Here is a 55,033-nt window from a genome sequence, read left to right on the forward strand (position 1 = left end):
TGGATCCACCTCGGCTCGCACTGCATCGTCGGCGAGCAGGTCACGCTGACGGCCGGACTGATGCCCGACCTGGACCTCGGCCCCGACCCGATCCTGCGCATCGGCGACGGCGTGGTGCTGGGCCGCGGCAGCCACGTCATCGCGGACACCACCGTCACCATCGGCAGCGACTGCTACTTCGGCCCGTACGTCTACGTCACGTCCACCAACCACTCCTACGACGACCCGCACCAGCCCATCGGCAAGCAGTGGCCGCGGATGGAGTCCGTGGAGATAGGCTCCGGCTGCTGGATCGGCACCGGCGCGGTGATCCTGCCGGGCGCGCGGGTCGGGCGGAACGTCGTCGTCGCGGCCGGCGCGGTGGTGCGCGGCACGGTGCCCGACCACGCCGTGGTCGCGGGCGCGCCCGCCCGGGTCGTACGACGCTGGACTCCCGCCGAGGGCTGGCAGCCCCCGCTGCGCACCCCGCCGCCGGTACCGATCCCGGACGGGGTGACCTCCGAGCAGCTGGTCGCGTTGTCGGAACTGGACGAGGAGTCGGCGGCGCGACTGGCGGAACTGGAACCGGAGCACTGAGCCGGACCGAGTGCACCGACCCCTCGTCGGAGCACCGATCCGCAAAAACGGAACGGGAGCGCCGACCCGGAACGCGTGCGCCGATCCGGAACCGGAGCGCTGCCCCGCAGCAGGAGCGCCGCCCCGCAGCGGGATCACTGCCCCGTAGCCGGAGCGCTGCCCTGGAACCGGAGCGGTGTCCTGTAGCCGGAGCGCTGCTCCAGAACTGGATCAGTGCCCCGCGATCGGAGCGCCGCCCTGCGACCGCGACCGGAGCGTCGCCCCGGCCCGCCGTCCCCCGCCGCCCGGCACGGCCCCGTGCCGCGGGCAGTACAGTTTCTTGCACGATCGAGTGCAACGCACCGCGCGGTGCTGTGCGGGCAAGCGAACCCCGAACTTGGACGGAACGTGTCGGACCTCGACCTGCTGACCCAGTCCCTGGCGCGCAACGTCAAACGCTGGCGCGCCGAGCGTGGCTTCACGCTGGACGCGCTCGCCGCCCGCGCGGGAGTCAGCCGGGGCATGCTGATCCAGATCGAGCAGGCCCGCACCAACCCCAGCCTCGGCACGGTCGTCAAGATCGGCGACGCGCTCGGCGTCAGCATCACCACCCTGCTCGACTACGAGCAGGGCCCCAAGGTGCGTATCGTCCCCGCCGACCAGGTGGTCCGGCTGTGGCACACCGACGCGGGCAGCTACAGCCGTCTGCTCGCCGGCACCGAGGCGCCCGGCCCGCTGGAGATGTGGGAGTGGCGGCTGATGCCCGGCGAGAGCAGCGGCTCCGACCCGCACCCGGCGGGCACGGTCGAGATCGCCCACGTCACGGCCGGTGAGCTGACCCTCACCGTCGAGGGCGCCGAGTACCGCGTCGAGGCCGGCGCGAGCGTCACCTTCGCCGCCGACGCGCCCCACACGTACGGCAACCGGGGCGAGACCCCGACCGAACTGATGCTGACCGTGTCGGTGCCGCCCGTCCGCTGAGACGGCCCGCCGACCGCCGCCGCGCCGCTGCTAGCGTGCGGGCATGGACGCGCCCATCGGACACTTCGACGACGCCCGACCCGCCCCCGACTGCCTGGACGAGCTGATCGCACCGGTCGCCGACGCCATACGCCGGTGGAGCGGCAGTGTCCCCGCCGACCAGGTCGTCTACGTCGACACCGACCCGCGATGGGCCGACACCGCGGTCTTCGTCGAGCACTACGGGCGGGAGCTGCTGGAGCGGTCCGCGAACTGCGTCGTCGTGGCCGGCAAGCGCGGCGGTGAGACCACGCTGGCCGCGTGCCTGGTGCCGTCCACCACCCGCGTCGACGTCAACGGCCTGGTGCGCCGGCAACTCGGCGCGCGAAAGGCGTCGTTCGCGGCGATGGACACGGCCGTCGGGGAGACCGGCATGGAGTACGGCGGCATCACGCCCGTCGGACTGCCCGCCGCTTGGCCCCTGTTGGTGGACTCGGCCGTGATCGACCTGCCGTACGTCCTGGTGGGCAGCGGACGCCGACGCGGGAAACTCCTCGTGCCCGGCAAGGCGTTCGCGGAACTGCCGGGCGCGGTCGTGCTGGAGGCCCTGGGAATCTGAGCGGTGACGCTCCGTCAGATCGTCAGATCGCCAGGTCGGCACGTCGCCAAGTTGTCAGGTCGTCAGGATGAGGCGTGGGGGAGGCGGGGGATCTCTATCGCCGGGCAGCGGTCCATGACCATCTCCAGGCCCGCGGCGCGCGTGCGGTCGTAGGCGGCCTCGTCGACGACGCCCAGTTGGAACCACACCGCCCGCGCGCCCTTGGCGACCGCCTCGTCCGCGACGGCTCCCGCGAGGTCGCCGTTGACGAAGACGTCGACGACGTCCACCTCGAAGGGGATGTCCGCGAGGGAGGCGTACCCCTGCTCGCCGTGCACCGTCTCCGCCTTGGGATGGACGGGGACGACCCGTTTGCCGAAGCGCTGGAGCACCTCGGCGACGCCGTAGGCCGCGCGCCGGGTGTTCGTCGACAGGCCCACCACCGCCCAGGTGTCGCCGAGTTCGGTGAGGATCTTGCGGACGGTTGCCTCGTCGCCGTGCACGGGCGGCCTCCTGTGTCTGCTGCTTACGGGATCGCGTTGTTCACCTCGACAACAGCGGAGCACCGGCCGTGATTCCGCGCCGACGCCGGCCTTGATTCCGTGCCGTCGGCCTGCGGACGGGCCGCCGTCCGCCTACGCTCGCCCCGTGCTGTGCATCATCGACGCCCGAACCGGCGACTCCGTCGCCGCCGCCCCGGCCCGGCGCGGACTGACCCGTGTCGAAGCCCATGCGTCGGGGGACGACACGGGCGCGCTCCGTGTCCTCCTCGTCGCCGACGTGCTCGTCCGCGTCCTCGAACTCGACGGCACCCCCGTGCTCGCCTCGCTCGCGGGCGGCAGAGAGCCGGCGAAGCTGCGGGTGGCCGCCACGGCCCTAGGCATCCGGCCCTTCGAAGAGGCGCGGGACCTCGGCGACGGCGTCCGCGTCGGTGTCGGTGTCGGCGGGGCGCAGGCCCTGCACGTGGTGCGGAAGGGCGCTCAGACGCCCGACGGGATCAGGATCGGCGTGGGGCCCGTGCTCACCGCGGCGTCCGCCGAGCGAGAAGCCGAAGCCGACCCCGCCGTCCTCCGCCTCGCCCTGCTCTCCCACCGCCACGGCGATCCCGTCGCGCTCGACGCGGCGGCGCTGGGCGCGGCCCGCGAGACGCTCGTACGCTGGCGTGGGGCGGTCGCCGACTGGGCGCGGCGGCCCTCGCGCCCGGTGCCCGACGAGGTGCGGGGGCGGTTGCGGACCGCCTGGGAGGACGACTTGGACGTGCCCGAGGTGCTGCGCGTACTGCGGCAGGTCGAGGAGCCGGACCCGCACCTGAGGGACGGCGCCCGCTTCGAGACGTACGCGTACGCGGACCGTCTCCTGGGCCTGGAGCTGACCCGCGACGTGGGAGCGCCGGAGTGAGCGGGCGGAGGGCCGGGGACGCGCCGGGGAGGGGCATCGGATCCTATTCCGGCGTCGAGAGCGCACCTGGTATCGAGAGCGCACCCGGCGTCGAGGGCGCATCCGGCGTCGAAGCGGACGTCGAGGACAGCGCAGCGGCCGGCATCGTGCCCTTGCGGCGGCTGGTGGTGCTGCGGCACGCCAAGTCGGCCTGGCCGGAGGGGACGCCCGACCACGAGCGGCCGCTCGGGCCGCGTGGCCGCCGGGACGCGCCGGCCGCCGGCCGGGCGCTCGCCGAGGCGGGCCGGGTCCCCGACCTCGCGCTCTGCTCCACCGCCGAGCGCGCCCGCCGCACCTGGGAGCTGGCCTCGGCCGAGTGGCGGGCCGCGACGCCGGTCCGGTACGAGCCCCGCCTGTACGGGGCCGACGCCTTCGACCTGCTGGAGGTCGTCCGGGAGACGCCCGCCGAGGTCGGGACGCTCCTGCTGGTCGGCCACAATCCCGGGCTGGAGGAACTGGTCCTCGACCTGGCGGGCGAGGGGGTCGACGACACCCTGGCCGAGGTGCGGACCAAGTTCCCGACGTCGGCGATCGCCGTCCTGGACTGGCACGGCGCCGCCTGGCGCGACCTGACCCCGGGCGCGGCCCTCCTCGCCGCACTGACCGTCCCCAGAGGAGCCCGCTGACCCGCCGTCCCGCAGGACGCCACGTCATCCTCCGGTCGCACCGCGCCATCAACCCACAGGCGTAACCGGGTTCAGCCCCCAGAGCGATCCTCGGCGGCACCCCTGGCTGGGATCTTCGTCACCGAACGGGCCGGCCACCAGTCCACCGAACCCGAGGATCGCGCATGCAGCCGCTCCCGCACGTCGAAGAACCCAGTGCCGTCAGTCGCCCCGGACGCTACCGCGCCGCGTGGCGGGCGGCCCACGAGCCCGTCGCCGGGGTGTCCCGGGGCATGCGACTCGTGGCGTACGCCGTTCCGGTGACCGTCCTGCCGGCGGGCATCTGGCGGCTCCCTGCCGCGTTCGGCGACGGGACGCCGGCCGGTGAGCGGGCGTACATCGTCCTCCTGACGGTGGTGTCCGAAGCTCTCGCGTTCACCGCGATCGGCCTGATCGCCCGCTGGGGCGAGGTGTTCCCGCGCTGGGTCCCGTTCCTGCGCGGCCTCAGGGTCCCCCCGAGGGCGGTGATCGTCCCGGCCGCCGCCGGAGCCGCCGTCCTCACGCTCCTGTTCACCGTCCTGTTCCTCGTCTCCGAGGTCAGGGGCACCACGATCGGGGGCGGCGATCTGCCGGCCGGCTCCCCGAGCCTGGCCACCGGCTGGGAGGCCGCCTGGTTCTACGTCTGCTACGCGCCGCTGACGCTGTGGGGGCCGCTGCTGGCCGTGCTGACCGTCGCCTACGCGAAACGCCGTCGCGCGGCCGACGAGCCGTCGTACTCAGGCAGGAGAGCGCCCGGCCGGTCCGATTAGGCTGACCGGATGCAGGACGAGTACCGCACCGTCGCCCACGCGGGCGTGCACGAGACCGAGGTCAACCGATCCCGCTTCCTGTGCGCCCTCGCCCCGGCGGCCACCGAGCGGGAGGCTCAGGACTTCCTCGCGGCCGTCCGCAAGGAGCACTCCGACGCCACCCACAACTGCTGGGCGTACGTCATCGGCGCCGACGCCGCGATCCAGAAGGCCAGTGACGACGGCGAACCCGGCGGCACCGCGGGCGTCCCGATGCTCCAGATGCTGCTGCGCCGCGACATGCGGTACGTCGTCGCCGTCGTCACCCGCTACTACGGCGGCGTCAAGCTCGGCGCGGGCGGTCTCATCCGGGCGTACGGCGGGGCCGTCGGCGAGGCCCTGGACGTCCTCGGCACCCGCACCCGCCGCCGGTTCCGCCTCGCCACGCTCACCGCGGACCACCAGCGCGCGGGCAAGCTCCAGAACGATCTGCGCGCCACCGGCCGCGAGGTCCGCGACGTCCGCTACGGCGAGGCGGTCACGATCGAGATCGGCCTGCCGGACGCCGACGTGGACGCCTTCCGCTCCTGGCTGGCGGACGCGACGGCGGGCACGGCGGGCTTCGAGCTCGGCGGGGAGGCGTACGGGGACGCACCTTGAGACATGGCGTCCGGAATGCCCGTAGTGTCCCCGATTTCCGTAATGGGCACCTTCGGTGGCCGATATGATGATGCGATACGGGAGTTACCGCCCGTGATGTCAGACCCGGCCGTTAGTCTCGAGGATCATGAGGTTCCTGCACACGTCCGACTGGCATCTCGGCCGGGCCTTCCACCGGGTGAACATGCTCGGCGCCCAGGCCGAGTTCATCGGCCATCTCGTCACCACCGTGCGTGAGCGCGAGGTGGACGCGGTGGTCGTGTCCGGTGATGTGTACGACCGGGCGGTCCCGCCGCTCGCCGCCGTCGAGCTGTTCGACGACGCCCTGCACCGGCTGGCCGACCTGGGCGTGCCCACGGTGATGATCTCCGGGAACCACGACTCCGCGCGGCGGCTCGGAGTGGGCGCCGGGCTGATCGGACGGGCGGGGATCCATCTGCGCACCGACCCCGCCGCGGCCGGCACGCCGGTCGTCCTCGCGGACGCCTTCGGCGACGTGGCCTTCTACGGTCTGCCCTATCTCGAACCCGCCCTGGTCAAGGAAGAGTTCGGGGTGGAGCGGACAGGCCACGAGGCCGTGCTCGCCGCCGCCATGGACCGGGTGCGCGCCGACCTCGCCACGCGCGCGCGGGGCACCCGCTCGGTCGTCCTCGCGCACGCCTTCGTCACCGGCGGTGAACCCAGCGACAGTGAGAGGGACATCACCGTCGGCGGCGTCGCCTCCGTGCCCGCCGGCGTCTTCGACGGCGTCGACTACGTGGCGCTCGGGCATCTGCACGGCTGCCAGGCCCTCACCGAACGCGTCCGCTACTCCGGCTCCCCGCTGCCGTACTCCTTCTCGGAGACCGACCACCGCAAGACCATGTGGCTGGTCGACCTCGACGCCGACGGATCGCTCGACGCCGAGCGGATCGACTGCCCCGTGCCGCGCGCCCTGGCCCGGATCCGCGGCACGCTGGAGGAGCTGCTCGACGATCCGGCGCTCACGCGGCACGAGGAGGCGTGGGTCGAGGCCACCCTGACCGACGTCGTGCGCCCCGCCGACCCCATGGCCCGCCTCGCCGAGCGCTTCCCGCACACCCTCAGCCTGGTCTTCGCCCCCGACCGCGCCCCCGACGACCCGGACGTCTCCTACGCCCGACGCCTCGCCGGGCGCAGCGACCAGGAGATCGCCGAGGACTTCGTGGCGCACGTGCGCGGAGCGGGGCCCGACGCGCGCGAGCAGCGCGTGCTGCGGGACGCCTTCGACGCCGTGCGCGCGGACGACGCGGTGCGGGAGGTGGCCCGATGAGGCTGCACCGGCTCGACCTCACAGCCTTCGGCCCGTTCGGCGGCTCGCAGAGCGTCGACTTCGACGAGCTGTCCGCCGCCGGGCTCTTCCTGCTGCACGGCCCGACGGGCGCCGGCAAGACCTCCGTCCTGGACGCCGTCTGCTACGCCCTCTACGGCGCCGTCCCCGGCGCCCGCCAGAGCGGCCAGGGCCAGACCCTGCGCAGCGACCACGCCGCCCCCGGCACCCGCACCGAGGTCACCCTCGAACTCACCGTCGCCGGAAGGCGGTTGGAGGTCACCCGGCAGCCGCCCTGGGAACGCCCCAAGAAGCGCGGCACGGGCACGACGCTCGACAAGGCGCAGAGCTGGCTGCGCGAGTACGACGCCGCCGCCGGCGCCTGGAAGGACCTCAGCCGCTCCCACCAGGAGATCGGCGAGGAGATCGGCGGGCTGCTGGGGATGAGCCGCGAGCAGTTCTGCCAGGTCGTGTTGCTGCCGCAGGGCGACTTCGCGCGCTTCCTGCGCGCCGACGCCGAGGCGCGCGGCCGGCTGCTCGGGCGGCTCTTCGACACCCAGCGCTTCGCCGACGTGGAGAAGCGCCTCGCCGAGCGCCGCCGCGCCGCCGAGGCACGCGTGCGCGAGGCCGACGCCGCGCTGCTCGCCGACGCGCACCGCATGCAGCAGGCCGCCGGCCACGCCATGGAGCTGCCCGAGCTGACCCCGGGCGAGCCGGGCCTCGCCCAGACCGTGCTGACCGCCGCCGCCGTCGCCCGCAGCACCGCCCGGGAACAGCTCACGATCGCCCACTGCGGCCGTCTCGCCGCCGAGTCGGCCCAGGCCGCCGCCGACCGCGACCTGTCCGACGTACGCGAACTCGCCCGGTTGCAGAGGCGGTTCGAGGAGGCACGCGGGCGGGCCGCCCTGCTGGAGGAGCGGGCCGGGGCGCACCGGGAGGCGCAGGCGCGGATGCAGCGCGCCCGCAAGGCGGAGGCCGTGGCGCCGGCGCTGGAGCTGCGGGACGCCGCCGACGCGGAGCACCGCGGGGCGGCAGCCGCCGAGGCACGCGCGCGCGTGCTGCTGCCGGAGGGGTTCGCGGACGCCGGCGCCGCCGGACTCGCCGCCGCCGCGCGCCGGTCCGCCGAGGAGCTGGGCGGCCTGGAGTCGGCCCGCCGCGGCGAGCGCCGGCTGTCCGAACTGGCCGCCGAGCGCGCCGATCTGGACCGGCAGGAACGCGCCGATGAGGACGTCCTCACGGAGACCGAGGGCTGGCTCGCCGACTGGGACGCCACCCGCGCGGAACTCCAGCGCCGTATCGAGTCCGCCCAGGAGGCCGCCGCCCGCGCCGAACAGCTCGCCGTCCGACGCGAGCCCGCACAGCGGAGGCTGAAGGCCGCCCGCCTGCGCGACCGGCTGGCCCGCGACACGGACGACGCCGAGCAGCGGGCCCGTACCGCGGCGGACCACGCCGTCGAGGCGCGGACGCACTGGCTCGACCTCAAGGAGCAGCGCCTCGACGGCATCGCCGCCGAACTGGCCGCCACCCTGGAGGACGGCGCGCCCTGCGCCGTCTGCGGCGCCACCGAGCACCCCGCGCCCGCGCGCAGGGACGCCGGGCACGTCGACCGCGAGGCCGAGGAACAGGCCCTCGCCGCCTACCAGAGCGCCGAGCAGCGGCGCGCGAAAGCCGAACGCGACCTCGGCGCCGTCCGGGAGACGCTCGCCGCGGCCGCGGCCGAGGCCGGCGACACCGCCACCGACCGACAAGCCACCGACCGGCTCGCCGCCGAGGCCGACGCACTCGACCGCGCCCACGCCGAGGCCCGCCGGGACGCCTCCGCGCTGCACCCCGCGCGCGAGGAGCTGCGCCACGCCGAGCAGGAGCACGAGCGGCGCACCGCCGCCCAGCGGGAGGCCCAGGTCCGGGCCGCCTCCCGGGTCGGCCACCGGGAACGGCTGGACCGTGAACGGGCCGCGCTGGAAGAGGAGTTGACCCGGGCGAGAGCCGGCGCGCAGAGCGTCGCCGCGCGGATCGGGGACCTGGAGCGGCGGGCCGCCCGGCTCACCGAGGCGGCCGACGCCGCCCGCGCCGCCGAGGAGGCCGCCGCCCGTCTCAAGGCCGCCGACGGACGCCTCGACGAGGCCGCCTTCAGGGCCGGCTTCGACACCCCGCAGGCCGCCGCCGACGCCCTCCTCGACGACGCCGCCCACCGCGAGCTGCAACGCCGTCTGGACGCCCGGCAGGACGAGGAGGCCGCCGTACGGGCCGTTCTCGCCGAACCGGAGACCGCGGCCGCCGCCCAGCGGGCGCCCGCCGTCCTCGCCGAGGCCGAAGAGGCCGCCGACCGGGCCGCCGCACGACTGCGCCGGGCCGCCTCCGCCCAGGACGCCGCAGCCGGCCGCTGCGCCGAACTCGACCGGCTCTCCGCGCGCGCGGCCGACGCCGTACGCGGGCTCGGGCCGCTGCGCGAGGAGTACGACCAGGTCGCCCGGATGGCCGGCCTCGCCGCCGGCACCTCGGCCGACAACGAGCGCCGGATGCGCCTGGAGTCGTACGTCCTGGCCGCCCGCCTGGAACAGGTGGCCGCCGCCGCGACCGTACGGCTGCGACGCATGTCCTCCGGGCGCTACACCCTCGTCCACTCCGACGACCGCAGCGGACGCGGGCGCAGCGGGCTCGGGCTGCACGTCGTGGACGCGTGGACCGGCCGCGAGCGGGACACGGCGACACTGTCGGGCGGCGAGACCTTCTTCGCCTCGCTCTCCCTCGCGCTGGGCCTCGCCGACGTCGTCACCGACGAGGCGGGCGGCGTCCGCCTGGACACGCTCTTCATCGATGAGGGCTTCGGCAGCCTCGACGACCAGACGCTGGACGAGGTCCTCGACGTCCTCGACTCCCTGCGCGAACGCGACCGCAGCGTCGGCATCGTCAGCCATGTGGGCGACCTGCGGCGGCGGATCCACGCCCAACTGGAGGTCGTCAAGGGCCGGTCGGGGTCGACGGTGCGCCAGCGCGGTCAGTGACCCAGGGGGCGCCGGGGCAGCGGTGACGAGTACACGACGCTGGTGGTGACCGACCTCAGCGTGCCGATCCGGCCCGACACCTCCTCCAGGTGGCGCATGGAACGGGCGGCGACCTTGATCACGAAGCAGTCGTCGCCCGTACTGCTGGGGCCCCGGCTGCAACGGCGCCACGCGCGCGGCCCTCGCGCTCGCCGAACTCGGCTACCGCGTCAAGGAGATGCTCGGCGGCTTCGAGTACTGGGCGCGCGAGGGCTTCGCGTTCGAGACCTGGCAGGGCGGTGAGCGGCGCGACGCCGACCCGCTCACCGCCCCGGTGGACGCGGCGGACTGCGGCTGCTGACGGAGAGCGAGGGCCTGACGGCGACCCGCCCCCCGCCGGCGGCCCCGGCTCACAGCCGCGACAACTCGTCCACCAGGTCGTCCAGACCGAGCGATCCCTGTGAAAGGGCCGCCATGTGCCAGGACTTGAGGTCGAAGGCGTCACCGTGCCGCGCGCGGGCCTTCTCACGGCCCAGCAGCCAGGCACGCTCGCCCAGCTTGTAGCCGATCGCCTGGCCGGGGATGGTCAGGTAGCGGGTCAGCTCGCTCTCCACGTAGTCCGCCGGACGGCTGCTGTGCGCGTTGAAGAACTCCTCGGCCAGCTCCGGGGTCCAGCGCTCACCCGGGTGGAAGGGGGAGTCCCCGGGGATCTCCAGCTCCAGGTGCATGCCGATGTCGACGATGACCCGCAGGGCCCGCATCATCTGCGCGTCCAGGTAGCCGAGCCGCTGCTCCGCGTCCGTGAGGAAGCCCAGCTCGTCCATGAGTCGCTCCGCGTACAGCGCCCAGCCCTCGGCGTTGGCGCTGACCATGCCGACGGTGGCCTGGTAGCGCGAGAGGTTCTCCGCCACGTGCACCCACTGCGCGAGCTGGAGGTGATGGCCGGGGACGCCCTCGTGGTACCAGGTCGACACCAGGTCGTAGACCGGGAAACGGGTCTGGCCCATCGTCGGCAGCCAGGTGCGGCCGGGGCGGGAGAAGTCCTCCGACGGGGGCGTGTAGTACGGGGCGGCGGCGCTGCCCGCCGGCGCGATGCGCGACTCCACCTTCCGTACCCGGTCGGCGAGTTCGAAGTGGGTGCCGTCCAGCGCGTCGATCGCCTGGTCCATCAGGCCCTGGAGCCAGTCGCGGACCTCGTCGACGCCCTCGATGTGGCTGCCCCGCTCGTCGAGGTGCGCGAGGGCCGCCCACGGCGACGTGGCGTCCGGCAGGATCTTCCGCGCCTCCCCCTCCATCTCGGTGAGCAGCCGGCGGTACTCGGCCCACCCGTACGCGTACGCTTCGTCCAGGTCGAGGTCGGTGCCGTTGAAGTAGCGCGCCCAGCGGGCGTACCGCTCCCGGCCGACGGTCTGCGGCGCGCCCTCCACGGCGGGCGCGTACACCTCACGCATCCAGTCCCGCAGCTCCACGACCGCCGCGGTCGCCGTCCGGGCCGCCTCGTCGAGTTCGGCGCGCAGCGCCTCGGGTCCGGCGGCGGCGAAGTCCTCGAACCAGCCGCGGCCCGAGCCGTCGGTGTCCGCCCACTCGGTGAGCTGCCCGACGAAGGCCTGCGTCGGCCGCGGAGCCGCGTACAGCTTGCGTTCCAGACCGAGCGCCAGCGACTCCCGGTAGCCGGCCAGCGCCGCCGGCACCGCGCGCAGCCGCTCGACGATCGCCGCCCAGTCCTCGTCGGTCCGCGTCGGCGTCACGGTGAACACCTCGCGCACGTGGTGCGCCGGCGTCCCCAGGTTGCCGACCGCGCGCAGCCCCTCCTCGGCCTCGTGGACGGCGAGCTCGGCGGTGAGCCGCTCGCGCAGCAGGCGCGCGCACCGGCGCTCGACGTCCCGGTCCGCGCCGGGTCGCCGCTCGGCCTCGTCGAGCCGCGCCAGCGTGTCCCGCGCGAGCCGCGCGAGCGCCTCCTGTCCGGCGGGCGAGAGGTCGGGCAGCCGGCTCGAGCTCTCCGGCACGCCGAGATAGGTGCCGGTGACCGGGTCGAGGGCGATGAGCTCGTCGACGAAGGCGTCGGCGACCTCGCGGGGCAGCGGGCTGTTCGTCTCTGACATGTCTGACATGCGGACATCCTCGTACGCATACCGGTGCCGCGTCAGCCCGGTTCGCCGGGCGAAGCGCCGGTCAGCCTGATTTCGACGACGACGATCACTCCTGCTGACCAGTGCCACCAATACCATCCACTACGGCGGCGGCGCCGGTGACGGGCCGGGCGGCAGCAGCGGACCGCAGTCCCACCGCTGGAATATCAGCCGGGTCTCCACCCGGGCCACCTCCCGCCGGGCCGTGAACTCGTCGAGGACGAGCCGTTGCAGGTCCGCCATGTCCGCGACCGCGACATGCACGAGGTAGTCGTCGGGCCCGGTGAGATGGAAGACGGTGAGCGCCTCCGGCAGCGCCCGCACCCGCTCCACGAACGGCCCCACCAGCTCCCGTCGATGCGGCCGGACCTGCACCGACAGCAGAGCCTGGAGACCCCGGCCGAGTTTGGCCGGATCGAGCCGCAGCTGATGCCCGAGGATCACTCCGCTGCGGCGCAGCCGCGTCACCCGGTCCAGGCACGTCGACGGAGCGAGCCCGACCTGCGCCGCGAGGTCGCGGTACGTCGTCCGGGCGTCGTTCTGAAGCAGCCGCAGCAGCTGGAGATCCACCGGATCGAGTACGACTGATTCGGTCATCGGCCGAACGTAGCACGGCCCACGGCCCCATGATCCCGTCCGGTGTTCACTCTGCCGTCCATGGACTCAGCCTCAGCGAGCACGCACGCGTACGACGCCGTACGCACCGACGGTGTACGCACGTCGGGAACGCCCCGCGCACTGGCCACCGAGGCCGTGCACGCCGGCCGGGACGACCTGGCCCGGCAGGGACTGCACGCCCCGCCGATCGACCTGTCCACCACCTACCCCTCCTACGACAGCCGCGCCGAGGCCGCGCGCATCGACGCGTTCGCCGCCACCGGAGCCGAGCCGGACGGCCCGCCCGTATACGGCCGACTCGGCAATCCCACGGTCGCCCGCTTCGAGACCGCGCTCGCCCGGTTGGAGGGCACGCAGAGCGCCGTCGCGTTCGCCAGCGGCATGGCGGCGCTGAGCGCGGTGCTGCTCGCGCGCGGCTCGCTGGGCCTGCGGCACGTGGTGGCCGTCCGGCCGCTCTACGGGTGCAGCGACCATCTGCTGACCGCAGGTCTGCTCGGCTCGGAGGTCACCTGGACCGACCTGGCCGGTGTCGTGGACGCCCTGCGCCCCGACACCGGGCTGGTGATGGTCGAGTCGCCGGCCAACCCGACCCTCGCCGAGGTCGACCTGCGGGCGCTGGCCCACTCCTGCGGGTCCGTGCCGCTGCTCGCCGACAACACCTTCGCCACGCCGGTGTTGCAACGGCCCGTCGAGCAGGGCGCGCGTCTCGTCCTGCACAGCGCCACCAAGTACCTCGGCGGCCACGGGGACGTCCTCGGGGGAGTGGTGGCCTGCGACGAGGAGTTCGCCGGGCAGTTGCGGCAGATACGGTTCGCCACCGGCGGGGTGCTGCACCCGCTCGCCGGCTATCTGCTGCTGCGCGGGCTGTCGACGCTCCCGGTGCGGGTGCGGGCCGCCTCCGCGACCGCCGCCGAGCTGGCCCGCCGGCTGGCCGCCGACCCGCGCGTCGCCCGCGTCCACTATCCGCGGATCGGCGGCGCGATGATCGCCTTCGAGGTGCACGGCGACCCGCACGAGGTGATCGCCGGCGTCCGCCTGATCACCCCCGCGGTGAGCCTCGGCAGCGTCGACACCCTCATCCAGCACCCGGCGTCCATCAGCCACCGCATCGTGGACGCCCAGGACCGGCGCGGCGCGGGGGTCAGCGACCGGCTGCTGCGGATGTCGGTGGGGCTGGAGGACGTCGAGGACCTTTGGGGGGACCTGGACGGGGCGCTGGGGGAGTGCGGGGGCTCGGGAGCCGGGGAAACGGGAGCTGGAGAAACGGTTCGCCTCGCCGGGCGGCACGGAGGCGCGGTCGTGTGACGCCGCCCGCCTGAAGTACGGGAGTACGGGAGTACGCAAGCACGGGATTACGGGCGAGGAGCGGCCCGACGGCGTCGTACGCCACCGGACCGTTCGCCCGTCGCCCCGCGGCGGTCGCCCCGCGTCAGTCGTGCGCCGCGTGCCGCTCGTACCGGTCGGCGGTCGCCCCCGCCCCGGTCTTCTCCAGGCGGGCGGTGATCACGAGGGTGCCCTCCTCGATCTGGTAGTCGAGGGGGAGGCCGAGGCCGCGCATGGCGGCGACCATGCCGGTGTTGGAGGCCTGCGTCACCGCGTACACGTTCTCGCAGCCCGCCTCGCGGGCCATCGCGACCAGCCGGTCGAGCAGTTCGCCGCCGATGCCGCGCCGCTGCCACTCGTCCTCGACGAGCAGCGCGACCTCGGTCTCGTCCCCGTCCCACAGCAGGTGGCCGAGGGCGACGATGCGCCCCGACGGCGTCTGCACGGCGAGGGTGCGGCCGTAGCGCGGGCTGAGCAGGTGGTTGAGGTAGCGGTCGGCGTCGCCGACGGGCCCGTGGTAGCGCAGGCCGAGCGTGCGCGTCGAGCACCGGGTGTGCATCGCCTTCGCCGCCTCCACGTCACCGGTGTCGGCCCGGCGCACGGTGATGTCGTCGCCCTCGGGCAGCGTCAGCACGTCGTGCCCGCGCGGGACGCGCGGACCCAGCCGGGCGTCCAGCTCCACCAGCGCCCGCGCCCGCGCGAACTCGGTCGGGGTGAACGGCAGATACGGCCGCTCCACGGTGATCACTCCGCCTTCCGGCGCCCGCAGGCGCATCACGGTGTCCTCCAGCACGCCCTCCACGGGGACGTGGCCGGCCGCCCGGCCGCCCGGCCCGTTCGTGGCGGGCAGCGAGCGGATGGTGCACCGGCCCAGCAACTGCCGTAGAGCCAGCGGCAGTTCGGCTGCGTCGAGCGCGGTGCGGGTGGCCAGGCCCAGGATCCGGGTCGGGGCGTCCACCAGATCGTGGGCGTCGGCCCGTTCGATCCAGGTGGCCGTGCCGCCCGCCGTCGCCACTGCCCGGGTGACGTCCGCCGCCGCGAGCGATCCGGGGGCCCGCAGCAGGAACTCGTCCACGGTGTCCTCGCCCAGCGGATGCGTCTGGAGGCTCAGGATGTCGACGCGCCGGTCGGCCAGCGCCGCGCACAGCACGGCGAGCGATCCGGGCGCGTCCTTCACCGTCGTCCGCATCCGCCACAGCGCGCCGGCCTCGACTGCCTCGGTGCCGGTGTCGGCGGGTAGTTCCGTCGGCTGCCCGGCCTGCCGCTCCGCTGAGGGCGGCCGGGCGTCGGTATCACTCGTGGGCGGTGCGTGACCGTGGCGGCGTGACCGCCAAGCGGCGGCGCATTCCATCGCGTTGCGCAGCCGGCCGAGCACAGGGCGCGAGTTTCCGCGGCGCGTCGCATCAGACATGTCTCGAGTCATGCAGTCACTGTGAAGGAACGGTGTTGCGTGATCACGAACGCTTTGTGACTGATGAGTAAAGGAATCATTTGTCCTTTTTGTTAATTCTTGTATGTATTGGACGGCATGCATGGGACGGCATGTCATGGACGATATGCCGGGGGCGCGGCGTCGATACGCCAAGCGCCCCTACAGACTACGGGAGTTACTGCCCCACCTTGCCGGGTTCCAGCACCTTGGTGAACAGCACCGTGCCGTCCTGCTCGCGCAGCCGCACCGTCAACTCCCCGCTGCCGCCGTCGATGTCGACCTCGCCGAAGAACTGGTAACCGCCGGCCGGGGAGACGTTCGCCGTGGCCGGCGCCTTCACGAAGACGCGGTCGGGGCCGAACGTGCCGTCGAGCGCGTTCGCCGGGAACGCGCCCGCGTTCAGCGGACCGGAGACGAACTCCCAGAACGGCGCGAAGTCCTTGAACGCGGCCCGGGACGGGTCGTAGTGCTGGGCCGAGGTGTAGTGGACGTCCGCCGTCAGCCACACCGTGCCGGTGATCCGCCGGTGCTTGACGAACCGCAGCAGCTCGGCGATCTGGAGCTCACGGCCGAGCGGTGCGCCCGGGTCGCCCTGCGCGACCGCCTCGATGTTGGGCTTGCCGTCCCCGGTGTCCGGCACGACCAGGCCGAGCGGCATGTCGGAGGCGATCACCTTCCACACCGCCCGGGAGCGGGCCAACTCGCGCTTGAGCCACTCCAGTTGCTCGCGGCCGAGGATGCCCTGCGCGTCGGCGCCCTGGTCGTCGGGCGAGTTGGCGTTGCGGTAGGTGCGCATGTCCAGCACGAAGACGTCCAGCAGCGGGCCGTGGCGCTGCACCCGGTACACGCGGCCCTCGGGGCGGCGCAGCGTGGAGATCGGGAAGTACTCCGAGAACGCCCGGCGGGCCCGCGCGGCCAGCACGTCGACGTTCTTCTCGGTGTAGCGGGCGTCCCCGAGGATCTCGCCCGGGTACCAGTTGTTGGTGACCTCGTGGTCGTCCCACTGGATGATGGAGGGGACCTGGGCGTTGAAGCGCTTGAGGTTCTCGTCGAGCAGGTTGTAGCGGAAGTTGCCGCGGAACTCGGCGAGGGTCTCGGCGACCTTCGCCTTCTCCTCGGTGGTGATGTTCCGCCAGGTCCGCCCGTCGGGCAGCTGCACGGTCTCGGTGAGCGGGCCGTCGGCGTACACGTTGTCGCCGCTGCACAGGAAGAAGTCGGGGTCGAGCGCGGCCATCGCCTCGTAGATGCGGTAGCCGCCGAGCTCCGGGTTGATGCCCCAGCCCTGTCCGGCCAGGTCGCCGGACCACACGAACCGGACGCCGTCGCGCCGTCCGGCGGACGCCGTGCGGAACGTGCCGGCCACCGGCTCGCCCGTACGACGCGGGTCGTCCGGGTCGGCGAGCAGCACGCGGTAGTGGATCTGCTCGCCGGCGGGCAGCCCGTGCAGCCGGGTCGTGCCCGTGAAGTCGCTGTCCGCACCGAGCAGGGGGCCGCGCCAGCGGTGCGCGTGGCGGAACGACGGCGTCGCCGAGGTCTCGACGATCATCCGCGCCGGGCGGTCCGAACGCACCCACACCAGACCGGAGTTCGTGGTCACGTCCCCGGTCTGCACGCCCCAGCCCGCGCGGGGCCGCCCCGACAGGGCGAGGGCCGGTGCCGCGCCGGCGGCGACGGGCAGGGTCAGGGCGGCGGACGCGGCCAGCGAGCCGCGCAGGACGCTGCGACGCCCGGGGAGCGGACTGAGTGACATGAAAGGGCCTCCTGGGACGGGAACCGACCTGTGTGCACAGCCACACCTACTGGTGGGCCACGGCGAGCACGGAAACCGGAGGTGAACAACGGGGCGTGGGGGTGTGCGGGAGGGGCGGGAGAGCGGGCGGGGCGGCCTGGGCGGTCGGTGAAGTCGGGGCGGTCGGTGAGGTCGGGGGGCGTCCGGCCGCTCGTGCCAACGGCGGCGCGGCGTGTCGGCGGCCTCCCACAGCCTGCGCCATCAGCCGTACGCCGTCCCGGATCCGCGCCGGCGACACGCGCGCGCCACGCTGTACTCCGGCTTCATCCCCGTCGTTGCCGCCTGCACCGCGCCGCCGGCCGGCACGGGCTCCTGCGGCCCCGCTCAGGCCGCCGGACCGCGCCCTCATGGGACTCGAAGTCGCCCTGGGTAATGGCGTTGGCCGACGGGTCAGCCCGTTCGGCGGCTGCCGTCGAGGAGCACGCGTGCGACGAGCGCCGGGTCGTCGTTCATCGGGCAGTGACCGCAGCCGGGCAGCCGCACCAGACGGGCCTGCGGGATGATCTGCTTGGCCCGGACGCCCTGGCGTCGCACCAGCAGCCAGTCCCGGGTGCCCCAGGCGACGGTGACGGGGATGCCGGGGACGTCGTCGGTGAACTTGACGCTCCCGCCCGCGCGCAGGGTCTCGTCGAACCCGGTGGCCCCGGCCAGCGCCAGCGTCTCGGCGACCACGGCCTCGGGTGAACGGCGGCCGGGGCGGGCGTAGATGGTGCTGGTGAGGGCCGTACGGCCGGCCGCCGACCGCGACAGCCGCTGGACCAGGGGCAGCGGCATCCGCTGGGAGAGGTGCCGCATCGTCAGCAGTATCCCGAAGGCGTACCTGCGCTCGGCCTCCGACCAGAACCCGGCCGGCGACAGCGCGGTGACGGACCTGACGCGCTTCTCGCGGCCGAGTTCCAGCGCCAGCAGACCGCCCAGCGAGTTGCCCGCGACGTGGGGGCGTTCCAGCTCCAGCGCCTCGCAGAAGGCGCCGAACACCGAGGTGGTCGTGGCGAGGTCGTAGGCGAGTCCCTCGGGCAGGCCCGGGGACGCGCCGAAGCCGGGCAGGTCCACGCTGATCACGTCCCGCTCGGTGGCCAGGATGTCCAGCACCGGGTCCCAGGCCTGCCGGTGGTGCCCGATGCCGTGCAGCAGGAGCAACGGCTCGCCGCGCCCCGCGCGCGCGTAGGACACGGTGACGGGCTGCGGGCCGCTGGGGGAGGGGACCGTGAAGGAGACGGTGGCGGCGGACATGGCGGTGCTCCTCGTCTGAACGGGCTGAACGGCTGAACGGCGAAACGACTGAACGGCGGTGCAGGCTGGGGGAGTCGACAGGCGCGGCCGGTGCTCGCCCGGCGTCGCGTAGACAGCTTGTCAGCAATTGCTACCGACGGGTAGCCCCCGGCGGCGCTCCGTCTGGACACCGGCTGTCGCGTCGGATCGGATGGCACCGTGACCGCAGACACCGCGACCGACGTCTTCGAAGAGCACCGCCCGCTGCTGCTGGGCGTCGCCTACCGCATGCTCGGCCGCGTCGCCGACGCGGAGGACGTCGTGCAGGACGCCTGGCTGCGCTGGTCGTCCGCGGACCGCGCCGAGGTGCGCCGGCCGCGCGCCTATCTGGTCCGGGTCGCCACCCACCTCGCCCTGGACCGCCTGAACCGCGTCAAGGCCCGCGACGAGGCCTACGTCGGCCCCTGGCTGCCCGAGCCGTACGTCACCGACTTCGGCGACACCGTCCAGGACGCCGCCGAGCGGGCCGTGCTCGCCGACTCGGTCTCGCTCGCCGTCCTCGTCGTCCTTGAGTCGCTGTCCCCACTGGAGCGCGCGGTGTTCGTGCTGCGGGAGGCCTTCGGCTATCCCCACGCCGAGATCGCCGCCGTCCTCGACCGCTCCGAGTCCGCGGTGCGCCAGCTCGCCGGCCGGGCGCGCCGGCACGTCGACGAGCGGCGGCCCCGCTACGAGGTCGATCCCGCCCAGCGGCGCGAACTCACCGAACGGTTCCTCGCCGCGGCGGCGGAGGGAGACCTGGAGGGTCTGATGGCGCTCCTCGCGCCCGACGCCCGGCTCGTCGGCGACAGCGGCGGCAAGGCGCAGTCGCCGCGGCGGATCCTGGAGAACGCCGACCACGTCGCCCGTTTCGTCCTCGGCGTCGCCCGCAAGGGCCTCCCCGACTTCTCCTTCCGCTTCCTGGAGCTCAACGGCGGAACCGCGGTGCTGGCCCTGTCCGGGGACAAGCCGGACGCCGTCATCCAGATCGACGCGGCCGGCGGACTCGTCCGGCGCGTGTACGTCATCCGCAACCCGGACAAGCTGCGCGCACTTCAGGCGTGACCGCGGATTACCCGACGTCAATTCCGGTAGCACACGCTCCGTTTCATTGCGGGGGCATTGCTGACGTGACGACAAAAAGAACGCACGCGAACGCTCCGTAAACGCTTACCCGCAGTGGGCCCTTGGGCTTCGAAAGGGTTCGAGGATTGGTCTTGACCAAGGATGGGGGCCGCCTTATGGTCGCAGACAACTGCAACAACCTTTAATAAACAAGGGCGCGAAATACGCCGCCGACCACGGCGATTGCGGAGGACAGGGTGGGGACCACGCAACTGGAATCGGTGCCGGAACCGAAGTACTGGCATCTCAAGACCGTGCTCAGCGAGGCACTGGACTCGGAGTTCACCGTGGGCGAAATCCTGCCCAACGAACGTGAACTGGCCGCCCGGTTCGGCGTCGCCCGCGCCACGCTCCGCCAGGCACTGGAACAACTCGAACTGGAGGGCCGCCTCCACCGCCGCCGGGGGGTCGGCACGACGGTCGCGCCGCCGCGCGTGGGCGTGGACGTGGGCACGGAGCGGCAGGGCTGGCCCACGACGTCAGGTGACACGTGGAACCTCGTCGACTGCACGCTCGCGGCCCCGCCGGCGGCCGTCGCCGACGCCCTGGGCTCCGAGCGCGACGAGCCCGTGCACATCGTGCGCCGCTCGCGGGTGTCCCACGGCCAGCCCGTCGCCGCCGAACTGCTCTACGTCCCGCAGGCGTCGGCGCCCGAACCGGCCGCGATCGACGCCCCCTCCGGCCCGGCACGCGCGCGTGCGGTGCTGCGCGAGTTGCAGCGCCTGGAGCTGGAGAGCCAGGACCGCGCGGTGGAGCTGGGCTCGGCCCGCGCGGACGACGCGAAGGAACTCGACCGGCTGCCCGGCGCTCCCGTCCTCGTCGTCACCACCCGCTTCTTCGCCGAGGGCCGCACCGCGGCGCTCTCCGCGGCCACGTACCGGGCGGACACCTGCCGGCTGACGTTCGGCGCGTCGGGCGGCGTGGAGATCCACCACGGCCCGGACCGCCAGGCCTCGTGACCGACCGCCGTACATCGTGACGGCCCGTCCGGCCTAGTGACGGCCCGTCAGACCTCATGAACGGCCGCCACGCCCCCGCGCCCCGGAACTCCACCGGGGCGCGGCGCGTTCTCCCCACGACCCCTGTTGCACACGCACCTCGGACCACCCCCACACGCCCCCTGCTCCGACCGCCACTCACCCCCGCCCCACCGGCGAGCGCCCCGTCACCGTCCCCTCCACCGCGAAGAGTTGTTCCTCGACGTGGTCGAGAGCCAGCCGCAGCGCCCCCGTCGCCACGGCCGCCTCGCCGAGCAGCGACAGGGCCACCTTCGGCGGGCGCAGACAGTAACGCGCCAACTCCCGCCGCAGCGGCTCCAGTACGCCGTCCAGTCCGGCCGCCCAGCCGCCGACCACGACCAGCTCCGGATCCACGGCGAGGACGAGCGCGGCCACGTCGTGCACCAGCCGCTGGAGGAAGCGGTCCACGGCCGCCCGCGCCCGCTGGTCGCCCCCGCGCGCCTGCGCGAACACCTGAGCGACCGCCTGCTCGTCCAGCGGGTGCAGCGGCTCGTCCGTGGTGGACAGCAGCGTCTCCGGGGTCGCCTCCCGCCCCAGCAGATGCAGCGCGCCGATCTCACCGGCCGCCCCGCCGTACCCCCGGTGCAGCCGCCCCCCGATCAGCGAGCCGGCCCCGGGACTCAGTCCCGCCAACACGAACACGACGTCGTCGGAGTCGGTGGCCGCGCCCTTCCAGTGCTCGGCCACGGCCGCCGCGTTGGCGTCGTTCTCCACCAGCACCGGGCACTTGAAGGAGCGGCTCAGCCGCTCGCCCAGCTTGAGCCCCGTCCACTCGGGCAGCGCCGTGCCCAGCCGCACCGTCCCGTCCGCCTCCACGATGCCGGGCGTGCCGACGCCCACGGCCCGCAGCGAGCTGCGCGGCACGCCGGCCCGGCGCAGCAGCTCGGCCACCGCCGTCCGCAGCCGCTCCAGCCGCTCGTCGGCGGGGGCCGTCTCGTCGACGTCCTTGGCCTGCGCGCCCAGCACCCGCCCGTCCAGATCGGCCAGCAGCGCGGCCACCCGGTGCGCGCCTATCTCCAGGCCCAGCAGATGGCCGGCCTCCGCCCGGAACCGGAACCGCCGCGCAGGCCGCCCCTGGCGTCTCGCCGTGCCCTCCTCGGCCGCCTTCTCGACGACGAGCCCGGCCCCGATGAGATCCTCCACGACCCCCTCGACGGTGGGCCGGGACAGCCCCGTCACCCGGGTGATCTCCGTGAGCGTCGCGCAGTCGGCGGCACGCAACGCGTGCAGCACCACCGCGGAATTGATCCTTCGCAACAGCGAGGGATCCCCGCCGGTCAGCCGCCCCAACGTCCGTCCTCCCAGCTCGTGCGCGTATGGGCCGGATCGTACTCGGCGCCGCGAACCCCGACGAGCACGGAAGCGACACGAACCCGCCGCCCGCGGCGAAGGCCGCACCGCGGCTCCCCGCCCGCCCGCGACACCCGAGCCCTCAGCCCTCAGCTTTGGCCCCAGCCCCAGCCCGAGCCCGAGCCCTCAACCCCCAGCCTCAGCCCGCCCCCACGAACCCCGACTCGTACGCCGTGATCACCGCCTGTGTGCGGTCCCGCGCCCCGAGCTTCGCCAGGACGGCGCTCACATGCGACTTGACCGTCTCCGCCCCGACGACCAGCCGCGCGGCGATCTCCGCGTTGGACAGCCCCCGCGCCATCAGCCGCAGCACCTCCGCCTCCCGCTCGGTCAGCCGGGCCCGCTCCAGCGCGTCACGGGCCGCGCGGTCGCCGCCGCCGTCGCCGTACTCGGCGGCGAGCCGCCGCACCGAGGCCGGGAACAGCAGCGACTCGCCCTCGGCGACGAGCCGCACCGCGTGCACGATCTCGGCCGGCCGGGCCCGCTTCAGCAGGAAGCCGTCCGCCCCCGCGCGCAGCGCCTCGTAGACGTACTCGTCGTTCTCGAAGGTCGTCACCACGAGGATCTTCGGCGGATCGGCCACCGTCCGCAGCACCGCGCGCGTGGCCTCGATCCCGTCCATCAACGGCATCCGTACGTCCATGGCGACCACGTCGGGCCGCAGCCGCCGCACCAGCGGGATCACCGCCGCCCCGTCCGCCGCCTCCCCGATCACCTCGATGTCGGGCTGGGCCTCCAGCACGGCCCGCAACCCCGCGCGGACCAGCGGTTCGTCATCCACGAGCAGTACGGTCACCGGCATCCGGCCAGCCTAGGGCCTCCGCGACCTGATCCGAACGACAGGCCCTGGAGGCAAACCCCGATCAACTCAGCGGCAGCTCCGCGCGCACCTGCCAGTCGCCGGCGTCCGGACCCGTCGACGCGTGGCCGCCGAGCAGCGCGGCACGCTCGCGTATGCCGCGCAGCCCGCTGCCCCGGCCGGGGCCCGGTATCGCGGCCGGCAGCGGATTGCGGACCTCCAGCCGCAGGACGTCCGCCGCGACGGCGACGCTGACGCGCACCGGCACCGCGCCCGCGTGCCGCAGCACGTTCGTCAGCGCCTCCTGGAGGATGCGGTAGCCCTCGCGGGACACGGGCCCCGGCACCGCCTCCAGAGCGCCCGTCACCTCGGCGTCCACCTTCGCGCCGGAGGCCCGCGCCGACTCCAGCAGACGGTCCGCCTCGGTCAGCGCCGGCCGGCTGCTCAGCGGCCGCTCGGCCTCGCGCAGCACCCCGAGCACCCGCTCCAGGTCCTCCAGCGCGGCCCGGCCGGTCTCCTCGATCGCGCCGAGCGCCCGGTCGGTGAACTCCGGGTCGCCCGCGGCCCGCGCCGCGCCCGCCTGCACCACCGCCACCGTCAGCGCGTGGCCGATCGAGTCGTGCAGCTCCCGCGCGATGCGGTTGCGCTCCAGGAGTTGTTCCGTGCGCTCCTCCAGGGCGGCGAGCCGCTCGGCGGCCGACGGGCCGAGGAGCCGCCGCGCGACGGCCGTGACCGCCTCGCCCAGGCCGACGATCAGTCCGTACAGCGCGAACAGGGGCAGCGGCGCGAGCAGGGCGTACCACCAGTGCGGGGTCGCCGTCGCGAGGACCGGGACGTCGTCGTGGGCCCGCCCGAGCGCCGTCGCCCCCAGCTCCAGCGCGAGGATCGGCAGCCAGACGCAGCCGAGCACGGTCAACGCGCCCAGCACCATGCGCACTTCGAGCCACAGCACCGTCCGCAGCCGGTCCCGCCAGGCCGCCGCCGGAGCCACGGAGAACCCCGGATCCCGCTCGCCCGGCGTCAGCAGCAGCTCCGCCTGCACCCCCTCGCCCCGGCGCACCGCCGGGATCAACCCGACCGGGACCAGCAACAGCGCCGGCACCCACGGCTGCGACGAGTCGATGAACATCCAGATGCTCTGCACGAGCATCGGCACCCACAGGTGCACCAGTCGTGTGTACGTCGTCCCCCGCAGCAGCGGGCGCAGCAAGCGGCCCATGCGCACATCGTGACACCCGCCACCGACAACGGACCTCCCCCGAGCGGGGGAGACGGACTCCACCGCCGGGGGAGGACCGGACACCGGGCGGACGGCCAGGGTGGTGCCCATGACCAGCATCGACGTCCACGACCTCACCAAGGAGTACGGCACCCGCCGGGCCGTGGAAGGGCTCACCTTCCGCGTCCTGCCCGGCCGCGTCACCGGCTTCCTCGGCCCCAACGGCGCGGGCAAGTCCACCACCTTGCGCCTCGTCCTCGGCCTCGACCGGCCGACCTCCGGCGCCGCCACGCTCGACGGCCGTCCCTACGCCGCCCTCGACGAGCCCCTGCGCCATGTCGGCGCGCTGCTCGACGCGCAGGCCCCGCACGGCTCCCGCACCGGCCGCGACCATCTGCGCGTCCTCGCGGCGAGCAACCGCGTCCCCGTCCGCCGGGTCGACGAGGTGCTGGAGGAGACCGGGCTCGCCCCCGCCGCACGCCGCCGGGTCAAGACGTACTCCCTGGGCATGCGCCAGCGCCTCGGCATCGCGGCGGCCCTGCTCGGCGACCCTCAAGTGGTGCTCCTCGACGAGCCGTCCAACGGACTGGACCCCGAAGGCATCGTGTGGATCCGCGCGTTGCTGCGCCGGCTCGCGGGCGAGGGCCGCACCGTGCTGGTCTCCAGCCATCTGATGAACGAGACCGCGTCGTTCGCCGACCACCTCGTCGTCCTCGGCCGGGGCCGCCTCCTCGCCGACACCCCGACACGGGACTTCATCGACGCGCGCGTACGGCCCCGGGTGCGGATCCGCACCACCGACCCCGCCGCCCTCGGCGCGGCCCTCGCCCGGCACGGCCACGAAGCCGTCGCCCACGACGACGGGCACTGGACCGTGCACCACGCGCGCGTGGACGACATCGGCCGCCTGGCCTCCGACGCCGGCGTCCCCCTGCTCGAATTGACCGCGGAGGAAGGCACGCTGGAGCAGGCCTACTTCGATCTGACCGCCGCCGACACCGAGTTCGCGGCCCAGCCGCAGGAGGCCTGACCATGTCGTTCGCCCCCGCCCTCCACGCCGAGCTGCTCAAGGTCCGTACACTGCGCTCGCAGCTCGGCGGTCTGGGCGCGATCCTGCTCGCCACCGTCGCCTTCTCCGTGCTCGCCGCCGCCGACGGCTCCGGGGACACCGCCGAGGACGGCTTCGACCCGCTGTTCGCCGTCTACTTCGGCGTCAGCTTCGGCCAGGTCGCGGCGGTCGCCTTCGCCACGAGTGCGGTGGCCGCCGAGTTCCGGGGCGGTGCGCTGCGCGTCTCCCTGGCCGCGGTGCCGCGGCGGGGCCGCTGGTTCGCCGCCAAGCTGACGGCGATCGCCCTGCCCGTCCTGGCGGTCGGCCTCGCCACCGGCTTCGTCACCCTGGCCGCGGGCAGCGCCGCCCTGGGCGACGGGGCCGACGCGATCGGCACCATCGAGGGCCTGCGCGCCGCCGTCGGCTGCGGTCTCTACCTCACGCTGATGGCCCTGTTCGCCGCCGGTCTGACCGCCGTCCTGCGCAGCGGCGTCGCCACGTTGAGCATTCTCGTCCCGTTCCTGCTGATCGTGTCCTTCGTGGTCGGCGACCTGTCCGGCAACGCGGCCGACTTCCTGCCCGACCGGGCCGGCCAGGCGGTGCTGCACAGCGCGCCGCAGGGCGCCCTGGGCCCGTGGACCGGCCTCGCGGTGAACGCCCTGTGGACGGCGGCGGCGGTCGGGGCGGGGGCGTGGCGGACACGGCGCCGGGACGCCTGAGCGGCACGGCGGCCTGACGCCCCGCCACTTGTCAGTGGTGAGCTGTTTACTGGGTTCCATGAACCTCGCACGGTGCCTCACCATGATCGACCTGCTGTGCACGCGGGACTTCCCCGCGCAGCACGGCAGGACGGACGTGGGCACGGGAGGCCCCGGCTATCTCATGGCCGCTTTACGGACCAGCGACGGCTTCTGGGAGGACGACGGCACGCGCCGGGAGGAGACGGAGGAGCAGTTCGAGGCCGACCGGGACGGCCTCACGGAGCGGCTGGCCGACCGCTGGGGCCCGCCGCACCGCGTCAGCCTGGCGAGCACGCTGGAACGCTCCATGAGCGACGACGAGGACATACCCGAGCCGTGGGCCTCGCTCAGCGGGCATGTGCCGGACGTCCACCTGTGGCAGTCGCCGGACACCGCGCGCTGGATAGCGCTCGGGGTGTCCCAGTGGGACCGGGAGCTGCCGTTCCAACTCCTGGTCCTCGTCACGGTCATAGACCCGCCCTGAGGCGTCAGGCCTCCGCCGCCGCCCGCAGCCGCCCGAACTCCTCCGCCATCGTCGCCGCCGTCCAGTGCGCGTTCAGACCGCTCGGGTTCGGCAGCACCCACACGCGCGTGTCCCCGATGACCCGCTCCTGCGGACCCACCTGAGCCTTCCGGTCGTCGAACGCGGCCCGGTACGCGGTGACCCCGACCACCGCCAGCCAGCGCGGTTCCAGCCGGACCACCTTCTCCGCCAGCAGCCGCCCGCCCTCGCGGTACTCCTCGGCGGTCAGCTCGTCGGCCCGCGCGCTCGCCCGGGCCACCACGTTGGTGATGCCCAGCCCGTACGACAGCAGCTCCTCCTGCTCCGCGGGCTTCAGCAGCCTCGGCGTGAAGCCGGACAGGTGCAGCACGGGCCAGAACCGGTTGCCGGGGCGGGCGAAGTGATGGCCGGTCGCCGCCGTCATCAGCCCCGGGTTGATGCCGCAGAACAACACGCGCAGGCCGCGCGCGACCACGTCCGGGACGATACGGTCGCGCGCGGCCTCCAGCTCCGCCTGGGTGAAGCGCGTCAGAGGATCGCCCCGGGCGTGTAACCGGCCGCCTCCGGCCGCTGCTTGACGATCTCCTCGATCCGGGCGACGACGGCGGCGACCTGGTCGGCGGCGGCGCCCGTGAAGGACAGCTTGTCCGCCATCAGCGCGTCCAACTGCGCGCGGTCCAGCGGGATGCGCTCGTCGGCGGCGAGCTTGTCGAGCAGCTCGTTGCGCTCGGCGCCCTGCTCGCGCATGGCCAGCGCGGAGGCGACGGCGTTCTCCTTGATCGCCTCGTGCGCGAGCTCGCGGCCCACACCGGCGCGCACCGCGCCCATCAGCACCTTGGTGGTGGCGAGGAACGGCAGGTAGCGGTCCAGCTCACGGGCGACGACGGCGGGGAAGGCGCCGAACTCGTCGAGCACCGTCAGGAACGTCTCCAGCAGCCCGTCCAGCGCGAAGAACGCGTCCGGCAGCGCGACCCGGCGCACCACCGAGCACGACACGTCGCCCTCGTTCCACTGGTCGCCCGCCAGCTCGCCCGTCATCGAGGCGTAGCCGCGCAGGATCACCATCAGCCCGTTGACGCGCTCGCAGGAGCGGGTGTTCATCTTGTGCGGCATCGCGGACGAGCCGACCTGGCCCGGCTTGAAGCCCTCGGTCACCAGCTCGTGCCCGGCCATCAGCCGGACCGTCTTCGCCAGCGACGACGGCCCCGCCGCCAGCTGCACCAGCGCGGTCACGACCTCGTAGTCCAGCGAACGCGGGTACACCTGGCCGACCGAGGTGAACGCCTGCCCGAAGCCCAGGTGATCGGCGATCCGCTGCTCCAGCTCGGCCAGCTTCGCGGCGTCCCCGCCGAGCAGGTCCAGCATGTCCTGCGCCGTGCCGACCGGGCCCTTGATGCCGCGCAGCGGGTAGCGGCCGAGCAGCTCCTCGACCCGCCCGTACGCCACGAGCAGCTCGTCGGCGGCGGTCGCGAACCGCTTGCCGAGGGTGGTGGCCTGCGCGGCCACGTTGTGCGAACGGCCGGCCATGACCAGCTCGCCGTACTCCGCCGAGAGCTTGCCCAGCCGGGCCAGGACGGCCACCGTGCGGTCGCGGATCAGCTCCAGCGACAGCCGGATCTGGAGCTGCTCGACGTTCTCCGTCAGATCGCGCGAGGTCATGCCCTTGTGGACGTGCTCGTGCCCGGCGAGGTCGTTGAACTCCTCGATCCGCGCCTTCACGTCGTGCCGCGTGACCTTCTCACGCTCGGCGACGGAGGCCAGGTCGACGGTGTCGAGGACACGCTCGTAGTCGGCGATCGCCGCGTCCGGCACCTCGATCCCGAGGTCCTTCTGCGCCCGCAGCACGGCGAGCCAGAGCTGACGCTCCAGCCTCACCTTCTGCTCGGGCGACCAGAGCGTGGCGAGCTCGGCGGAGGCGTAGCGTCCGGCGAGGACGTTCGGGATGCGGGGCTTGGCGGGAGCGGAAGTCACGTGCACGGAGTCTACTGGCGATTCGTGCAGGCCAGCGCGCGGGGCGGTTCGGCGGAACCTACGAGAGCCACGTCACCGCCCGCGCGACCGCGAGGGTCGTACTCGCCTAGGCCGACGGTCCCTCGTACGGCAGCAGTTCCGGGCGTTTCGGGGGCAGGCCGTCTCCCGAGGAGCGGCCGGTGAGGCGGCGGGATATCCAGGGCAACAGGTGCTGCCGGGCGAACCGGGCGTCCGCCGCCCGGCGCAGCAGCCAGCCCGGCGGCAGCGTCGCCGGCATCGGCGTGCGCCACTCGGTGTCCTCGGGGTCGTGGCCGAGGCCCTGCCAGACCGCCTCGGCGACCCGGCGGTGGCCCTCGGCGGACAGGTGGAGCCGGTCCACGTCCCACAGCCGGGGGTCGCCCAGGGAAGGGGCGCCGTACAGGTCGACGACGAGCGCGCCGTGCCGGGCGGCCAGGTCGTCGACGCACACGAACAGCTCCTCCATGCGCGGCCGGAACCGTTGCATCACCGGGCCCTGCCGGCCGGGGCTGCGCATGAGCACCAGCTGCTTGCAGGCCGGGGCCAGCGTCTCCACGGCCTCCGTCAGCAGGGCGCGCACCCGGCCCATGTCGCACTTGGGGCGCAGGGTGTCGTTGAGGCCGCCGACCAGCGTGATCACATCGGCGCCCATCGCTGCGGCCACGGGCACCTGCTCCTCGACGATCTGCCCGATCAGCTTCCCGCGCACCGCGAGGTTGGCGTACCGGAAGCCGGGCGTGCGGGCGGCCATCCGCCCCGCGAGGAGGTCGGCCCAGCCCCGGTAGGTGCCGTCGGGCAGCAGATCCGACATGCCCTCGGTGAAGGAGTCGCCCACGGCGACGAGACTGGAGTACGGAGGTGTGGTGTTCGTCTGCATGGCGTCAGCGATGGTAACCCGCCCGCATACCCGGCGGTCGGTCGGGTTGGACGAACGGCGAACGGCGAACGGCGACGGGCAACGGGCGAAGGGTGAAGAGCGAAGGGCGGAAGGCCATGGCCTCCCGCCCTTCGCACGCTGGGCCGCCTGTCCGGCGGCCCGCGCTCACACCCGCTGCCCGAACAGCTCCCGCAGCACGTCCTCCATCGTCACCAGGCCCGCCAGACGCCCGTCGGCGCCGAGGACGGCCGCCAGGTGCGTGCGGCTGCCGCGCATCGCGGTGAGGACGTCGTCCATGGGCGTCGTCTCCCGCACGCGCGCGATGGGCCGCAGGTCGCGCACCCGGAACGGCACGTCCCGGGGTGAGGCGTCCAGCGCGTCCTTCACGTGCAGGTAGCCCACGATGCGGCGCTGCTCGTCGACGACCGGGAAGCGGGAGAACCCGGACTCGGCCGCCAGCCCCTCCAGTTCCGCCGCCGTGACGCCCACGCGCGCGTAGACGACGCGTTCCAGCGGCATGACGACGTCCCGCACCGGGCGCCGGCCCAGCTCCAGGGCGTCGTGCAGCCGCTCCTGGGCGCGGTCGTCCAGCAGTCCCGCCTCGCCCGCGTCCTTGACGATCTGCGCCAGTTCCGCGTCCGAGAACGTGGCCGTGACCTCGTCCTTGGTCTCGATCCGCAGCAGCTTGAGCAGCGCGTTGGCGAAGGCGTTGATCGCGAAGATCACCGGACGCAGCGCCCGGGAGAGCGTGACCAGCGGCGGGCCCAGCAGCAGCGCGCTGCGCACCGGCTCGGCGAGCGCGATGTTCTTCGGCACCATCTCGCCGAGCAGCATGTGCAGATACGTCGCCAGGGACAGCGCGATGACGAAGGACACCGCGTGGCCCGCGCCCTCGGGGACGCCCATCGCGTGGAACGCCGGCTCCAGCAGATGCGCGATCGCCGGTTCCGCGACCACGCCGAGGACCAGCGTGCACAGCGTGATGCCGAGCTGCGCGGCGGCCATCAGCGCGGACACGTGCTCCAGGCCCCACAGCACGCTCTTGGCGCGCCGGTCGCCCTGCTCGGCGTACGGCTCGATCTGGGAGCGGCGCACGGAGATCAGCGCGAACTCGGCGCCCACGAAGAAGGCGTTGACGACGAGGGTCGCCAGGCCGATCAGCAACTGGACGGCGGTCACTTGCCGACCTCCTGTTCCGACTGTTCCGAGGAATCGTCCAGCGGCGCGTGCAGCAGCACCCGCGCGGCCCTGCGCCCGGAGGCGTCGACCACGTCCATGCGCCAGCCGCCGACCTCGATGCTGTCGCCGACGGCCGGGATCCGGCCCAGCTCGGTGGCGACGAGTCCGGCGAGCGTCTCGTAGGGCCCCTCGGGGGCGTTGAGGCCCACGCGCGTGAGCTGGTCGGTGCGCGCGGCGCCGTCGGCCGAGTACAGCACGCGGCCGTCGTCGTCCTTGCCCGCCGGGGCCAGGTCGGGCGTCTCGTGCGGGTCGTGCTCGTCGCGGACCTCGCCGACGACCTCCTCGACGATGTCCTCCAGCGTCGCCACGCCCGCGGTGCCGCCGTACTCGTCTATGACGACGGCCATCGTCCGCTTGCCGGACAGCCGGTCCAGCAGCCGGTCCACGGTCAGCGACTCGGGCACCAGCAGCGGTTCGCGCATGATCTCGGCGACCGGCACGCGCGTGCGGCGCTCCGCGGGCACCGCCAGGACGTCCTTGACGTGGGCGGTGCCGACGACCGTGTCCAGGTTGCCCCGGTAGACCGGGAACCGGGACAGACCGGTGGCGCGGGTCGCGTTCGCGACGTCCTCGCAGGTCGCCTGCGCCTCCAGGGCGATGACCTGGACGCGCGGGGTCATCACGTTCTCCGCGGTCAGGTCGGCCAGGTTCAGGGTGCGCACGAACAGCTCGGCGGTGTCGGCCTCCAGGGCGCCCTGCTTGGCGGAGTGCCGGGCCAGCGCCGCCAGTTCCTGCGGGCTGCGCGCGGAGGCCAGCTCCTCGGCGGGCTCCAGGCCGAAGCGGCGTACGACCCGGTTGGCCGTGTTGTTGAGGTGGGTGATGAAGGGGCGGAACGCGGCGCTGAACCAGCGCTGGGCGTTGCCCACGCCCTTGGCCACGGTCAGCGGCGAGGAGATCGCCCAGTTCTTCGGCACGAGTTCGCCGACGACCATCAGGAACACGGTCGACAGCGCCGTGCCCAGCACCAGCGCGACCGAACTGGACGCGGTGCTCGACAGGCCGAGCGACTCCAGCGGGCCGGAGATCAGCTTGGCGATCGACGGCTCGGCAAGCATGCCGACGACCAGGTTGGTGACGGTGATGCCGAGTTGGGCGCCGGAGAGCTGGAAGGTGAGGTTGCGGACGGCCTTCAGGGCGCCGGCCGCGCCGCGCTCGCCGCGCTCGACGGCCCGCTCCAGTTCGCTGCGTTCGACCGTGGTGAGCGAGAACTCCGCGGCGACGAAGGCGCCGCACGCGAGCGACAGCAGGATCGCCACCAGCAGCAGGAGCACTTCCATCATCGGGTCACCTCCGTCCCATGGTCGGACAGGGCAGGGAGGAACGCGCGATGTCGGGGACTGGGAGGCTCGCCCATGGGCGGACGCTCACACCTTTCGGGAGTCGGAGAGGGACCGCGAAGGTTCACACGGCCCCCCAATGGTAAAGGATCGGCAAAGCAAGGTCGGTGGCGGCCGGGATTCGCCGGCGAACGGCCTCACCGGGCCGCACGGCGGCCGGGTTCAGTCGGCGAGCGGCTTCACCCAGCGCCGCCACCTCTCCTCCGGCGCGTACCCCGCCGCGCGCCAGGCATGATGCGCCGTCTCGTTGCGCGTCAGCACCATCGCGTCCGCGCGCCGTCCGCCCAGCCGGACGAACCGTTCCTCCGCGGCGGCGAGCAGCGCCGAGCCGATGCCCCGGCGACGCCGCTCCGGGTGCACGGCCAGCCGGTACAGATGGCAGCGCCACCCGTCGAACCCGGCGATCACCGTGCCGACCAGCTCGCCGTCCAGCTCGGCCAGGATCAGCGCCTCGGGGTCGCGGTCCACCAGCCGCTCCACGCCGCCCCGGTCGTCGCTGATGCTCGTCCCCTCGGCGGCCGACTTCCAGAAGGCCAGCACGATGTCGAGGTCGTCGGGCGTCGCGGCCCGTATCCGCAGATCAGACATGGGCCGATCCCACCACGGGCGGCGCGCCCGGACACCGGATTCCGGCATCCGGACAGCTACGGCCCATCCCCGTCCCGACAGTCGCCGCCCGTCCGGACAGTCGCCGCCCGTCCCGACAGTCGCCGCCCGTCCGGACAGCCGCCGCCCCCGCCGCCCATCCCGGCCTCACTCGTGCGCGATCGCCGCCAGCACGTTCATCCGGGACGCCCGCAGGGCCGGCAACAGGGCCGCCACCACGCCCACGGCCGCCGAGCCGACGACGACCGCGACGATCGTCCCCCACGGGACCGCCAGCGCCCGCATGCCCTGCAACTCCAGCACCTGCTGGGTGCACACGCCCCACACCAGCCCCAGCCCGAGGCCCAGGACCGCGCCGAACACGGCGATCACCACCGACTCCAGCCGGATCATCCGGCGCAGCTGCCGCCGGGACAGCCCGATGGCCCGCAGCAGCCCGATCTCCCGGGTCCGCTCCACCACCGACAGCGCCAGCGTGTTGACCACCCCGAGCACCGCGATGACGATCGCCAGCCCGAGCAGCGCGTACACGAGGTACAGCAGCACGGCGATCTGGTCGTGCACCAGGTCCTTGTAGTCGGCCTGGTCGCGCACCTGAACCTGCGGATACGGGTCGAGCGTCCGCTCCAGCCGGGGCCGCAGCTCGTCGGGGTCCGTGCCGTCGGCCGCGTTGAGGTACAGCGCGGAGTCCTGCCCGCGGGGCACGTACTTCTCCACGGTCGCGATCCCGACGAACAGCCCGCCCTGCATGCCGAAGCCCTCGGCGGCGTCCTGGTCGGTGAGCGCGCCGACCCGCAGCGAGGTCGTCCGGCCGCCGGGGAAGTCCACCGGGAGCACGCTGCCGACGCGCACCCCGTGGTCCTCGGCGAAGTCCACGTCCATGCCCATCGCCCCGTCGGTCAGCGCCCCCGCCGCGCTCCCCCCGGCGTACGTGACATGGGCGACGTCGTCGACCTGGTCGTCGTACCCGGCGGCCGTCGTCTCCACCCGCTTGCCGTCGGGCAGCAGCACGGCGAGCGGCGCGAACCGCTGCCGTACGACGAGGCCGACGCCGTCCGTGGCGCGGACCCGGTCGGTGATCTCCTGGGAGAACGGCGTGAAGTTGGCGTTCTGGACGACGAAGTCGGCGCCCAGCGTCTGGTCGATCTGCTGGTCGAACGACTTCGACATCGAGGCGCTCGCCACCGACATGCCGCCCACCAGGGCGAGCCCCACCATGAGCGCCGCCGCGGTCGCGCCCGTGCGGCGCGGATTGCGCAGGGCGTTGCGCTGGCTCATCCGCCCGACGGAGCCGAACAGCGCCGGGAAGGCCGCGCCGAGCACCCGGATCACCGGGCGCACCAGCAGCGGCCCGGCGATGACCGTCGCGATCAGCGTGAGGAGGACGCCGAGGCCCAGCAGGGAGGCCGAGGTCGCCGTCCGGGAGGCGGCCGCGCAGCCCGCGAGCGCGGCCACGCCGACCGCGCCGACGACCGCCCCGACCACCGCGCGCGTCTTCAGCGGGCGGCCCACGCCGGCGACGTCCGCGTCCGACAGCGCCGCCATCGGCGACACGCCCGCCGCGCGGCGGGCCGGCAGATAGGCCGCCACGAAGGTGACGCCGACGCCGACGACGTACGCGGAGACCGGGGTGCCCCAGCCGATGACCATCTCCGTGGTCTTCAGGTTCATGCCGAGCGTGCTCATCAGCCGGATCAGGCCGACCGCCAGCCCGATGCCCGCCGCGAGGCCCAGCGTCGAGCCGACCACGCCGAGCAGCACCGCCTCGGTCAGCACCGAGCGCCGCACCTGACGCCGGTCGGCGCCCAGGGCGCGCAGCAGGCCCAGCTCACGGGTGCGCTGCGCGATCAGCATCGAGAACGTGTTGACGATGAGGAACACGCCCACGAGGACGGCGATCCCGGCGAATCCCAGCATCACGTACTTGATGATGTCGAGGAAGCCGCCGAGGCTCTCCGCCGCCGACTTGGCCTGCTCGCCGGCGGTCTTCACGTCGTAGGGGCCCGAGCCGATCGCCGTGGCGACGCGGGCCTTGAGCTCGTCGTTGGTGACCCCGTCCGCCGCGTCCACGGAGACGGCGGTGGCCCGGTCGGGGGAGCCCAGCAGCTCGGTCGCGGCGATCGCGGGGTCGAGGAAGACCAGCGCCGCGCCGGGATTGGTGGTGGTGAACGTGGCGATGCCGACGACCTCGACCCTGAACGAGCCCGGTTGGGCCATCACGGTGAGGGTGTCGCCGATCCGCACGCCCTTCTTGTCGGCGGTGTCGGCGTCGAGCAGGGCCTCGCCGGCGCCCTTCGGGGCGCGGCCGGAGGTCAGCTCCACAGGGCTGCGGTCGGTGACGTTCCAGTCGGCGGCGATCGTCGGGGCGCCGGTGGTGGGCCCCACGGACTGGTTACGGCTGTTCACGACGGTGATGTTCTCCACGCCCACGTCGGTGTGGGCCGACGCGACGCCGGGGACCCGCGCCACCGCCTCGGCGAGCGAGGCGGGCATGGTCCGTACCGCGCCGGTCGGCACGGCGGAGTCGAGGTCCTTCTTCGGCTCGACGGTCACGTCGGCCGCCGTGGAGGCGAACAGGCGGTCGAAGGTGCGGGTCACCGTGTCCGAGAAGATCAGGCTGCCCGCGACGAACGCCACCGACAGGACGACCGCCAGCGCGGACAGCAGCAGTCTGCCCTTGTGGGCGAGGAAGCTCCGCAGAGTCGCCCTGATCACGGTGTCAGTCCTCCCCGGCGGGTTCCATGGCGGACCGGGCGGCGAGACCGTCGGGTCCGGCGAGGCCGTCGGGACCGGGCCCGGCGACGCGTGCGGTGTTCCCGCCGGCGAACAGGCGCATGCGTTCGAGCACGGCCTCCGCGCTGGGGTGCTCCATCTCGTCCACGATCCGCCCGTCCGCGAGGAAGAGCACCAGGTCGGAGTGGGCGGCGGCGCCCGGGTCGTGGGTGACCATGACGACCGTCTGGCCCAGGTTGTCGACGGCCTCGCGCAGGAACGCGAGGACCTCCAGGCCCGCCCGCGAGTCCAGGTTGCCGGTCGGCTCGTCCGCGAAGATCAGCTCGGGGCGGGAGGCGAGCGCCCGCGCGCAGGCCACGCGCTGCTGCTGGCCGCCGGACAGCTGGGACGGCCGGTGCTTGAGGCGGTCCCGCAGACCGAGTGTGTCGATCACCTGGTCCAGCCACTTCTGGTCGGGTTTCTGCCCGGCGATGTCCATCGGCAGGGTGATGTTCTCGGCCGCGTTCAGCGTCGGGATCAGATTGAACGACTGGAACATGAACCCGATCCGGTCCCGCCGCAGCCGGGTCAGCTCGCGGTCCTTCAAGCCCGTGATCTCGGTGTCGCCGAGCCACACCTGACCGGCCGAAACGGTGTCGAGTCCGGCCAGGCAGTGCATCAGCGTGGACTTCCCGGAGCCCGACGGTCCCATCACCGCGGTGAAGCGGCCGCGCACGACGTCCACGTCCACCGCGTCCAGGGCGAGCACGGTCGTCTCGCCGGAGCCGTAGGCCTTGGTCAGCCCGCGGGCGCGGGCCGCCACGTCGTCGGCCGAGGCCCGGCCGGGGGCGTGCTCCGCGGCAGGTGTGGACAAGGTGCCTCCTCGGTCGCGTGGACGTGCCGACTTCCCTGTCCGGTCGAGCCTAATGTGACGCGGCCCACACGAGGAATCTTTTTCGGGTTCCGGACGCGCCTTGCCGGTGCTAGCGTTCCGGCGCTAGCTTCGAGGTATGGCGAAGACCCAGTTGAACGTCCGTGTCGACGAGGGCACGGCCCGCGCCGCCCGCGAGCGCGCCACGGCCCGCGGCATCAGCGTCAACCGCTACATCGAGGAACTCGTCCGCCAGGACGCGGGCGAGACCGGCCACACGTTCGTCGAGGCCGCCGCCGACTTCATGAAGCGGTACGAGTCCGTGTTCGCCGAGGAGTTCGGCGCCGAACGCGAGGGCGCGCGCCCCGGTCCGTCGAGCGAAGGTCGCCGCTGAGACCTTGAGCCACCTCAGCATCGATCTCGCCTGGCTGCTGATGCTCGCCGAACGGCAGACCCCGGGCGACCCCCAGGTCACCGACTGGGGCGCCCTGGTCGCCGCCGTGGCCCGCCACCAGGCCGAGATCTTCGACGTCCCCGTCTACGACGACCCGTACACCCGCGCCGCCTCCCTGCTCCAACTCCTCATCCACGTACCGGCGTTGGAGCGCTCCAACGCGCTGTTCGCGTCCGCGGTGGCGTACGCCTACCTCGTCGCCGGCGGCGCGAAGGTCGAGACCACGCCCGAGCAGGTCCGCGACCTGGCCCGGCTCGTCAAGAGCGGCGAGGCGGGCGTGTACGACATCGCACGGGAGCTGCGGAGCTGGAGCGAGTGAGGTCCGCGGCCGGCTGATCCGCGGTCGGCTATGGGGGACCGTCCGGGGCGCCCGGCCGCCACGCCGTGCCCAGCACGCAGTAGGACACCGGCAGCCGCGGCCCCTTCTCCGGCAGGAACAGCCTGCGGTACGGGCCCAGTGCGAAGCCGGCGTCCCGCAGGGCGGCCACCGGATCGCGGGACAGATGGCAGCCGCCCGCCAGGGGCGGCCATACCGTCCGGTCCAGCGCGCGCTGCGTGAACGTCATCGCCCGGCCGCCGCCCAGGCCGTGCTCCAGGAACCGCACCTCGCCGCCCGGCCGCAGCACCCGCCGCAGCTCGCCGAGCGCCCGCGGCACGTCCCGCACACTGCACAGCACCAGCGAGACCACCGCCGCGTCGAACGCCTCGCTCTTGACCGGCAGCGCCTCCGCCGCGCCCGGCACCACGTCCACGGGCACCTCGGCGCGCAGTGCCGCCTCCCGCGCGAGCCCGCGCAGCGTCCGCTCCGGCTCGATCGCGACGACCTCCGAGACGGCGCCCGGATAGTGATCGAAGTTCAGGCCGTTCCCCGCGCCGATCTCGATGACCCGGCCGGAGAGCCCGGCCAGCAGCCGGTCGCGGAGCCCGCCGAGACCGGCGCGGTGCTCCGCGGCGACGCTGAGCCGGGCGTAGCACCGGGCGAACAGCGGATGGCGGACGGGATCACCGGGCAGTCTCGTCGAACCGGTGGACCGTGGCGGCATGGCGACCTCCCGGGCAGGACGGGCCTACCGGGATTCTCCCCCGCGCGGGCCCGTCGCACCCTCGCTACTGCACGAAGGCGTACACCTGGTCGTAGATGCCCTCGTCGTTGTTCATGTCCGTGTGCGAGACGCAGCCGACGCCGACGTTGGTCGCCCCGCTCAGCAGCGCCGAGGAGTCCGGGTCGATCGCCGAGTCGCAGTTCGACCAGTAGGCCGCGTAGGCGACGCTTCCCGGCGTCTCGTCACCGGAGTTGAGCGCGGTGAGGAAGGAACTGCCGGTTCGCATCTCGTTGCACGAGGTGTACAGCCACCCGCACAGCGCGGCGACCGACGTGCCGTGGTTGGTGCCGGCGACGGAGACGAAGTCGTCGACGTACGCGGTCCCGCCGAGGTTCTTGAGGTAGTAGCGGGAGCTGAGCGCGCCCATGGAGTGCACCACGAGATCGACCTTGCTCGCGCCGGTCCGCGCCAGCACGTTCTGGATCTCGGTGGCCAACTGCCGTGCCGTGGTGACGTTCGACTGGGACCAGCTGTAAGTCCAGGCGTCGAGCTCGGCGGCGGTGTAGCCGTCCGCCTTGAAGAAGCCCACCCATTCGTTCCAGCTGCTCGAGGAGCTGCTGATGCCGTGCACGAAGACGACGGGGTTGCGGGCGGCGGCCTGGGCGGGGGGAGCGGTGAGGGAGAGTGACAGAAGGAGCGATGCGGCCAGGGCCGAAAGGGCCGTGGCGATGCGACGCTTGTGGCGCTGCATGATGCCTCCTGAAACGTGTGGGGTCGTCAGGAGTGTCCGGTGGGGTCTACGCGCGGCGCATCGGTGAAGTCGCCGGTCTTTACGGTTCAAGTAACCCGTCGGTAACGTGATGTGCGTGGTGACACCGGTGAACCCCCCACGACTTGCCCGCCCTTGGCCACCACCGCCCCCGGCCCCCGCCGTCCGCGAGGGGGTACGGGTGCGGATCCTGCGTTCGGTGCACGGCGATTCGCGCGCCGCCGCCGCCCTCGCCACGCGCCTGACCGACCGTCAGCTCGCGGGCCTCGATCCGCTGCCCGCCGAACCGGCCGACCTGCTCCCCGAGTTGCTCGCCCCCTACCGGCACGCCGTGCGGGCGCTCCCCGACGGCGCCCGGCTGCTGCTCCTGCTCGCCGCGGCCGACCAGTACCCGGTCGCCACCCACGCCTTCCTGCGGGCCGTCGCCGCCGCCCGCCTCGACACCCGGCCGCTGGAGGCCGCCGAGGCCGCCGGACTCGCCCACGCCACCCCCGGCGGGGTCGGCTTCGCCGACCCCTGGACCCGCGTCGCCGCCTACGGGACCGCCACCCCGGCCGACCGGCGCGACGCCCACCGACTGCTCGCCCGCGTCCTGCACGGCGCGGGCGAGTCCCCCCGCCGCTCCTGGCACCGGGGGGCCGCCGCCCTCGGCCCCAGCGGGCGGCTCGCCGCCGAACTGACCGCGGCCGCCGCCCGGGCCCGCGCCGCCGGGGACCCCGCCCTGGCCGGCGCCCTCGCCGAACGCGCCGCCGCCCTCACCCCCGAGGCCCGCCCCCGCGTCCGCCTCCTCGCCCGCGCCGCCGCCGACGCCTGGAACTCCGGCGACGGCGACCGCGCCCGCCTCCTCGCCGCCCGCACCGACACCCCGGCCCTCGACGGCGTCCTCGCCCTGCGGGCGGGACACGCGGCGGAGGCGTTCGACGCGCTGACCGAAGGAGCGGCACGAGCCGCCGCCGGCCTCTCCGACCGGGCCGGGGAGCACGCCCGCCACCTCCTCGCCCGCGCCACCGAAGCCGCCGTCTACACCGGCGACCTGCGCCGCTGCCGCGAGGCCGTCCAGGTCGCCCACCGGTTCGGCGTCGCGCCTCCCGGCGTCCTCGACGGGCTCACCGCCGCCGTCGACGGGCGCTACGACGACGCGCGAAACCTGCTGGAGGCCACCGCCGGGCGCTGCGGGCCGGGCGGCGACCCCACCCTCCTCCTGCACGCCGGCATCGCCGCCCTCATGCTCGGCGACCACACCCGCGCCGCCACCGCCACCGTCCGCGCGGCGACCGCCGCCCGCGCCCGCGGCCTCACGCCCCTCGTCTCCCAGGCCATGGAGTTCCGCGCTCACGCCGACTTCTGGACCGGCCGCCTCCGCGCCGCCGAGGCCGCCGCCCTGGACGCGCTGCGCCAGGCCCACGCCACCGGCCAGGACAACGGCGCCTGCCATCTCCAGGCCGCCCTCGCGATGTTCGCCGCGCTCACCGGCGACGCCGCCCTGTGCCGTGAACGGGCCGCCGCCGCACGCTCGTTCGCCCTCGCGCACGGCCTCGGCCTGCCCGCCGCCCTCGCCCAGTGGGCGCTCGCCGTCCTCGACCTCGGCTCCGGCCGCTACGGCGACGCCGCCGCCCGACTGCGCGCCCTCGCCGGCTTCGGCCCCGGCCACGGACACCGAGCCGTCCGCCATCTGGCCACCCCGCACTACGTCGAGGCCGCCGTGCACACCGGCGACACCCGCATCGCCCGCGCCGCCCACGCCGTCTACGACCGCTGGGCCCACGCCGTCCGCAGCGCCGACGACCTCGCCCTCAGCGCCCGCTGCCACGCCCTGCTCACCCCGGGCGCGGACGCCGTCGAGCACTACCGCACCGCCCTCGACCTGCACGACCGCGGCACCCGCGCCGTCGAACGCGCCCGCACGGAACTGCTGTTCGGCGGCGCGCTGCGCCGGCTGCGCCACCGCGCCGAGGCCCGCGACCGGCTGCACAGCGCCCTGGAGGCGTTCGAGGCCTTCGGCGCCCCGCACTGCGCCGAACGGGCCCGCGCCGAACTCCGCGCCCTCGGAGCGCCCGCCGCCGCGGCCCGCCCGCCCGAGAACCGCACACCCCACCTGACCGCACAGCAACTCCGGGTCGCCCGTATGGCGGCCGAGGGCGCGACCAACCGCGAGATAGCCACCTACCTCGCGCTCAGCCCCCGCACCATCGACCACCACCTACGAGGCGTCTTCACCCGCCTGGGCATCCGCTCCCGCATCGAACTGGTCCGACTGCTGGAGGAGGAGTACGACGGCTAGGCGGACTCGGCCCGGTCGCGGAACGCGTCCGCCTCCCACGTCCCGTCCAGCCGCGGCGCGAGCCAACTCCGCGCCACCGTACGGAAGTCGGCGGGCGGCAGCGATCCGGCCCCGTCGGGCAGCGCCCCCAGCAGCGGGGCGCCGGCGACGTCGGGGAGATCGGTGACGTTGCAACGCATCGCCAGATCGGGCGAGTCGGGCCAGCTGCCGATCACCACGCCCAACAACTCCAGTCCTCGTGAGCAAAGTTCACGGGACGTCAGCTCGGTGGTGTTCAGCGTGCCCAGGCCCGGCGAGGCCACCACGAGCACCGGCGCCCGCAGCAGCTCCGCCGCGTCGGCCAGCGTGCCGCCGGCCTCGTCGAAGCGCACGAGCAGGCCGCCCGCGCCCTCCACCAGGACCAGGTCGTGCTCGGCGGCCAGCTTGGCGGCGGCGTCGGCGACGTCCTGCGGACGCACCGGCGGCAGGCCCGCCCGCCGGGCCGCCGTCGCCGGGGCCAACGGGTCGGGATAGCGGGCGAGTTCGGCCGTCGTCACCGCGCCGGCGAGCCGCGCGACCTCGTCGGCGTCCCCGCGCTCGTCCGGCCGTACGCCGGTCTGGGCGGCCTTCAGCACCGCCACCGAGCGGCCCGCCGCCCGCGCCGACGCGGCCACGGCCGCCGTCGTGACGGTCTTGCCGACCTCCGTGCCCGTCCCCGTGATCACCAGGATCGGCATGCTCATCCCTCCCGCGCCGCCGCGCACACCGCGCGCGTGATCCGTGCCAGGTCCGCGTCATCGGTGACGTACGGCGGCATCGTGTAGACGAGGTCGCGGAACGGCCGCAGCCACACGCCCTCCCGTACGGCCGCCTCCGTGGCGGCCTTCATGTCCACGGCGTGGTCGAGCTGGACCACCCCGACGGCCCCGAGCACACGGACGTCCTTCACGCCGGGCAGCGTGGCGACCGCCGCGAGCCCGTCCCGCAGCCCCGCCTCGATCCGCTCGACCTCCGCGAGCCAGTCCTGCCCGAGCAGCAGCTCGATCGAGGCGCAGGCGACCGCCGCGGCCAGCGGATTGCCCATGAACGTCGGCCCGTGCGCCAGCACCGGCACCTCGCCCCGCGAGATGCCGTCGGCGACCCGAGCCGTGCACAACGTCGCCGCCATGGTCAGATAGCCGCCGGTCAGCGCCTTGCCCACGCACATCACGTCCGGCGTCACCGCCGCGTGCTCCGCCGCGAACAGCGCGCCCGTACGGCCGAAGCCGGTAGCGATCTCGTCGAACACCAACAGCACGTCGTGCGCGTCGCACGCCTCGCGCAGCACCCGCAGATACGCGGGGGAGTGGAACCGCATCCCGCCCGCGCCCTGCACCACCGGCTCGACGATCACTGCGGCCAGCTCGTCCGCGTGCCGCTCGATCTCGTCGCGCAGCCGCTCCGCGTACTCCTCGTCGTAGTCCGCGGGCGGCGCGTCCACGAAGAGCTGACGGGGCAGCACCCCGGTCCACAGCTCGTGCATCCCGCCCTCGGGGTCGCACACCGACATCGGCTGCCAGGTGTCGCCGTGGTAGCCGCCGCGCCACGTCAGCAGCCGCCGCTTGCCGGGACGGCCCAGCGAACGCCAGTACTGGAGGCACATCTTCACCGCGACCTCGACCGACACCGACCCCGAGTCGGCCAGGAACACATGCTCGAGGCCATCGGGCGACATGTCGACAAGGAGCTTCGCCAGCCGCACGGCGGGCTCATGGGTGAGCCCGCCGAACATGACGTGGCTCATCCGGGCCAACTGCTCCCGCGCCGCCTCGTTCAGCACCGGGTGGTTGTAGCCGTGGATCGCCGACCACCACGACGACATGCCGTCGACCAGCTCGCCCGAGCCGTCCGCGAGCCGCAGCCGGACCCCGCTCGCCGACTCCACGACGAGCGGTTCGGCCCGGCCGGGCATGGGACCGTACGGATGCCACACATGCCGCCGGTCGAGGTCCAGCAGCTCCCGCACACCCAGCACGCCCGGCGCGCCCGGCATGCCCAGCCCGCCCGGCTCAGGCATTGGGCGCGAGATCCGTTCCGGTGCCCCGGCGGCGGACGGCGACCAGGTCCGTACGGGGCTCGGCGGCCGTCGGCGCGGGGGAGGAGCCGCAGATCCCGCCGCCCTCGCCGCTCCCCGCGTGGGAGCCGCAGCCGCCGCCATGGGAGCCGCAGCCGCCGCCGCCCGCGTGGGAGCCGCAGCCCGCGCCCTCCTGGCCCCCGGCATCGGCGGCGGCGTGCGAGCCGCAGCCCCCGCCCGCCGTCACCCGGTGCTCGGGCAGCGTGACCTCGCCCGCGCCCTCCACCTCGAACCCGGCGTCCGCGATCATCTCCAGGTCGGCCTTGCCGGCCTGGCCCTCGCTGGTCAGGTAGTCGCCGAGGAAGATCGAGTTGGCCAGGTGCAGCGCCAGCGGCTGCATCGTGCGCAGATGCACCTCACGGCCGCCCGCGATGCGCACCTCCACGTCCGGGCACACGAACCGCACCATCGCCAGGATCCGCAGACAGCGCTGCGGGGTGAGGTGCCACTCCTTGGCCAGCGGGGTGCCCTCGAACGGGATGAGGAAGTTGACCGGCACCGAGTCCGCGTCCAGCTCGCGCAGCGAGAACACCACGTCGATCAGGTCCTCGTCGCTCTCGCCCATCCCGGCGATCAGACCGGAGCACGCCGACAGGCCCGCCGCGTGCGCCTTGCGGACGGTGTCCACCCGGTCGGCGTACGTGTGCGTGGTCGTGATGTCCTTGTAGGTCGCCTCGGAGGTGTTGAGGTTGTGGTTGTAGGCGTCGGCGCCGGCCTCGCGCAGCCGCTCCGCCTGGCCGTCGGAGAGCAGCCCGAGACAGGCGCACACCTCGACGTCCTCGTTCTGCTCCTTGATCGCCTGGATGGTCTTGGAGACCCGGTCCACGTCCCGGTCGGTCGGCCCGCGCCCGGACGCCACCAGGCACACCCGCTTGGCGCCGCCGGCCAGCCCCGCGGCCGCCGCCTCGGAGGCCTCGTCGGGCTTCAGCCAGGTGTACTTGAGGATCCCGGCCGTCGAGCCCAGCCGCTGGGAGCAGTAGGAGCAGTCCTCGGGGCACAGCCCCGACTTGAGGTTGACGAGGTAGTTGAGTTTCACCCGTCGCCCGAACCAGTGCCGGCGCACCTTGCCGGCCGCGGCCACCACGTCGAGCAGGTCGTCGTCGGAGGAGGCCAGCACGGCCAGCGCTTCCTCACGGGTCGGCAGCTCGCGCCGAAGCCCCTTGTCCACCAGCGTGTTCAGCAGGTCCATGAGAGCCGATCCTGTCCTACCGACCCGCTCCTGGCCAAGGTAGGGATCACACAACACACCCGCTTCGACGTGTGGGTATTGCCACACCATGGGGGACCGACCGGACGGCTAGTGTCTGTCCGTTACCTACAAAAGCCCCGGAGGACCCATGGCGTTCGGCTGGATCGACGAGCAGGCGGAACTGCGCCGCCGCGCCGGACTCGTACGCACCCTGCGCCCCCGTCCGGCCGACTCCCCGTTGCTCGACCTCGCGAGCAACGACTACCTGGGCCTGGCCCGTCACCCCGAGGTCACCGAGGGCGCGGCCGGGGCCGCCCGGACCTGGGGCGGCGGCTCGACCGGCTCCCGGCTCGTCACCGGCACCACCGAGTTGCACGGCGAACTCGAACGCGAACTGGCCGACTTCTGCGGCGTCGAGGCGGCGCTCGTCTTCTCCTCCGGGTACGCCGCCAACCTGGCCGCGGTCACCGCGCTGGCCCCGCACGGCTCGCTGATCGTCTCCGACGCGGGCAACCACGCCTCGCTCATCGACGGCTGCCGGCTCGCCCGCGGCGCCACCCAGGTCGTCGCGCACGCCGACCCCGACGCCGTGCGCAAGGCGCTCGGCACCCACGAGGGCCCGGCCGTGGCGGTCTCCGACACGGTCTTCTCGGTCGACGGCGACGCCGCCCCGCTGGCCGGGCTCGCCGAGGCGTGCCGTGCGCACGGCGCGGGGCTGGTCGTGGACGACGCCCACGGCCTCGGCGTGCTCGGCGACGGCGGCCGGGGCGCGCCCTACGCGGCGGGACTGGCGGGCGCGGACGACGTCGTCGTCACGGTGACGCTGTCCAAGTCGCTCGGCAGCCAGGGCGGGGCGGTGCTCGGGCCCGCGCGCGTGATCGACCATCTGGTCAACGCGGCCCGGACGTTCATCTTCGACACGGGCCTCGCGCCCGCGGCGGCGGGAGCGGCCCTGGCGGCCCTGCGGCTGCTGCGCCGGGAGCCGGAACGCGCCGCACGCGCGCGTGCGGTCGCGGGCGAGCTGCACGCGCGCCTGACGGCCGCGGGTCTGGAAGCGGTGCGTCCGGACGCCGCGGTCGTCTCCGTGCGGGCTCCGTCCCCGGAGCAGGCCGTGCGCTGGGCGGCGGACTGCCGGGCGGCGGGACTGGCCGTGGGCTGCTTCCGTCCTCCTTCCGTGCCCGACGGCGTCTCCCGTCTGAGGCTGACCGCCCGCGCGGACCTCACCGAGGGACAGATCGAACGCGCTGTACGGGTGATCGGCGGGACACGACCATGAGTCGGCGTGACACGGCCGTGCGCCGGAGGGACGGGTAACGGGTAGGGGTCAGCGGAACGCGGCCGTGAAGCCCGTCCAGCTCTCGGGGGAGAAGAGCAGGGCGGGACCGTCCGGGTCCTTGGAGTCGCGTACGGCGAGCAGGCCGGACCACGGTCCCGAGACCGGGCGGGCCGTCTCCACGCAGTTGTTGGCTCCCGTGCTGTGGCTGCTGCGCCGCCAGGGCAGGCCCCTGGGGTGGCGGGAGTCCGTCAGACCGGAGCTGGAAGGTACGTGCCGAGGCAGTGCGGTCATGGTGCCTCCTTACGCGCCGTCACCTATCGCGGCGATGTATTCCATGGAGTCCTCGGGCGAAAGAGCGTGCGCCCGCAGGGCGTTGAAGGCCTCGGAGTAGACCCGGAGGTCTTCTTTCCGTTCGAGGTAGAGGGTACTCGTCAAGTGGTCGAGAACAACCACGTCCAGATCAGAAGTGCTCGAAAATGAGAAGATAACGAAAGGGCCGGTGACGCCGATATGCGCCCCGGCAGTGAACGGCAGCACCTGGAGCCTCACTTGGGGGAGCCGCGCCGCCTCGACCAGCCGCTCCAGCTGGCGTGCCATCACCTCCGGGCCGCCCACCTCCCGGCGCAGCACCGCCTCGTCCAGCACCGCGTTCAGCTCCAGCGGCGGGCGGGACCTCAGCACGTCCTGCCGGGTCAGGCGCACCTCCACCAGGGTGTCCAGCCGCTCCTCGGCGCCGTCCTCCGCGACGCCCTCCACGGCGGCCCGGGTCACCGCGCGCGCGTACTCCGCCGTCTGGAGCAGGCCCGGGACCACGGTCGTCTCCAGTGTGCGCATCGCGCTGGCCTGCGACTCCAGGCTGATGAAGTCCCGGTAGGCGGGCGGCAGGACGCCCCGGTAGGCGTGCCACCAGTGGTCCCTTCCGGCGGCATCCTCGGAGCCCGCCAACGCCAGCATCACATCCCGCAGTTGCGGGTCGGTCACGCCGTAGGCGTCGAGGAGTAACCGCACATCGGCCGGTTTCGTACCACTGGTTCCGGTCTCGATCCGGCTCACCTTCGACTGGTGCCAGCCCATGAGCCGCGCCGCCTCGCCGCTGGTGAGGCCCGTGCGGGTGCGCAACGCCCGCAGCTCAGCGCCCAGTTTCCGGCGGCGCACCGCGGGGCCGTGCTGCATGGACTGCTCCTTACTCCCTAGGGGCCGTCCAAATACGCTCTGCCGTAGCAGAGTTCACCGCATCGGGCGACAGATATATGCACATCTTGGTGGATCGCCACCCGTGACGGGCGTGGTGATGGCACTCTGGCGACGAAGCACCAGTCCGGGACCGTACTCGAACCATCCGCACCGTGTCGGACCCCGGTCCCGTGGGAAAGGGACGACGTCGCCATGGCTGACCATCTGGAAGCCTCCCTCACTCTGCCGAGCGATCCCGGTTCGGTGTCCACGGCCCGCGCCTTCGCACTCGACACGTTGGGGGAGTGGGGCCTGTCCGCGGACGCGGAGGTGTCCGACGCGGTTCGGCTCATCGTCTCCGAACTCGCCACCAACGCCGTACAGCACACGTTCGGGCTGTCACCCACCTTCACGGTGGACCTGGTGCTCGACCGTGACGAACATCTGCGCATCGGGGTGACCGACAGTCATCCTCGGTTTCCGAAACGGCTGCCGGCCGCTGTCCAGCAGGACAACGGCCGGGGGATGGTGATCATTCGGTGTCTGACGGCGGAGTACGGGGGGAAGCTGCGGGTGCGGCCTACCCGTGAGGGGGGCAAGACGGTGTCGATCGAGCTGCCGTGGACGAGACCGGTGGCGACGGCCGAGCCTTTTCCGCCCCCGCCGCCCCTACCCTTCCCATCCCCGGGGGCAACGGCCCCCGGCCCCCCACTCCGCCCCTGAAGGGCCCATCGAGCCCGCCCAGAGGCGACACCCCCGGACGCGAGCTGAATATCACGGCCCCCCACCAACAAGTCCCCACAAGCCGCCCTGAGAGCCCGACAGCCCCCACAACCGGACGGCCACCCACCCCCAAGGCCCCACGACAGCCCGCGAGCCCCCTCCGCGCCCATACAGGGCCCACCGCGCCCGCCCTGGGCCTCGCCGTGCCTGCCCCGGGCCCACCGCGCCCAGGCCGGCCCGCACTGTCCGCCCAGGACGCAGACGGCCCGCATCCGAGTCGGCGCCCGCCCCAGGCCGGGTCGCCGCTCGCCGATTTCTTCTCCCGCCCGGGACGCAGTCGCCGCTCGACCGAAGCCGAGTCCACGCCGTCCCGAAAGGGACCACAGCCCACCGGGCCCAAGCCCCCCTCGCCCGAACGGGTCACCCCACCGACACGAAGCCGCCCTCGCCCGAAGGGGTCACCGCCCGCCCGGGATCGGGGCACCGTAGCCCGAACGGGTCACTCCCGCCGGGATCGAGTCACCCTCGCTGGACGGGAAACTGCCCCTCCTGGACGTCCACCGCCCGTCCAGGATCGAGGCACCGTAGCCCGAACGGGTCACCCCCGCCGGGATCGAGGCGTCCGCGCCCAGACGGGACACCACCCTTCCGGGACAGTCACCACCCGCCCAGGATCGAGTGCCTCTCGCCCGGACGGACACCGCCCGCCCGGATTCGACGCACCGTCGCCCGGACGGGGCACCCCGCAGGGATGGAGTCATCCTCGCTCGGGCGGGTCACCGCCCGCCCGCGATCGAGGCACCGTCGCCCGGGCGGGGTGTCGGCGACCGGATCGAGTCGCCTCGCTCGGTCGGGTTACCCCGGCCCGGATCGAGTCGTCCTCGCCCGGACGGGGCGCCGTCGCCCCGGTCCAGGCACCCTCGCCCGGAGCGGAGGGCACCCCCACGGAGGGGGTCCCGGGGCGGTGGGGCTGTCAGGGGCGGCCACCGTCCCGGGAGGTTACTTGACTCGGCCGTACCAGACGCTCTTGGTCCAGATCTTCTGGAGCCGGACCACGTCACCCGTCTTCGGCGAGTGCCAGATCTTGCCGCCGCCGGCGTAGATCCCGACGTGGTAGACGTTCGACCCCGAGTGGAAGAACACGAGGTCTCCGGCCTTGCGGCTGGCCGCGCCGATGTGGCGGGTCTTGTTGTACTGCTGAGCCGCGGTGCGGGGCAGTTTCTTGCCCGCCTTCTTGAACGAGTACATGGTCAGCCCGGAGCAGTCGAACCGGTTGGGTCCGGCGGCGCCGTACTTGTAAGGCGAGCCCTTCTTGGAGGCCGCGACCTGAAGTGCCTTCGTCGCCGGCGTGGCGGCAGCGGCGTCGGAGGCGACACCCGGGACCACGATCGAGCCGCCCACGGCGGCGATGGCGAACGCCGAGGCCGTACCGGCTCGGACCATGAGCGACGGGACACGATTGAGCGCAGTCATGCGCAACCCTTCGTCAGCCGCCTGTGAAGGATGACCTGTCGGATTCGGGCTGACAAAGTTGCCCGGCCGCTGCTGCGGCTTCACCCCAAGGGCTGCTCGACCCGGCGCGTCTCCCGTTCGGAGACGACCGTCCCGGCGACCCGTCGTGCTTGGGTCCTCCACTCCTGCCGATGCACTTCTGTCGACCTGTCATCCGAACGGCGGCAGGACTCGGCGTCCGCACGGATTGCCCCGCCGCTTGTGGCGGGGTCTTGTCGTCAGACAGGGATCTTGGCTCACCGATGTCCGAAAATCCCAATGGAATCGGGGATTTGTGGGGTTACTCACCACTCACCCGTTCGGGTGGACACCCTGATGTTCGATCAGATGTCAACGTGTCATAAGGCCCCCGACCAGCACTGGAACCCTCCATTCCACCCGTCGGGCACGCCCGCCGCGCAACCGCAAGGGCCCGGAAAAGGCAGTCACATCTCCTCCGAACAGCCGTACGCCGTTTGGTCCGTTTCGACTCCGGCCCGGACGGGACGCGCGCGCCGCCGATCGTCCGGGCCGAAAAGTCCATGCGTCAACTGTCGGAGAGCGGCGGCACGGCGACGCGCGCCGCCCTGCGCTCCCCGTCCAGGACGCGCAGCGCCCGCGCGAGCGTGGGCGCGTGCAGCTCGCTCTCGCCCCGCTGGTGCATCAGCGTCAGCGCGTCCCGCAGCGCCACCGCCCTGCCCACCAGCGCCTGCGCGGCGCGCAGCCCACGGTAGGTGTCGCCGTCACGGGCGGGGTTGATCCGGCCGAGCAGGTCGACCGCCTCCAGGTAACGGTCGATCAACTCGGCCTCGGCGCGGGTCAGCGCGGGCAGCGGCGGCAGCTCGGGCAGCACCGGCGGCTCACCTCCCGCCCGGAGCGGCCCCGCGGGGCGGGACGATCCCGTCCGCCAGGCCGTATGCCACGGCCTCCCGCGCGTCGAGGACGACGCCCCGTTCGAGATCCGCGGCCACCTGCCGCGGGCTCCGCCCGGTGTGCCGCACGAGCAGCTTCTCCAGCAGGGCCCGGACGCGGATCAGTTCCCCGGCCTGGATCGCCAGGTCGCTGGGCTGCCCCCGCACCGGCTCCGGCAGCGCCGGCTGGTGCAGCACGACCCGCGCCCCCGGCAGCAGCCGCCGCTTGCCCGGCGTGCCCGCCGCGAGCAGGACGGCCGCGTAGGGGCCGGCCTGGCCCAGGCAGGTCGTCTCCACGTCGCAGCAGACGTACCGGAGCGTGTCGTAGAGGGCCGTCATCGCGTGGAACGAGCCGCCGGGGGAGTTGACGTACAGCGCGATGTCGCGGTCCGGGTCCCGGTGCTCCAGATACATGAGCTGGGCCATCACGTCGTTCGCCGAGACGTCGTCGACCGGGGTCCCGAGAAGGACGATCCGCCCCTCCAGGAGCTTCGAGTAGGGATCCAGGGTCCGCAGACCCGTGCTCGTGCGTTCGGTGAACTCGGGCAGGACATGGCGGGCGGACGGTCGGGTCATGGGTGCCCCTCCTTCTACGTCTGTACAAAATGTACAGGACGTACGTGACGTTAGAATGGGGTCATGGCCTACGAGATTCCGGTGACACAAGCCCGGGCCGAACTCGCCGACCTGATCAACCGGGTGGTGTACGGCGGTGAGCGCGTCGTGGTGACGCGTCACGGAAAACCGCTGGTCGCCCTCGTCTCCGCCGCCGACCTGGAGCGACTCGACGCGCTCGACGCCACGGCCGAGGAACAGGTGATCAGCTCGGTCTCCACCGTCCGCGACCCGGCGTCGTCCGCTCGCGGCGAACAGCGGCGGTTCGGCATCGCGGCGGAACACCGGCGGCCGGACCCCTCGTAAGAGACCCGCTCTCGCAAGAGACTCGAACGACCGTGCGCCCCCGTCCGCTGCTGCGGAACGGGGGCGCACGGTCGACGCGGAGGCCGGTGGTCGTGGCGGCCGGTGGGTCAGCCGGCAAGCGCGGGCTCCCGCTCGGCGGCCGGCGCGTGGCTCTTCGCGCGGTTCTTCATCGTGTGGCCGAGCAGTACCGCGCCGAGGCCCAGCGCGGCCCACCAGGTGAGCGTCAGGGCCGGGCCCGTCGCCGCGGCGCCGTCGAAGAACGACACCGAGCGCAGCATCGTCGTCCCCGCGCCCGGCGGCAGCCACTGGCCGATCGTCCCGGCCGGCTCGGGCAGCATCTGCGGGGCCGAGGCCGCCCCGGAGAACGGGTTGCCGAAGAACATCACCATCAGCCCCGCGAGACCGATGCCCGCCGGGCCGAGCAGGGCGGCGCACCCGGCCACGGCCGCGCTCACCGCCAGCGTCGACAGCGCGAGCGTCCCGGCCTCGGCCCACCAGTCGCCGGTGAGCACCCCGAGCCAGCTGTGCGCGAGCGTCACCGCGACCAGGCCCACCAGGACGGCCGCCCCGACGAGCGCGACCACCGCGCGGACCCCGCGCAGCCCGAGCACGGTCACCACCGCGCCCGCGACGATGCCGGCCAGCGCCAGCGGCAGCACGCTCGCGCCCAGGGCCGCGCCGCGCGGATCCTTCTCGGGCGCGGCGACCACGTCGACGACCCGCACCTCGGTCCCCTGCGCGGCGGCCTGCTGCGACACCGCCTGCTGGAGCAGTTGGGCGACGACCGGGCTCGCGGCCGACGCGGTGAGCAGCTCCGGGCCCTGCGGGGTGACGACGACCGCGCCGTAGACGGTCCGGTCCTCGATCGCGGCGCGGGCCGCGGCCTCGTCCTCGTAGCGGTGGACCTCGAACGCGCCCTCGTGCGTCGACAGCTGCTTCTCGAGCTGCGCGGTCGCGGTGGCCGGTCCGGCCACGCCGAGCGGCAGATCGCGGGGCGCGGTGCGGGCGGCGGGCCAGGCGAAGGCCCACAGCGCGAGGGCGGCGAGGAGCGGGACGAGGACGACGACCGCGATCACACGCCGGGCGGGAGGCCTGGTGGAGGGTGCGGAAGCGGTGGACATGGGGTCACCTCTGGACGGGGCTGGGATCGGATGCCGCGGCTGCCGCGGCTGGGGTCGGCTAAAAAGAAGGATCGTTCGTTTTGCTTCGTCTCCACCGTGCAGCCGCGGGCCGTCACTTGTCAAGAAGGAACGTTCGTTTTAAGTTGTGGACCATGGCACGCGTATCCCAGGCCCATCTCGACGCCCGCCGCCGGCAGATCCTCGACGCGGCGGCCCTCTGCTTCGCCCGCAACGGCTTCCACGCCACCTCCATGCAGGACGTGCTGAAGGAGGCCGACCTGTCGGCCGGGGCGGTGTACCGCTACTTCAGCGGCAAGGAGGAGCTGATCGCCGCGATCGTCTCCGAGGTGCTCGGCGAGGTCCGCGCCGCCTTCGAGGCGGCGGCCGAGCAGAGCCCGCCCCCCGCGCCGGACGCCCTCGTCGCCTCCGTCCTCAGCCGGACCCTCGCCGCGCGGGCCGGCCTCGTCCTCGACGGCGTCCCCGCCTTCCCGCGCCTGGTCGTCCAGGTGTGGTCGGAGATCCCGCGCAACGAGAAGCTGGCCGCCGTCCTCGGCGAGGGCTTCGCCAGCGTGCGCGCCGCGTGGGCCCGGATCGCGGAGTCCTACCAGGCGGACGGGCGGATGCGCGCCGACGTCGCCCCGGACCGCGTGGCCCGCACGATGATCGCCTGCGTGCTCGGCTTCATCGCCCAGCAGTCCCTGTTCGGACCCGCCCCGGTGGACGTCCTGCGGGACGGCCTGCGCGCGCTGATGAGCATGCCGGAGGACGGGAGCGTCCCGGGCGCGGCGACGCCCGCCGGACGATCACAGCGGGGTTAACGTCCTCGAAATGCGCTCCAACTAGCCTGCCCCTCCACGCCACCAGGCAGTTTGCCGGTGGCCGCGGCAGCCGGGCCCCGCACGGTCCGGAGCGAGGATGTGAGGTGGGACGTGCAACTGACCCCGCACGAGCAGGAGAGGCTGTTGATCCACGTGGCGGCCGATGTCGCCGAGAAGCGCCGGGCCCGCGGCCTCAGGCTCAACCATCCCGAGTCCGTCGCCCTCATCACCTCGCACATCCTCGAAGGCGCGCGTGACGGCCGTACGGTCGCCGAGCTGATGTTCTCCGGCCGCAAGCTGCTCACGCGCGACGACGTCATGGACGGCGTGCCCGAGATGATCCACGACGTCCAGGTCGAGGCGACCTTCCCGGACGGCACCAAGCTCGTCACCGTCCACGACCCGATCGTGTGAGAGGGGCCTCGATGATTCCCGGAGAGATCCTGTTCGCCGCAGACCCGATCGTGTACAACGAGGGCCGCGAGGTCACCCGGCTCACCGTGCTCAACACCGCCGACCGGCCGGTGCAGGTCGGCTCCCACTACCACTTCGCCGAGGCCAACCCCGGCCTGGAGTTCGACCGCGCCGCCGCCCGCGGCAAGCGGCTGAACGTCGCCGCCGGCACCGCCGTGCGCTTCGAGCCCGGCATCCCCGTCGACGTCGAACTCGTACCGCTCGCCGGCGCCCGCGTGGTGCCCGGTCTGCGCGGGGAGACCGGAGGTGCCCTCGATGCCTGAGATCTCGCGTGCCGCGTACGCCGACCTGTTCGGCCCGACCACCGGGGACCGCATCCGGCTCGCCGACACCGACCTCGTCGTGGAGATCGAGGAGGACCGCTGCGGCGGGCCCGGACTCGCGGGCGACGAGGCCGTGTTCGGCGGCGGCAAGGTCATCCGCGAGTCCATGGGGCAGGCCCGTGCCACCCGCGCGGAGGGCACCCCCGACACCGTCGTCACCGGCGCGGTCGTCGTCGACCACTGGGGGATCGTCAAGGCCGACGTCGGCATCCGCGACGGGCGGATCACCGGCATCGGCAAGGCCGGCAACCCCGACACGATGGACGGCGTCCACCCGGACCTCGTCATCGGCCCGGAGACCGAGGTCATCGCCGGCAACGGCCGCATCCTCACCGCGGGCGCGATCGACGCGCACGTCCACTTCATCTGCCCGCAGATCGCCGACGAGGCCCTGTCCTCCGGCGTCACCACACTGATCGGCGGCGGCACCGGACCGGCAGAGGGCTCCAAGGCGACGACCGTGACGCCGGGCCCCTGGCACCTCGCCCGCATGCTGGAGGCGATGGAGCGGTACCCGCTGAACATCGGGTTCCTCGGCAAGGGCAACACCGTCTCGCACGAGGCGATGCTGTCCCAGATCCGGGGCGGCGCGCTCGGCCTGAAGCTGCACGAGGACTGGGGGTCCACGCCCGCCGTCATCGACGCCTCGCTGACCGTCGCCGAACGGACCGGCATCCAGGTCGCCATCCACACCGACACCCTCAACGAGGCCGGATTCGTGGGCGACACGCTCGCCGCGATCGCCGGACGCGGCATCCACGCCTACCACACCGAGGGTGCGGGCGGCGGGCACGCGCCGGACATCATGACCGTCGTCTCCGAGTCGCACGTCCTGCCCAGCTCGACCAACCCGACGCGGCCGTACACCGTGAACACCGCCGAGGAACACCTCGACATGCTGATGGTGTGTCACCACCTCAACCCGGCCGTGCCCGAGGATCTCGCCTTCGCCGAGTCCCGTATCCGGCCGTCCACGATCGGCGCGGAGGACGTCCTGCACGACCTCGGCGCGATCTCGATCATTTCCTCCGACGCCCAGGCCATGGGCCGCGTCGGCGAGGTGATCCTGCGGACCTGGCAGACCGCGCACGTCATGAAGCGGCGGCGCGGGGCGCTGCCCGGCGACGGGCGGGCGGACAACCGGCGGGTGCGGCGGTACGTGGCCAAGTACACGATCAACCCCGCCCTCGCGCAGGGCCTGGCGCGGGAGATCGGGTCGGTGGAGACGGGGAAGCTCGCCGATCTCGTGCTGTGGGAACCGGCGTTCTTCGGCGTCAAACCGCATCTCGTCCTCAAGGGCGGCCAGATCGCCTACGCGCAGATGGGCGACGCCAACGCGTCCATCCCCACCCCTCAACCCATCTTGCCCCGGCCGATGTTCGGGGCGATCGGGCGGGCCCCCGCCGCCAACTCGTTCAACTTCGTGGCTCCGCTCGCGATCGAGGACGGGCTGCCGGAACGGCTCCAACTGGGTAAGAGGTTCGTCGCCATCGACTCGACGCGCGGGGTGACCAAGGCGGACATGCGGGAGAACGACGCCCGGCCGCGCGTCGAGGTCGACCCCGACAGCTTCGCCGTGCACATCGACGGGGAGTTGGTGGAGGCGACGCCTGCGGCCGAACTGCCCATGGCTCAGCGCTACTTCCTCTTCTGAGGGCGAGGTCGACATGACACGGGCAGCGCTGCTCGTCCTGGCCGACGGCCGTTTCCCCGCCGGCGGGCACGCCCACTCCGGCGGGGCGGAGGAGGCGGTGAAGGCCGGGCGGATCACCGGGCCGGAGAGCCTGGAGTCCTTCTGCCGGGGGCGGTTGCACACGGCGGGGCTGGTCGCGGCGGGGATCGCCGCGGCGGCCGCGGCGGGGGCCGACCCGGCGGAGCTGGACGCCGCGGCCGACGCGCGGACGCCGTCGCCGGCGTTGCGGCTCGTCGGGCGCAAGTTGGGGCGGCAGTTGATGCGGGCCGCTCGGGCGGTTTGGCCCAGTGCTGAACTCGACGCCCTGGCATGTCAGTTCCCCAAGGGCGCGCACCAGGCCGTGGTGCTCGGTCTCGCGGCTCGTTCGGCGGGGCTGGGGCCCGAGGATGCCGCGTACTGCGCGGTGTACGAGAGCGTGAGCGGGCCTACTTCGG

General features: G+C 73.6%; 54 protein-coding genes, 2 pseudogenes and 1 riboswitch (2 of these 57 only partly in view). Of the genes and pseudogenes, 27 read left to right on the forward strand and 29 right to left on the reverse strand.

Features of this window, described 5'->3' with window-relative positions:
* The 3 genes from ACFYX4_RS23145 to ACFYX4_RS23155 form a co-directional block, all read left to right on the forward strand.
* A protein-coding gene (locus tag ACFYX4_RS23145) for an acyltransferase (RefSeq protein ID WP_389336359.1) crosses the window boundary here: on the forward strand, positions 1–576 show its 3' portion. It extends 189 nt beyond the left edge of the window; 576 of the gene's 765 nt are visible here — the last part of the coding sequence; its start codon lies beyond the left edge, outside the window; the stop codon is at positions 574–576.
* A 387-nt stretch (positions 577–963) separates the two neighbouring features.
* The gene (locus tag ACFYX4_RS23150; protein ID WP_389336362.1) at positions 964–1,536 is read left to right on the forward strand and encodes a helix-turn-helix domain-containing protein; all 573 of its coding nucleotides are present in this window, start codon (positions 964–966) and stop codon (positions 1,534–1,536) included.
* 43 nt (positions 1,537–1,579) lie between these two features.
* Positions 1,580–2,134 carry a YbaK/EbsC family protein gene (locus tag ACFYX4_RS23155; protein WP_389336365.1) on the forward strand — a complete coding sequence of 185 codons (555 nt, stop codon included), beginning with the start codon at positions 1,580–1,582 and terminating at the stop codon, positions 2,132–2,134.
* Positions 2,135–2,196: 62 nt separating this feature from the next.
* Here the strand turns inward: ACFYX4_RS23155 and ACFYX4_RS23160 are convergent, their stop codons facing one another.
* The gene (locus tag ACFYX4_RS23160) at positions 2,197–2,616 is read right to left on the reverse strand and encodes a CoA-binding protein (RefSeq protein ID WP_389336368.1); all 420 of its coding nucleotides are present in this window, start codon (positions 2,614–2,616) and stop codon (positions 2,197–2,199) included.
* A 145-nt stretch (positions 2,617–2,761) separates the two neighbouring features.
* On the opposite strand from ACFYX4_RS23160, the gene ACFYX4_RS23165 reads away from it, so the two are divergent.
* The 6 genes from ACFYX4_RS23165 to ACFYX4_RS23190 all read left to right on the forward strand — a co-directional run bounded on the left by ACFYX4_RS23165 (position 2,762) and on the right by ACFYX4_RS23190 (position 9,896).
* The gene (locus tag ACFYX4_RS23165; protein WP_389336370.1) at positions 2,762–3,511 is read left to right on the forward strand and encodes a hypothetical protein; all 750 of its coding nucleotides are present in this window, start codon (positions 2,762–2,764) and stop codon (positions 3,509–3,511) included.
* A 143-nt stretch (positions 3,512–3,654) separates the two neighbouring features.
* Positions 3,655–4,176, forward strand: a complete 522-nt coding sequence (locus ACFYX4_RS23170) for a SixA phosphatase family protein (protein ID WP_389336895.1) — start codon at positions 3,655–3,657, stop codon at positions 4,174–4,176.
* 164 nt (positions 4,177–4,340) lie between these two features.
* Positions 4,341–4,964 (forward strand): hypothetical protein, encoded by a 624-nt coding sequence (locus ACFYX4_RS23175; protein WP_389336373.1) that lies wholly within the window; start codon positions 4,341–4,343, stop codon positions 4,962–4,964.
* A gap of 9 nt (positions 4,965–4,973) precedes the next feature.
* Positions 4,974–5,603 carry a YigZ family protein gene (locus tag ACFYX4_RS23180; RefSeq protein ID WP_389336376.1) on the forward strand — a complete coding sequence of 210 codons (630 nt, stop codon included), beginning with the start codon at positions 4,974–4,976 and terminating at the stop codon, positions 5,601–5,603.
* A gap of 127 nt (positions 5,604–5,730) precedes the next feature.
* Complete coding sequence (locus ACFYX4_RS23185) at positions 5,731–6,894, forward strand: exonuclease SbcCD subunit D (RefSeq protein WP_389336379.1); 1,164 nt, start codon at positions 5,731–5,733, stop codon at positions 6,892–6,894.
* On the forward strand, positions 6,891–9,896 hold the full coding sequence (locus tag ACFYX4_RS23190; protein ID WP_389336382.1) for an AAA family ATPase: 3,006 nt from the start codon (positions 6,891–6,893) through the stop codon (positions 9,894–9,896). The genes ACFYX4_RS23185 and ACFYX4_RS23190 overlap by 4 nt, the downstream gene beginning before the upstream one ends.
* Here the strand turns inward: ACFYX4_RS23190 and ACFYX4_RS23195 are convergent.
* Positions 9,890–10,036: pseudogene (locus ACFYX4_RS23195) on the reverse strand (Lrp/AsnC ligand binding domain-containing protein); the annotation flags it as partial. The gene ACFYX4_RS23190 and the pseudogene ACFYX4_RS23195 overlap by 7 nt on opposite strands.
* Between ACFYX4_RS23195 and ACFYX4_RS23200 the strand changes: the two are divergent.
* Positions 10,036–10,236: pseudogene (locus ACFYX4_RS23200) on the forward strand (rhodanese-like domain-containing protein); the annotation flags it as partial. The pseudogenes ACFYX4_RS23195 and ACFYX4_RS23200 sit on opposite strands and share 1 nt — an antisense overlap.
* Positions 10,237–10,285: 49 nt before the next feature.
* Here the strand turns inward: ACFYX4_RS23200 and ACFYX4_RS23205 are convergent.
* Positions 10,286–11,977, reverse strand: a complete 1,692-nt coding sequence (locus ACFYX4_RS23205) for a DUF885 domain-containing protein (RefSeq protein WP_389336898.1) — start codon at positions 11,975–11,977, stop codon at positions 10,286–10,288.
* Between the two features lie 129 nt (positions 11,978–12,106).
* On the reverse strand, positions 12,107–12,601 hold the full coding sequence (locus ACFYX4_RS23210) for an Lrp/AsnC family transcriptional regulator (RefSeq protein WP_389336385.1): 495 nt from the start codon (positions 12,599–12,601) through the stop codon (positions 12,107–12,109).
* 60 nt (positions 12,602–12,661) lie between these two features.
* On the opposite strand from ACFYX4_RS23210, the gene ACFYX4_RS23215 reads away from it, so the two are divergent.
* Positions 12,662–13,927 (forward strand): trans-sulfuration enzyme family protein, encoded by a 1,266-nt coding sequence (locus ACFYX4_RS23215; protein ID WP_389336389.1) that lies wholly within the window; start codon positions 12,662–12,664, stop codon positions 13,925–13,927.
* Between the two features lie 124 nt (positions 13,928–14,051).
* Here ACFYX4_RS23215 and ACFYX4_RS23220 read toward each other — a convergent pair whose 3' ends face one another.
* The 3 genes from ACFYX4_RS23220 to ACFYX4_RS23230 form a co-directional block, all read right to left on the reverse strand.
* Positions 14,052–15,368, reverse strand: coding sequence for a GNAT family N-acetyltransferase (locus ACFYX4_RS23220; protein ID WP_389336392.1), 1,317 nt, complete (start codon positions 15,366–15,368; stop codon positions 14,052–14,054).
* A gap of 184 nt (positions 15,369–15,552) precedes the next feature.
* Positions 15,553–17,127, reverse strand: a complete 1,575-nt coding sequence (locus tag ACFYX4_RS23225; RefSeq protein WP_389336395.1) for an alkaline phosphatase D family protein — start codon at positions 17,125–17,127, stop codon at positions 15,553–15,555.
* A 429-nt stretch (positions 17,128–17,556) separates the two neighbouring features.
* Positions 17,557–18,399 (reverse strand): alpha/beta fold hydrolase, encoded by an 843-nt coding sequence (locus tag ACFYX4_RS23230; RefSeq protein WP_389336398.1) that lies wholly within the window; start codon positions 18,397–18,399, stop codon positions 17,557–17,559.
* A gap of 198 nt (positions 18,400–18,597) precedes the next feature.
* Here ACFYX4_RS23230 and ACFYX4_RS23235 point away from each other — a divergent pair, with 198 nt between their 5' ends.
* Complete coding sequence (locus ACFYX4_RS23235; protein ID WP_389336401.1) at positions 18,598–19,479, forward strand: RNA polymerase sigma-70 factor; 882 nt, start codon at positions 18,598–18,600, stop codon at positions 19,477–19,479.
* 257 nt (positions 19,480–19,736) lie between these two features.
* Complete coding sequence (locus ACFYX4_RS23240) at positions 19,737–20,498, forward strand: GntR family transcriptional regulator (protein WP_389336404.1); 762 nt, start codon at positions 19,737–19,739, stop codon at positions 20,496–20,498.
* Positions 20,499–20,675: 177 nt separating this feature from the next.
* Here the strand turns inward: ACFYX4_RS23240 and ACFYX4_RS23245 are convergent, their stop codons facing one another.
* The 3 genes from ACFYX4_RS23245 to ACFYX4_RS23255 all read right to left on the reverse strand — a co-directional run bounded on the left by ACFYX4_RS23245 (position 20,676) and on the right by ACFYX4_RS23255 (position 23,926).
* Positions 20,676–21,848: an ROK family transcriptional regulator gene (locus ACFYX4_RS23245; RefSeq protein ID WP_389336407.1), complete on the reverse strand. Its 1,173-nt coding sequence runs from the start codon at positions 21,846–21,848 to the stop codon at positions 20,676–20,678.
* Between the two features lie 199 nt (positions 21,849–22,047).
* Complete coding sequence (locus tag ACFYX4_RS23250; RefSeq protein ID WP_389336410.1) at positions 22,048–22,710, reverse strand: response regulator; 663 nt, start codon at positions 22,708–22,710, stop codon at positions 22,048–22,050.
* A gap of 61 nt (positions 22,711–22,771) precedes the next feature.
* A complete protein-coding gene (locus tag ACFYX4_RS23255) occupies positions 22,772–23,926 on the reverse strand; it encodes a sensor histidine kinase (RefSeq protein WP_389336413.1) in 1,155 nt (384 codons plus the stop codon).
* A gap of 109 nt (positions 23,927–24,035) precedes the next feature.
* On the opposite strand from ACFYX4_RS23255, the gene ACFYX4_RS23260 reads away from it, so the two are divergent.
* From ACFYX4_RS23260 to ACFYX4_RS23270, 3 genes are read left to right on the forward strand one after another with little or no spacing between them, the layout of a single operon-like run.
* Positions 24,036–24,956: an ATP-binding cassette domain-containing protein gene (locus ACFYX4_RS23260; protein ID WP_389336416.1), complete on the forward strand. Its 921-nt coding sequence runs from the start codon at positions 24,036–24,038 to the stop codon at positions 24,954–24,956.
* 2 nt (positions 24,957–24,958) lie between these two features.
* Positions 24,959–25,693, forward strand: a complete 735-nt coding sequence (locus ACFYX4_RS23265; RefSeq protein WP_389336419.1) for an ABC transporter permease — start codon at positions 24,959–24,961, stop codon at positions 25,691–25,693.
* Positions 25,694–25,751: 58 nt separating this feature from the next.
* Positions 25,752–26,198, forward strand: a complete 447-nt coding sequence (locus ACFYX4_RS23270; RefSeq protein ID WP_389336422.1) for a hypothetical protein — start codon at positions 25,752–25,754, stop codon at positions 26,196–26,198.
* A gap of 4 nt (positions 26,199–26,202) precedes the next feature.
* Here ACFYX4_RS23270 and mug read toward each other — a convergent pair whose 3' ends face one another.
* From mug to ACFYX4_RS23310, 8 genes are all read right to left on the reverse strand, one after another.
* Positions 26,203–26,748 carry a G/U mismatch-specific DNA glycosylase gene (gene mug / locus ACFYX4_RS23275; protein WP_389336901.1) on the reverse strand — a complete coding sequence of 182 codons (546 nt, stop codon included), beginning with the start codon at positions 26,746–26,748 and terminating at the stop codon, positions 26,203–26,205.
* The gene (gene purB / locus ACFYX4_RS23280; protein WP_389336425.1) at positions 26,745–28,187 is read right to left on the reverse strand and encodes an adenylosuccinate lyase; all 1,443 of its coding nucleotides are present in this window, start codon (positions 28,185–28,187) and stop codon (positions 26,745–26,747) included. Before purB ends, mug begins: the two co-directional genes overlap by 4 nt.
* A 106-nt stretch (positions 28,188–28,293) precedes the next feature.
* Positions 28,294–29,082 carry an SGNH/GDSL hydrolase family protein gene (locus ACFYX4_RS23285; RefSeq protein WP_389336428.1) on the reverse strand — a complete coding sequence of 263 codons (789 nt, stop codon included), beginning with the start codon at positions 29,080–29,082 and terminating at the stop codon, positions 28,294–28,296.
* A 165-nt stretch (positions 29,083–29,247) separates the two neighbouring features.
* On the reverse strand, positions 29,248–30,261 hold the full coding sequence (locus ACFYX4_RS23290) for a hemolysin family protein (RefSeq protein ID WP_389336431.1): 1,014 nt from the start codon (positions 30,259–30,261) through the stop codon (positions 29,248–29,250).
* Positions 30,258–31,601, reverse strand: a complete 1,344-nt coding sequence (locus ACFYX4_RS23295) for a hemolysin family protein (protein ID WP_389336434.1) — start codon at positions 31,599–31,601, stop codon at positions 30,258–30,260. The genes ACFYX4_RS23290 and ACFYX4_RS23295 overlap by 4 nt, the downstream gene beginning before the upstream one ends.
* Before the next feature lie 219 nt (positions 31,602–31,820).
* Entirely contained in the window at positions 31,821–32,246 is a 426-nt protein-coding gene (locus ACFYX4_RS23300; RefSeq protein WP_389336437.1) for a GNAT family N-acetyltransferase, read from the reverse strand.
* Positions 32,247–32,411: 165 nt separating this feature from the next.
* Positions 32,412–34,979 (reverse strand): ABC transporter permease, encoded by a 2,568-nt coding sequence (locus ACFYX4_RS23305; protein ID WP_389336440.1) that lies wholly within the window; start codon positions 34,977–34,979, stop codon positions 32,412–32,414.
* Positions 34,980–34,983: 4 nt separating this feature from the next.
* On the reverse strand, positions 34,984–35,850 hold the full coding sequence (locus ACFYX4_RS23310) for an ABC transporter ATP-binding protein (protein WP_389336443.1): 867 nt from the start codon (positions 35,848–35,850) through the stop codon (positions 34,984–34,986).
* A gap of 136 nt (positions 35,851–35,986) precedes the next feature.
* On the opposite strand from ACFYX4_RS23310, the gene ACFYX4_RS23315 reads away from it, so the two are divergent.
* Both ACFYX4_RS23315 and ACFYX4_RS23320 read left to right on the forward strand, forming a co-directional pair.
* The gene (locus ACFYX4_RS23315; protein WP_389336446.1) at positions 35,987–36,241 is read left to right on the forward strand and encodes a toxin-antitoxin system HicB family antitoxin; all 255 of its coding nucleotides are present in this window, start codon (positions 35,987–35,989) and stop codon (positions 36,239–36,241) included.
* Between the two features lie 4 nt (positions 36,242–36,245).
* Positions 36,246–36,620, forward strand: coding sequence for a fic family toxin-antitoxin system, toxin component (locus ACFYX4_RS23320; protein WP_389336449.1), 375 nt, complete (start codon positions 36,246–36,248; stop codon positions 36,618–36,620).
* A gap of 28 nt (positions 36,621–36,648) precedes the next feature.
* On the opposite strand, the gene ACFYX4_RS23325 is transcribed toward ACFYX4_RS23320, so the two are convergent.
* Positions 36,649–37,344, reverse strand: coding sequence for a class I SAM-dependent methyltransferase (locus tag ACFYX4_RS23325; protein ID WP_389336452.1), 696 nt, complete (start codon positions 37,342–37,344; stop codon positions 36,649–36,651).
* Positions 37,345–37,408: 64 nt separating this feature from the next.
* The gene (locus ACFYX4_RS23330; RefSeq protein WP_389336455.1) at positions 37,409–38,095 is read right to left on the reverse strand and encodes an esterase/lipase family protein; all 687 of its coding nucleotides are present in this window, start codon (positions 38,093–38,095) and stop codon (positions 37,409–37,411) included.
* A 109-nt stretch (positions 38,096–38,204) separates the two neighbouring features.
* On the opposite strand from ACFYX4_RS23330, the gene ACFYX4_RS23335 reads away from it, so the two are divergent.
* Positions 38,205–40,394, forward strand: coding sequence for a LuxR C-terminal-related transcriptional regulator (locus ACFYX4_RS23335; RefSeq protein WP_389336458.1), 2,190 nt, complete (start codon positions 38,205–38,207; stop codon positions 40,392–40,394).
* On the opposite strand, the gene bioD is transcribed toward ACFYX4_RS23335, so the two are convergent.
* From bioD to bioB, 3 genes are read right to left on the reverse strand one after another with little or no spacing between them, the layout of a single operon-like run.
* Positions 40,391–41,110, reverse strand: coding sequence for a dethiobiotin synthase (gene bioD, locus ACFYX4_RS23340; RefSeq protein WP_389336905.1), 720 nt, complete (start codon positions 41,108–41,110; stop codon positions 40,391–40,393). The genes ACFYX4_RS23335 and bioD overlap by 4 nt on opposite strands.
* 2 nt (positions 41,111–41,112) lie before the next feature.
* Positions 41,113–42,429 carry an adenosylmethionine--8-amino-7-oxononanoate transaminase gene (locus ACFYX4_RS23345; RefSeq protein WP_389336461.1) on the reverse strand — a complete coding sequence of 439 codons (1,317 nt, stop codon included), beginning with the start codon at positions 42,427–42,429 and terminating at the stop codon, positions 41,113–41,115.
* The gene (bioB, locus tag ACFYX4_RS23350; RefSeq protein WP_389336464.1) at positions 42,422–43,675 is read right to left on the reverse strand and encodes a biotin synthase BioB; all 1,254 of its coding nucleotides are present in this window, start codon (positions 43,673–43,675) and stop codon (positions 42,422–42,424) included. Before bioB ends, ACFYX4_RS23345 begins: the two co-directional genes overlap by 8 nt.
* A gap of 148 nt (positions 43,676–43,823) precedes the next feature.
* On the opposite strand from bioB, the gene ACFYX4_RS23355 reads away from it, so the two are divergent.
* Positions 43,824–44,951 carry an 8-amino-7-oxononanoate synthase gene (locus tag ACFYX4_RS23355; protein ID WP_389336468.1) on the forward strand — a complete coding sequence of 376 codons (1,128 nt, stop codon included), beginning with the start codon at positions 43,824–43,826 and terminating at the stop codon, positions 44,949–44,951.
* A 48-nt stretch (positions 44,952–44,999) separates the two neighbouring features.
* Here the strand turns inward: ACFYX4_RS23355 and ACFYX4_RS23360 are convergent, their stop codons facing one another.
* Complete coding sequence (locus tag ACFYX4_RS23360; protein WP_389336471.1) at positions 45,000–45,242, reverse strand: DUF397 domain-containing protein; 243 nt, start codon at positions 45,240–45,242, stop codon at positions 45,000–45,002.
* 9 nt (positions 45,243–45,251) lie between these two features.
* Entirely contained in the window at positions 45,252–46,124 is an 873-nt protein-coding gene (locus ACFYX4_RS23365) for a helix-turn-helix domain-containing protein (RefSeq protein WP_389336474.1), read from the reverse strand.
* 213 nt (positions 46,125–46,337) lie between these two features.
* Between ACFYX4_RS23365 and ACFYX4_RS23370 the strand changes: the two genes are divergently transcribed.
* A complete protein-coding gene (locus ACFYX4_RS23370; RefSeq protein WP_389336477.1) occupies positions 46,338–46,847 on the forward strand; it encodes an ATP-binding protein in 510 nt (169 codons plus the stop codon).
* Positions 46,848–47,846: 999 nt separating this feature from the next.
* Here the strand turns inward: ACFYX4_RS23370 and ACFYX4_RS23375 are convergent.
* The 3 genes from ACFYX4_RS23375 to ACFYX4_RS23385 all read right to left on the reverse strand — a co-directional run bounded on the left by ACFYX4_RS23375 (position 47,847) and on the right by ACFYX4_RS23385 (position 49,825).
* A complete protein-coding gene (locus ACFYX4_RS23375; RefSeq protein ID WP_389336480.1) occupies positions 47,847–48,320 on the reverse strand; it encodes a C40 family peptidase in 474 nt (157 codons plus the stop codon).
* Positions 48,321–48,323: 3 nt separating this feature from the next.
* Positions 48,324–48,517: riboswitch (cyclic di-AMP (ydaO/yuaA leader) on the reverse strand.
* Between the two features lie 368 nt (positions 48,518–48,885).
* Positions 48,886–49,191 (reverse strand): hypothetical protein, encoded by a 306-nt coding sequence (locus ACFYX4_RS23380; RefSeq protein WP_389336483.1) that lies wholly within the window; start codon positions 49,189–49,191, stop codon positions 48,886–48,888.
* A 7-nt stretch (positions 49,192–49,198) separates the two neighbouring features.
* The gene (locus ACFYX4_RS23385) at positions 49,199–49,825 is read right to left on the reverse strand and encodes an ATP-dependent Clp protease proteolytic subunit (RefSeq protein ID WP_389336486.1); all 627 of its coding nucleotides are present in this window, start codon (positions 49,823–49,825) and stop codon (positions 49,199–49,201) included.
* 63 nt (positions 49,826–49,888) lie between these two features.
* On the opposite strand from ACFYX4_RS23385, the gene ACFYX4_RS23390 reads away from it, so the two are divergent.
* Positions 49,889–50,170 carry a type II toxin-antitoxin system Phd/YefM family antitoxin gene (locus ACFYX4_RS23390; protein ID WP_389336489.1) on the forward strand — a complete coding sequence of 94 codons (282 nt, stop codon included), beginning with the start codon at positions 49,889–49,891 and terminating at the stop codon, positions 50,168–50,170.
* A 107-nt stretch (positions 50,171–50,277) separates the two neighbouring features.
* Here the strand turns inward: ACFYX4_RS23390 and ACFYX4_RS23395 are convergent, their stop codons facing one another.
* Entirely contained in the window at positions 50,278–51,291 is a 1,014-nt protein-coding gene (locus ACFYX4_RS23395) for an ABC transporter permease (RefSeq protein ID WP_389336492.1), read from the reverse strand.
* Between the two features lie 152 nt (positions 51,292–51,443).
* Here ACFYX4_RS23395 and ACFYX4_RS23400 point away from each other — a divergent pair, with 152 nt between their 5' ends.
* From ACFYX4_RS23400 to ACFYX4_RS23420, 5 genes are all read left to right on the forward strand, one after another.
* The gene (locus ACFYX4_RS23400) at positions 51,444–52,109 is read left to right on the forward strand and encodes a TetR/AcrR family transcriptional regulator (protein ID WP_389336495.1); all 666 of its coding nucleotides are present in this window, start codon (positions 51,444–51,446) and stop codon (positions 52,107–52,109) included.
* Between the two features lie 111 nt (positions 52,110–52,220).
* Positions 52,221–52,523 (forward strand): urease subunit gamma, encoded by a 303-nt coding sequence (locus ACFYX4_RS23405; RefSeq protein WP_389336498.1) that lies wholly within the window; start codon positions 52,221–52,223, stop codon positions 52,521–52,523.
* Positions 52,524–52,534: 11 nt separating this feature from the next.
* Positions 52,535–52,846 (forward strand): urease subunit beta, encoded by a 312-nt coding sequence (locus ACFYX4_RS23410; RefSeq protein WP_389336501.1) that lies wholly within the window; start codon positions 52,535–52,537, stop codon positions 52,844–52,846.
* On the forward strand, positions 52,839–54,560 hold the full coding sequence (locus ACFYX4_RS23415; RefSeq protein WP_389336505.1) for an urease subunit alpha: 1,722 nt from the start codon (positions 52,839–52,841) through the stop codon (positions 54,558–54,560). The genes ACFYX4_RS23410 and ACFYX4_RS23415 overlap by 8 nt, the downstream gene beginning before the upstream one ends.
* Before the next feature lie 13 nt (positions 54,561–54,573).
* A protein-coding gene (locus tag ACFYX4_RS23420; protein WP_389336508.1) for an urease accessory protein UreF crosses the window boundary here: on the forward strand, positions 54,574–55,033 show its 5' portion. It continues 215 nt past the right edge of the window; 460 of the gene's 675 nt are visible here — the first part of the coding sequence; its start codon is at positions 54,574–54,576; its stop codon lies beyond the right edge, outside the window.

Source organism: Streptomyces sp. NPDC002328 (assembly GCF_042890065.1).
GTDB lineage: Bacteria > Actinomycetota > Actinomycetes > Streptomycetales > Streptomycetaceae > Streptomyces.

What these genes read in the sequence shown, in the direction of transcription:
- bioD (WP_389336905.1), bottom strand. Translation starts at nt 41,110, where the DNA reads ATGCCGATCCTGGTGATCACGGGGACGGGCACGGAGGTCGGCAAGACC.
- ACFYX4_RS23190 (WP_389336382.1), top strand. Translation starts at nt 6,891, where the DNA reads ATGAGGCTGCACCGGCTCGACCTCACAGCCTTCGGCCCGTTCGGCGGC.
- ACFYX4_RS23230 (WP_389336398.1), bottom strand. Translation starts at nt 18,399, where the DNA reads ATGTCCGCCGCCACCGTCTCCTTCACGGTCCCCTCCCCCAGCGGCCCG.
- ACFYX4_RS23255 (WP_389336413.1), bottom strand. Translation starts at nt 23,926, where the DNA reads ATGGGCCGCTTGCTGCGCCCGCTGCTGCGGGGGACGACGTACACACGA.
- ACFYX4_RS23270 (WP_389336422.1), top strand. Translation starts at nt 25,752, where the DNA reads ATGAACCTCGCACGGTGCCTCACCATGATCGACCTGCTGTGCACGCGG.
- ACFYX4_RS23345 (WP_389336461.1), bottom strand. Translation starts at nt 42,429, where the DNA reads ATGCCTGAGCCGGGCGGGCTGGGCATGCCGGGCGCGCCGGGCGTGCTG.
- bioB (WP_389336464.1), bottom strand. Translation starts at nt 43,675, where the DNA reads ATGGACCTGCTGAACACGCTGGTGGACAAGGGGCTTCGGCGCGAGCTG.
- ACFYX4_RS23175 (WP_389336373.1), top strand. Translation starts at nt 4,341, where the DNA reads ATGCAGCCGCTCCCGCACGTCGAAGAACCCAGTGCCGTCAGTCGCCCC.
- ACFYX4_RS23285 (WP_389336428.1), bottom strand. Translation starts at nt 29,082, where the DNA reads ATGCAGACGAACACCACACCTCCGTACTCCAGTCTCGTCGCCGTGGGC.
- ACFYX4_RS23355 (WP_389336468.1), top strand. Translation starts at nt 43,824, where the DNA reads ATGGCGTTCGGCTGGATCGACGAGCAGGCGGAACTGCGCCGCCGCGCC.
- ACFYX4_RS23225 (WP_389336395.1), bottom strand. Translation starts at nt 17,127, where the DNA reads ATGTCACTCAGTCCGCTCCCCGGGCGTCGCAGCGTCCTGCGCGGCTCG.
- ACFYX4_RS23330 (WP_389336455.1), bottom strand. Translation starts at nt 38,095, where the DNA reads ATGCAGCGCCACAAGCGTCGCATCGCCACGGCCCTTTCGGCCCTGGCC.
- ACFYX4_RS23365 (WP_389336474.1), bottom strand. Translation starts at nt 46,124, where the DNA reads ATGCAGCACGGCCCCGCGGTGCGCCGCCGGAAACTGGGCGCTGAGCTG.
- ACFYX4_RS23395 (WP_389336492.1), bottom strand. Translation starts at nt 51,291, where the DNA reads ATGTCCACCGCTTCCGCACCCTCCACCAGGCCTCCCGCCCGGCGTGTG.
- ACFYX4_RS23260 (WP_389336416.1), top strand. Translation starts at nt 24,036, where the DNA reads ATGACCAGCATCGACGTCCACGACCTCACCAAGGAGTACGGCACCCGC.
- ACFYX4_RS23205 (WP_389336898.1), bottom strand. Translation starts at nt 11,977, where the DNA reads ATGTCAGAGACGAACAGCCCGCTGCCCCGCGAGGTCGCCGACGCCTTC.
- ACFYX4_RS23210 (WP_389336385.1), bottom strand. Translation starts at nt 12,601, where the DNA reads ATGACCGAATCAGTCGTACTCGATCCGGTGGATCTCCAGCTGCTGCGG.
- ACFYX4_RS23410 (WP_389336501.1), top strand. Translation starts at nt 52,535, where the DNA reads ATGATTCCCGGAGAGATCCTGTTCGCCGCAGACCCGATCGTGTACAAC.
- ACFYX4_RS23215 (WP_389336389.1), top strand. Translation starts at nt 12,662, where the DNA reads ATGGACTCAGCCTCAGCGAGCACGCACGCGTACGACGCCGTACGCACC.
- ACFYX4_RS23375 (WP_389336480.1), bottom strand. Translation starts at nt 48,320, where the DNA reads ATGACTGCGCTCAATCGTGTCCCGTCGCTCATGGTCCGAGCCGGTACG.
- ACFYX4_RS23155 (WP_389336365.1), top strand. Translation starts at nt 1,580, where the DNA reads ATGGACGCGCCCATCGGACACTTCGACGACGCCCGACCCGCCCCCGAC.
- ACFYX4_RS23325 (WP_389336452.1), bottom strand. Translation starts at nt 37,344, where the DNA reads ATGCCGCCACGGTCCACCGGTTCGACGAGACTGCCCGGTGATCCCGTC.
- ACFYX4_RS23185 (WP_389336379.1), top strand. Translation starts at nt 5,731, where the DNA reads ATGAGGTTCCTGCACACGTCCGACTGGCATCTCGGCCGGGCCTTCCAC.
- ACFYX4_RS23415 (WP_389336505.1), top strand. Translation starts at nt 52,839, where the DNA reads ATGCCTGAGATCTCGCGTGCCGCGTACGCCGACCTGTTCGGCCCGACC.
- ACFYX4_RS23265 (WP_389336419.1), top strand. Translation starts at nt 24,959, where the DNA reads ATGTCGTTCGCCCCCGCCCTCCACGCCGAGCTGCTCAAGGTCCGTACA.
- ACFYX4_RS23400 (WP_389336495.1), top strand. Translation starts at nt 51,444, where the DNA reads ATGGCACGCGTATCCCAGGCCCATCTCGACGCCCGCCGCCGGCAGATC.
- ACFYX4_RS23335 (WP_389336458.1), top strand. Translation starts at nt 38,205, where the DNA reads ATGTGCGTGGTGACACCGGTGAACCCCCCACGACTTGCCCGCCCTTGG.
- ACFYX4_RS23385 (WP_389336486.1), bottom strand. Translation starts at nt 49,825, where the DNA reads ATGACCCGACCGTCCGCCCGCCATGTCCTGCCCGAGTTCACCGAACGC.
- ACFYX4_RS23180 (WP_389336376.1), top strand. Translation starts at nt 4,974, where the DNA reads ATGCAGGACGAGTACCGCACCGTCGCCCACGCGGGCGTGCACGAGACC.
- ACFYX4_RS23390 (WP_389336489.1), top strand. Translation starts at nt 49,889, where the DNA reads ATGGCCTACGAGATTCCGGTGACACAAGCCCGGGCCGAACTCGCCGAC.
- ACFYX4_RS23295 (WP_389336434.1), bottom strand. Translation starts at nt 31,601, where the DNA reads ATGATGGAAGTGCTCCTGCTGCTGGTGGCGATCCTGCTGTCGCTCGCG.
- ACFYX4_RS23220 (WP_389336392.1), bottom strand. Translation starts at nt 15,368, where the DNA reads ATGACTCGAGACATGTCTGATGCGACGCGCCGCGGAAACTCGCGCCCT.
- ACFYX4_RS23315 (WP_389336446.1), top strand. Translation starts at nt 35,987, where the DNA reads ATGGCGAAGACCCAGTTGAACGTCCGTGTCGACGAGGGCACGGCCCGC.
- ACFYX4_RS23370 (WP_389336477.1), top strand. Translation starts at nt 46,338, where the DNA reads ATGGCTGACCATCTGGAAGCCTCCCTCACTCTGCCGAGCGATCCCGGT.
- ACFYX4_RS23250 (WP_389336410.1), bottom strand. Translation starts at nt 22,710, where the DNA reads ATGCCGGTGACCGTACTGCTCGTGGATGACGAACCGCTGGTCCGCGCG.
- ACFYX4_RS23360 (WP_389336471.1), bottom strand. Translation starts at nt 45,242, where the DNA reads ATGACCGCACTGCCTCGGCACGTACCTTCCAGCTCCGGTCTGACGGAC.
- ACFYX4_RS23300 (WP_389336437.1), bottom strand. Translation starts at nt 32,246, where the DNA reads ATGTCTGATCTGCGGATACGGGCCGCGACGCCCGACGACCTCGACATC.